Source organism: Corynebacterium sp. FDAARGOS 1242 (genome assembly GCF_016889985.1).
Lineage (GTDB): Bacteria > Actinomycetota > Actinomycetes > Mycobacteriales > Mycobacteriaceae > Corynebacterium > Corynebacterium minutissimum_B.
Genome location: NZ_CP069568.1, coordinates 2,012,316 through 2,067,365, shown reverse-complemented (window position 1 = coordinate 2,067,365; position 55,050 = coordinate 2,012,316). Strand labels below are relative to the sequence as shown.

At 61.5% G+C, this 55,050-nt stretch carries 61 protein-coding genes (2 of these 61 running past the window's edge); 38 read left to right on the top strand and 23 right to left on the bottom strand.

Annotation, left to right across the window (positions count from 1 at the left end; translation table 11 throughout):
• The 4 genes from mshA to I6J72_RS09915 form a co-directional block, all read left to right on the top strand.
• Positions 1 to 776, top strand: partial view of a D-inositol-3-phosphate glycosyltransferase gene (gene mshA / locus I6J72_RS09930; protein ID WP_204099063.1) — the 3' portion only. The gene continues 490 nt to the left of window position 1, outside the view; the window shows 776 of its 1,266 coding nt (coding positions 491–1,266); its start codon lies beyond the left edge, outside the window; its stop codon occupies positions 774 to 776.
• A gap of 43 nt (positions 777 to 819) precedes the next feature.
• Positions 820 to 1,569: a phosphoglyceromutase gene (locus I6J72_RS09925; protein WP_204099062.1), complete on the top strand. Its 750-nt coding sequence runs from the start codon at positions 820 to 822 to the stop codon at positions 1,567 to 1,569.
• 76 nt (positions 1,570 to 1,645) lie between these two features.
• The gene (locus tag I6J72_RS09920) at positions 1,646 to 2,905 is read left to right on the top strand and encodes a cell wall metabolism sensor histidine kinase WalK (RefSeq protein ID WP_204099061.1); all 1,260 of its coding nucleotides are present in this window, start codon (positions 1,646 to 1,648) and stop codon (positions 2,903 to 2,905) included.
• Complete coding sequence (locus I6J72_RS09915) at positions 2,902 to 3,600, top strand: response regulator transcription factor (protein WP_039673479.1); 699 nt, start codon at positions 2,902 to 2,904, stop codon at positions 3,598 to 3,600. The genes I6J72_RS09920 and I6J72_RS09915 overlap by 4 nt, the downstream gene beginning before the upstream one ends.
• On the opposite strand, the gene I6J72_RS09910 is transcribed toward I6J72_RS09915, so the two are convergent.
• Positions 3,597 to 4,478: a hypothetical protein gene (locus I6J72_RS09910; protein WP_204099060.1), complete on the bottom strand. Its 882-nt coding sequence runs from the start codon at positions 4,476 to 4,478 to the stop codon at positions 3,597 to 3,599. The two genes, I6J72_RS09915 and I6J72_RS09910, sit on opposite strands and share 4 nt — an antisense overlap.
• 33 nt (positions 4,479 to 4,511) lie before the next feature.
• Between I6J72_RS09910 and I6J72_RS09905 the strand changes: the two genes are divergently transcribed.
• From I6J72_RS09905 to I6J72_RS09885, 5 genes are all read left to right on the top strand, one after another.
• Positions 4,512 to 5,441 carry a Ppx/GppA phosphatase family protein gene (locus I6J72_RS09905; RefSeq protein WP_115021094.1) on the top strand — a complete coding sequence of 310 codons (930 nt, stop codon included), beginning with the start codon at positions 4,512 to 4,514 and terminating at the stop codon, positions 5,439 to 5,441.
• Between the two features lie 9 nt (positions 5,442 to 5,450).
• On the top strand, positions 5,451 to 6,197 hold the full coding sequence (locus I6J72_RS09900; RefSeq protein ID WP_204099059.1) for a hypothetical protein: 747 nt from the start codon (positions 5,451 to 5,453) through the stop codon (positions 6,195 to 6,197).
• Positions 6,198 to 6,229: 32 nt separating this feature from the next.
• Positions 6,230 to 7,021, top strand: a complete 792-nt coding sequence (gene proC, locus I6J72_RS09895; RefSeq protein WP_204099058.1) for a pyrroline-5-carboxylate reductase — start codon at positions 6,230 to 6,232, stop codon at positions 7,019 to 7,021.
• Positions 7,022 to 7,221: 200 nt separating this feature from the next.
• Positions 7,222 to 7,410: a helix-turn-helix domain-containing protein gene (locus tag I6J72_RS09890; protein WP_010189818.1), complete on the top strand. Its 189-nt coding sequence runs from the start codon at positions 7,222 to 7,224 to the stop codon at positions 7,408 to 7,410.
• Between the two features lie 240 nt (positions 7,411 to 7,650).
• Positions 7,651 to 7,752: a 30S ribosomal protein bS22 gene (locus I6J72_RS09885; RefSeq protein WP_003855542.1), complete on the top strand. Its 102-nt coding sequence runs from the start codon at positions 7,651 to 7,653 to the stop codon at positions 7,750 to 7,752.
• Positions 7,753 to 7,911: 159 nt separating this feature from the next.
• Here I6J72_RS09885 and I6J72_RS09880 read toward each other — a convergent pair whose 3' ends face one another.
• Positions 7,912 to 9,123 carry an HNH endonuclease signature motif containing protein gene (locus I6J72_RS09880; RefSeq protein ID WP_204099057.1) on the bottom strand — a complete coding sequence of 404 codons (1,212 nt, stop codon included), beginning with the start codon at positions 9,121 to 9,123 and terminating at the stop codon, positions 7,912 to 7,914.
• A gap of 243 nt (positions 9,124 to 9,366) precedes the next feature.
• Between I6J72_RS09880 and I6J72_RS09875 the strand changes: the two genes are divergently transcribed.
• Positions 9,367 to 9,945, top strand: coding sequence for an LURP-one-related/scramblase family protein (locus I6J72_RS09875; protein ID WP_204099056.1), 579 nt, complete (start codon positions 9,367 to 9,369; stop codon positions 9,943 to 9,945).
• On the opposite strand, the gene I6J72_RS09870 is transcribed toward I6J72_RS09875, so the two are convergent.
• Positions 9,942 to 10,961 carry an HAD-IB family hydrolase gene (locus I6J72_RS09870; RefSeq protein WP_204100498.1) on the bottom strand — a complete coding sequence of 340 codons (1,020 nt, stop codon included), beginning with the start codon at positions 10,959 to 10,961 and terminating at the stop codon, positions 9,942 to 9,944. The two genes, I6J72_RS09875 and I6J72_RS09870, sit on opposite strands and share 4 nt — an antisense overlap.
• Before the next feature lie 109 nt (positions 10,962 to 11,070).
• Between I6J72_RS09870 and I6J72_RS09865 the strand changes: the two genes are divergently transcribed.
• The 9 genes from I6J72_RS09865 to I6J72_RS09825 all read left to right on the top strand — a co-directional run bounded on the left by I6J72_RS09865 (position 11,071) and on the right by I6J72_RS09825 (position 20,227).
• A complete protein-coding gene (locus I6J72_RS09865) occupies positions 11,071 to 11,310 on the top strand; it encodes a glutaredoxin family protein (RefSeq protein WP_204099055.1) in 240 nt (79 codons plus the stop codon).
• A 101-nt stretch (positions 11,311 to 11,411) separates the two neighbouring features.
• The gene (locus I6J72_RS09860; RefSeq protein ID WP_204099054.1) at positions 11,412 to 12,785 is read left to right on the top strand and encodes a glutamyl-tRNA reductase; all 1,374 of its coding nucleotides are present in this window, start codon (positions 11,412 to 11,414) and stop codon (positions 12,783 to 12,785) included.
• Positions 12,786 to 13,673 (top strand): hydroxymethylbilane synthase, encoded by an 888-nt coding sequence (gene hemC, locus I6J72_RS09855; RefSeq protein WP_204099053.1) that lies wholly within the window; start codon positions 12,786 to 12,788, stop codon positions 13,671 to 13,673. It abuts the gene before it with no gap.
• Between the two features lie 162 nt (positions 13,674 to 13,835).
• Entirely contained in the window at positions 13,836 to 15,524 is a 1,689-nt protein-coding gene (locus I6J72_RS09850) for a uroporphyrinogen-III synthase (protein ID WP_204099052.1), read from the top strand.
• Positions 15,525 to 15,587: 63 nt separating this feature from the next.
• A complete protein-coding gene (gene hemB / locus I6J72_RS09845) occupies positions 15,588 to 16,565 on the top strand; it encodes a porphobilinogen synthase (RefSeq protein WP_204099051.1) in 978 nt (325 codons plus the stop codon).
• Between the two features lie 22 nt (positions 16,566 to 16,587).
• Positions 16,588 to 17,286 (top strand): hypothetical protein, encoded by a 699-nt coding sequence (locus tag I6J72_RS09840; RefSeq protein WP_204099050.1) that lies wholly within the window; start codon positions 16,588 to 16,590, stop codon positions 17,284 to 17,286.
• Positions 17,283 to 17,780 (top strand): tellurium resistance protein TerC, encoded by a 498-nt coding sequence (locus tag I6J72_RS09835; RefSeq protein ID WP_070669582.1) that lies wholly within the window; start codon positions 17,283 to 17,285, stop codon positions 17,778 to 17,780. Before I6J72_RS09840 ends, I6J72_RS09835 begins: the two co-directional genes overlap by 4 nt.
• Before the next feature lie 38 nt (positions 17,781 to 17,818).
• Positions 17,819 to 18,859 carry a uroporphyrinogen decarboxylase gene (gene hemE, locus I6J72_RS09830; RefSeq protein ID WP_204099049.1) on the top strand — a complete coding sequence of 347 codons (1,041 nt, stop codon included), beginning with the start codon at positions 17,819 to 17,821 and terminating at the stop codon, positions 18,857 to 18,859.
• A complete protein-coding gene (locus tag I6J72_RS09825; RefSeq protein WP_204099048.1) occupies positions 18,860 to 20,227 on the top strand; it encodes a protoporphyrinogen oxidase in 1,368 nt (455 codons plus the stop codon).
• A gap of 14 nt (positions 20,228 to 20,241) precedes the next feature.
• Here I6J72_RS09825 and I6J72_RS09820 read toward each other — a convergent pair whose 3' ends face one another.
• The 3 genes from I6J72_RS09820 to I6J72_RS09810 all read right to left on the bottom strand — a co-directional run bounded on the left by I6J72_RS09820 (position 20,242) and on the right by I6J72_RS09810 (position 23,541).
• Positions 20,242 to 21,861: an ATP-binding cassette domain-containing protein gene (locus tag I6J72_RS09820; protein WP_239107313.1), complete on the bottom strand. Its 1,620-nt coding sequence runs from the start codon at positions 21,859 to 21,861 to the stop codon at positions 20,242 to 20,244.
• A gap of 85 nt (positions 21,862 to 21,946) precedes the next feature.
• Entirely contained in the window at positions 21,947 to 22,963 is a 1,017-nt protein-coding gene (locus tag I6J72_RS09815) for an ABC transporter permease (protein ID WP_204099047.1), read from the bottom strand.
• Entirely contained in the window at positions 22,963 to 23,541 is a 579-nt protein-coding gene (locus tag I6J72_RS09810; RefSeq protein WP_204099046.1) for an ATP-binding cassette domain-containing protein, read from the bottom strand. The genes I6J72_RS09815 and I6J72_RS09810 overlap by 1 nt, the downstream gene beginning before the upstream one ends.
• 217 nt (positions 23,542 to 23,758) lie before the next feature.
• On the opposite strand from I6J72_RS09810, the gene I6J72_RS09805 reads away from it, so the two are divergent.
• On the top strand, positions 23,759 to 23,896 hold the full coding sequence (locus tag I6J72_RS09805; protein ID WP_169744698.1) for a hypothetical protein: 138 nt from the start codon (positions 23,759 to 23,761) through the stop codon (positions 23,894 to 23,896).
• Between the two features lie 59 nt (positions 23,897 to 23,955).
• The gene (locus I6J72_RS09800) at positions 23,956 to 24,144 is read left to right on the top strand and encodes a hypothetical protein (protein ID WP_204099045.1); all 189 of its coding nucleotides are present in this window, start codon (positions 23,956 to 23,958) and stop codon (positions 24,142 to 24,144) included.
• Between the two features lie 40 nt (positions 24,145 to 24,184).
• Here the strand turns inward: I6J72_RS09800 and I6J72_RS09795 are convergent, their stop codons facing one another.
• Entirely contained in the window at positions 24,185 to 25,024 is an 840-nt protein-coding gene (locus I6J72_RS09795) for an NAD(P)-dependent oxidoreductase (protein WP_204099044.1), read from the bottom strand.
• 73 nt (positions 25,025 to 25,097) lie between these two features.
• Here I6J72_RS09795 and I6J72_RS09790 point away from each other — a divergent pair, with 73 nt between their 5' ends.
• Entirely contained in the window at positions 25,098 to 25,412 is a 315-nt protein-coding gene (locus I6J72_RS09790) for a multidrug efflux SMR transporter (RefSeq protein ID WP_204099043.1), read from the top strand.
• A gap of 33 nt (positions 25,413 to 25,445) precedes the next feature.
• Here the strand turns inward: I6J72_RS09790 and I6J72_RS09785 are convergent, their stop codons facing one another.
• The 4 genes from I6J72_RS09785 to I6J72_RS09770 form a co-directional block, all read right to left on the bottom strand.
• The gene (locus I6J72_RS09785; RefSeq protein WP_204099042.1) at positions 25,446 to 26,741 is read right to left on the bottom strand and encodes an ABC transporter permease; all 1,296 of its coding nucleotides are present in this window, start codon (positions 26,739 to 26,741) and stop codon (positions 25,446 to 25,448) included.
• Positions 26,738 to 27,412: an ABC transporter ATP-binding protein gene (locus tag I6J72_RS09780; protein ID WP_204099041.1), complete on the bottom strand. Its 675-nt coding sequence runs from the start codon at positions 27,410 to 27,412 to the stop codon at positions 26,738 to 26,740. Before I6J72_RS09780 ends, I6J72_RS09785 begins: the two co-directional genes overlap by 4 nt.
• On the bottom strand, positions 27,409 to 29,016 hold the full coding sequence (locus I6J72_RS09775) for an HlyD family efflux transporter periplasmic adaptor subunit (protein WP_204099040.1): 1,608 nt from the start codon (positions 29,014 to 29,016) through the stop codon (positions 27,409 to 27,411). Before I6J72_RS09775 ends, I6J72_RS09780 begins: the two co-directional genes overlap by 4 nt.
• Before the next feature lie 215 nt (positions 29,017 to 29,231).
• A complete protein-coding gene (locus tag I6J72_RS09770) occupies positions 29,232 to 29,705 on the bottom strand; it encodes a hypothetical protein (protein ID WP_204099039.1) in 474 nt (157 codons plus the stop codon).
• 201 nt (positions 29,706 to 29,906) lie between these two features.
• Here I6J72_RS09770 and hemL point away from each other — a divergent pair, with 201 nt between their 5' ends.
• From hemL to I6J72_RS09735, 7 genes are all read left to right on the top strand, one after another.
• A complete protein-coding gene (gene hemL, locus I6J72_RS09765) occupies positions 29,907 to 31,229 on the top strand; it encodes a glutamate-1-semialdehyde 2,1-aminomutase (protein ID WP_204099038.1) in 1,323 nt (440 codons plus the stop codon).
• Between the two features lie 32 nt (positions 31,230 to 31,261).
• The gene (locus tag I6J72_RS09760) at positions 31,262 to 31,870 is read left to right on the top strand and encodes a histidine phosphatase family protein (RefSeq protein WP_204099037.1); all 609 of its coding nucleotides are present in this window, start codon (positions 31,262 to 31,264) and stop codon (positions 31,868 to 31,870) included.
• The gene (locus I6J72_RS09755) at positions 31,870 to 32,469 is read left to right on the top strand and encodes a TlpA disulfide reductase family protein (RefSeq protein WP_204099036.1); all 600 of its coding nucleotides are present in this window, start codon (positions 31,870 to 31,872) and stop codon (positions 32,467 to 32,469) included. Before I6J72_RS09760 ends, I6J72_RS09755 begins: the two co-directional genes overlap by 1 nt.
• Positions 32,466 to 33,284, top strand: a complete 819-nt coding sequence (locus I6J72_RS09750; protein ID WP_204099035.1) for a cytochrome c biogenesis CcdA family protein — start codon at positions 32,466 to 32,468, stop codon at positions 33,282 to 33,284. The genes I6J72_RS09755 and I6J72_RS09750 overlap by 4 nt, the downstream gene beginning before the upstream one ends.
• Positions 33,285 to 33,298: 14 nt before the next feature.
• Positions 33,299 to 34,930, top strand: coding sequence for a cytochrome c biogenesis protein ResB (locus I6J72_RS09745; protein WP_204099034.1), 1,632 nt, complete (start codon positions 33,299 to 33,301; stop codon positions 34,928 to 34,930).
• Positions 34,931 to 35,055: 125 nt separating this feature from the next.
• Positions 35,056 to 36,072 (top strand): c-type cytochrome biogenesis protein CcsB, encoded by a 1,017-nt coding sequence (gene ccsB, locus I6J72_RS09740; protein ID WP_204099033.1) that lies wholly within the window; start codon positions 35,056 to 35,058, stop codon positions 36,070 to 36,072.
• Positions 36,073 to 36,339: a helix-turn-helix domain-containing protein gene (locus I6J72_RS09735; protein ID WP_204099032.1), complete on the top strand. Its 267-nt coding sequence runs from the start codon at positions 36,073 to 36,075 to the stop codon at positions 36,337 to 36,339.
• Here the strand turns inward: I6J72_RS09735 and I6J72_RS09730 are convergent.
• On the bottom strand, positions 36,336 to 36,626 hold the full coding sequence (locus I6J72_RS09730) for a hypothetical protein (RefSeq protein ID WP_070821647.1): 291 nt from the start codon (positions 36,624 to 36,626) through the stop codon (positions 36,336 to 36,338). The genes I6J72_RS09735 and I6J72_RS09730 overlap by 4 nt on opposite strands.
• Before the next feature lie 43 nt (positions 36,627 to 36,669).
• On the opposite strand from I6J72_RS09730, the gene I6J72_RS09725 reads away from it, so the two are divergent.
• On the top strand, positions 36,670 to 37,011 hold the full coding sequence (locus tag I6J72_RS09725) for a DUF4229 domain-containing protein (RefSeq protein ID WP_070669685.1): 342 nt from the start codon (positions 36,670 to 36,672) through the stop codon (positions 37,009 to 37,011).
• A 6-nt stretch (positions 37,012 to 37,017) separates the two neighbouring features.
• Here I6J72_RS09725 and I6J72_RS09720 read toward each other — a convergent pair whose 3' ends face one another.
• The 5 genes from I6J72_RS09720 to I6J72_RS09700 are packed head-to-tail and all read right to left on the bottom strand — an operon-like array spanning position 37,018 to position 41,246.
• Positions 37,018 to 37,902, bottom strand: a complete 885-nt coding sequence (locus I6J72_RS09720) for a 1,4-dihydroxy-2-naphthoate polyprenyltransferase (RefSeq protein WP_204099031.1) — start codon at positions 37,900 to 37,902, stop codon at positions 37,018 to 37,020.
• A 5-nt stretch (positions 37,903 to 37,907) separates the two neighbouring features.
• Complete coding sequence (locus tag I6J72_RS09715; protein ID WP_010189755.1) at positions 37,908 to 38,762, bottom strand: metal ABC transporter permease; 855 nt, start codon at positions 38,760 to 38,762, stop codon at positions 37,908 to 37,910.
• Entirely contained in the window at positions 38,759 to 39,613 is an 855-nt protein-coding gene (locus I6J72_RS09710; RefSeq protein WP_010189752.1) for a metal ABC transporter permease, read from the bottom strand. The genes I6J72_RS09715 and I6J72_RS09710 overlap by 4 nt, the downstream gene beginning before the upstream one ends.
• Positions 39,610 to 40,320 (bottom strand): metal ABC transporter ATP-binding protein, encoded by a 711-nt coding sequence (locus I6J72_RS09705; RefSeq protein ID WP_010189751.1) that lies wholly within the window; start codon positions 40,318 to 40,320, stop codon positions 39,610 to 39,612. The genes I6J72_RS09710 and I6J72_RS09705 overlap by 4 nt, the downstream gene beginning before the upstream one ends.
• Positions 40,320 to 41,246, bottom strand: a complete 927-nt coding sequence (locus tag I6J72_RS09700) for a metal ABC transporter solute-binding protein, Zn/Mn family (RefSeq protein WP_204099030.1) — start codon at positions 41,244 to 41,246, stop codon at positions 40,320 to 40,322. The genes I6J72_RS09705 and I6J72_RS09700 overlap by 1 nt, the downstream gene beginning before the upstream one ends.
• A 107-nt stretch (positions 41,247 to 41,353) precedes the next feature.
• On the opposite strand from I6J72_RS09700, the gene I6J72_RS09695 reads away from it, so the two are divergent.
• On the top strand, positions 41,354 to 42,043 hold the full coding sequence (locus tag I6J72_RS09695; protein ID WP_204099029.1) for a metal-dependent transcriptional regulator: 690 nt from the start codon (positions 41,354 to 41,356) through the stop codon (positions 42,041 to 42,043).
• Here I6J72_RS09695 and menE read toward each other — a convergent pair.
• The 6 genes from menE to dcuC form a co-directional block, all read right to left on the bottom strand.
• A complete protein-coding gene (gene menE, locus I6J72_RS09690) occupies positions 42,040 to 43,188 on the bottom strand; it encodes an o-succinylbenzoate--CoA ligase (protein ID WP_204099028.1) in 1,149 nt (382 codons plus the stop codon). The two genes, I6J72_RS09695 and menE, sit on opposite strands and share 4 nt — an antisense overlap.
• Positions 43,189 to 43,199: 11 nt before the next feature.
• A complete protein-coding gene (locus I6J72_RS09685; protein ID WP_010189743.1) occupies positions 43,200 to 43,361 on the bottom strand; it encodes a hypothetical protein in 162 nt (53 codons plus the stop codon).
• Between the two features lie 84 nt (positions 43,362 to 43,445).
• Entirely contained in the window at positions 43,446 to 43,664 is a 219-nt protein-coding gene (locus I6J72_RS09680) for a hypothetical protein (protein WP_039673551.1), read from the bottom strand.
• 103 nt (positions 43,665 to 43,767) lie between these two features.
• The gene (locus I6J72_RS09675; protein ID WP_204099027.1) at positions 43,768 to 44,748 is read right to left on the bottom strand and encodes a 1,4-dihydroxy-2-naphthoyl-CoA synthase; all 981 of its coding nucleotides are present in this window, start codon (positions 44,746 to 44,748) and stop codon (positions 43,768 to 43,770) included.
• Between the two features lie 343 nt (positions 44,749 to 45,091).
• Complete coding sequence (locus I6J72_RS09670) at positions 45,092 to 45,553, bottom strand: DIP1984 family protein (protein ID WP_039673555.1); 462 nt, start codon at positions 45,551 to 45,553, stop codon at positions 45,092 to 45,094.
• Positions 45,554 to 45,811: 258 nt separating this feature from the next.
• Complete coding sequence (dcuC, locus tag I6J72_RS09665; protein WP_204099026.1) at positions 45,812 to 47,221, bottom strand: C4-dicarboxylate transporter DcuC; 1,410 nt, start codon at positions 47,219 to 47,221, stop codon at positions 45,812 to 45,814.
• Between the two features lie 85 nt (positions 47,222 to 47,306).
• On the opposite strand from dcuC, the gene I6J72_RS09660 reads away from it, so the two are divergent.
• The 7 genes from I6J72_RS09660 to I6J72_RS09630 form a co-directional block, all read left to right on the top strand.
• The gene (locus I6J72_RS09660) at positions 47,307 to 48,326 is read left to right on the top strand and encodes an o-succinylbenzoate synthase (protein ID WP_204099025.1); all 1,020 of its coding nucleotides are present in this window, start codon (positions 47,307 to 47,309) and stop codon (positions 48,324 to 48,326) included.
• A gap of 48 nt (positions 48,327 to 48,374) precedes the next feature.
• Positions 48,375 to 50,711, top strand: a complete 2,337-nt coding sequence (locus I6J72_RS09655) for an excinuclease ABC subunit UvrA (RefSeq protein WP_204099024.1) — start codon at positions 48,375 to 48,377, stop codon at positions 50,709 to 50,711.
• A gap of 23 nt (positions 50,712 to 50,734) precedes the next feature.
• A complete protein-coding gene (locus I6J72_RS09650) occupies positions 50,735 to 51,328 on the top strand; it encodes a hypothetical protein (protein WP_204099023.1) in 594 nt (197 codons plus the stop codon).
• On the top strand, positions 51,321 to 53,003 hold the full coding sequence (gene menD / locus I6J72_RS09645; protein WP_204099022.1) for a 2-succinyl-5-enolpyruvyl-6-hydroxy-3-cyclohexene-1-carboxylic-acid synthase: 1,683 nt from the start codon (positions 51,321 to 51,323) through the stop codon (positions 53,001 to 53,003). Before I6J72_RS09650 ends, menD begins: the two co-directional genes overlap by 8 nt.
• Positions 53,004 to 53,064: 61 nt before the next feature.
• On the top strand, positions 53,065 to 53,448 hold the full coding sequence (locus I6J72_RS09640; protein WP_239107606.1) for a DUF3592 domain-containing protein: 384 nt from the start codon (positions 53,065 to 53,067) through the stop codon (positions 53,446 to 53,448).
• Between the two features lie 8 nt (positions 53,449 to 53,456).
• A complete protein-coding gene (locus I6J72_RS09635; RefSeq protein ID WP_204099020.1) occupies positions 53,457 to 54,656 on the top strand; it encodes a glycosyltransferase family 1 protein in 1,200 nt (399 codons plus the stop codon).
• 11 nt (positions 54,657 to 54,667) lie between these two features.
• Positions 54,668 to 55,050, top strand: the 5' portion of a protein-coding gene (locus I6J72_RS09630; protein WP_204099019.1) for a demethylmenaquinone methyltransferase. 307 nt of this gene lie beyond the right edge of the window; 383 of the gene's 690 nt are visible here — the first part of the coding sequence; its start codon is at positions 54,668 to 54,670; its stop codon lies beyond the right edge, outside the window.

The following is a 55,050-nucleotide window of genomic DNA, read 5'->3' as shown; positions in this document are numbered from 1 at the left end:
ACGCCGACATCCTCGTGGTTAACACGGCGCAGGAGACTCGCGACTTGGTGGAGCACTACGATGCGTCACCAGAAAACATCGTCGTCGTATCACCCGGTGCAGACACGGAGCTCTTCACCCCGGGCACTGACCGCATGACGGAGCGCGCTCGCCGCCAGCTGGGTATTCCGCTGCACACGAAGGTCGTGGCTTTCGTCGGCCGCCTGCAGAAGTTTAAGGGGCCAGAGGTTCTCATTCGTGCCACAGCGGAGCTGATGGAGCGCGATCCGGATCGCCGCCTGCGCGTGGTCATCTGTGGCGGTGCCTCCGGTGCGAATTCCTCCCCAGACACCTATCACAACCTGGCCCGTGAACTGGGCGTGGAACGCGTTGTGCGCTTCCTCAACCCGCGCCCGTCGCAGGAGCTAGTGGCTATTTATCAGGCGGCGGATATAGTGGCGGTGCCGAGCTATAACGAGTCGTTCGGCCTCGTGGCCATGGAGGCGCAAGCATCGGGCACGCCCGTTGTCGCCGCGGCCGTCGGCGGTCTGCCCATTGCCGTGGCGGACGGGGATACGGGCTTGCTCGTGCATTCCCATGATGCGGAGGACTGGGCGGACGCCTTGGAGCAGTTGCTTGACGACGATCCCCGCCGCATCGCCATGGGTGAAGCCGCCGTCGATCACGCCCAACAGTTCAGTTGGGCGGCCGCCGCCACGCAGCTTGAAAACATTTATGCCGACGCCATGAGTATCGAGATTCCGGACTGTCATGCGCGCCGGGCAATCGGATATTAAAACCACCTGACACGCTGCCGAAAAACGTGGCATGCTGGTGTTTATGACTAACGGAAAGCTGATTCTTCTTCGACACGGACAGTCCGAATGGAACGAGTCCAACCAATTTACCGGTTGGGTAGACGTCAACCTCACCGCCAAAGGTGAAGGTGAGGCCAAGCGCGGCGGCGAGCTGCTCAAGGAGCAGGGCATACTGCCGAACGTCGTGTACACCTCCCTCCTGCGTCGTGCTATCCGCACCGCCAACATTGCCCTCAACGCGGCCGACCGCCACTGGATCCCCGTCGTGCGTGACTGGCGCCTCAACGAGCGTCACTACGGCGCTCTGCAGGGCCTCAACAAGGCTGAGACCAAGGACAAGTACGGCGAGGAGCAGTTCATGGCATGGCGCCGCTCCTACGGCACCCCGCCGCCGGAGCTCGAAGATGGCGCTGAGTACTCCCAGGCTGGAGACCCACGCTACGCCAACCTGGATCAGGTTCCGCGTACCGAGTGCCTGAAGGACGTCGTTGAGCGCTTCGTTCCTTACTTCGAGGAGGAGATCCTCCCGCGCGCCAAGAAGGGCGAGACCGTTCTCATTGCTGCACACGGTAACTCCCTGCGTGCGCTGGTCAAGCACCTGGATCAGATCTCCGATGAGGAGATTGCTGGTCTCAACATTCCGACGGGCATCCCGCTGGTCTACGAAATCACCGAGGACGGCTCCGTGGTGAACCCGGGCGGTACCTACCTCGACCCAGAGGCAGCCGCTGCTGGCGCCGCCGCCGTTGCTGCACAGGGTGCCAAGAAGTAACTCCGCCTTCGCGTACTGCGCACAATCCCCAGGGAGTCTATACTCCGTGGGGATTTCTTTTGAGGTGTGAATCATCGTGGAACTTGTCTTCGCTTTCCTAGCCGGAGTGGCGGCCTGTGGCCTTGCCATACCGGTTCTTAGGCGTATCCGCGAAAGACTGGAGCGCCGCCGCGCCCGCGACGCTGACTCCAACCAAGTCACCAGCGTGAGCCAAGTCCTCCACCTGGCGGTGGGCGGATCGCCGTCCGGTATGACGGTGCTCTCGCGCTCCAAAGAGGTCATCTTTTCCAACCCGGCGGCGCACGAGATGTCGATGGTCCACGATCGCGCCGTGAACCCGGATATTTGGTCCGTGGCGCAGGAGGTCTTCGAGGACAAGGAGACCCGCACTCTGGATTTGTCCATCCCCAAGCGCCGCACCGGCAACCGCGTCACCCAGGTGCGTGCGGTGGTCAAACCGCTGACGCTTAACGACGACCGCTTCATCATCGTCTACGGCACCGACGAGTCCGAATCTGTCCGCATGGAATCCGCTCGCCGCGACTTTGTGGCAAACGTGTCCCATGAGCTCAAGACGCCCGTCGGCGGCATTGCGCTGCTGGCCGAGGCCCTCCTGCAAGACACCGGGGACCCCGAACACGTCGAGTACTTCGGCAGCAAGGTCCAGAAGGAAGCCGCTCGAATGGCGGATATGGTCAACGAGCTTATCTCTTTGTCCAAGCTGCAGGGTGCAGAAGCCCTTCCGGAGATGGAACCGGTTGACCTCGATGAGATCGTCGACGAGGCCATGATGCGCAACCAGCTGGCTGCCGACGCCCACAATAATCAGCTCACCCGCGGCGAATCCGTCGGCGTGCGGGTGATGGGCGATAAATCCCTGCTGGTTACCGCTATTTCGAACCTTATTTCCAACGCTATCCATTACTCGCCAGATGAGATGCCGGTGTCGGTTACCCAAAAGGTGGTCAGTGGAAACGTAGTTCTCGTCCGTGTCACCGACCGTGGCATCGGTATTGCCCCGGAAGACCAAGAGCGCGTATTTGAGCGCTTCTTCCGCGTGGATAAGGCCCGCTCCCGCCAGACCGGTGGAACCGGACTGGGCCTGGCCATTGTCAAGCACGTCGTGGCCAACCATGGCGGCAATATCAAGCTGTGGTCTCGGCCGGGAACTGGGTCGACGTTCACAATCGAGCTCCCTATCTACACCGAAGAAAAGCCAGCGGATACTCTAGATAATAAGGATAATAGAGAAGACGGGGCCGTCAGCTCCGCCGCTCCTGGCCTGCAGCGTGCAGTCGCGCGCGTAGCCGCTCGTCGAAAGGATAAATCGCAATGACCACCATCCTCATCGTCGAAGATGAAGAGTCGCTTGCAGATCCCCTTGCATTCCTCCTTCGCAAAGAAGGTTTCGATGTTCTCTTAGCCCCCGACGGGCCCAGCGCCTTGGAACAGTTTGCGGCCAACACCGTAGACATCGTCTTGCTGGATCTGATGCTGCCGGGCATGTCTGGCACGGACGTCTGCAAGCAACTGCGCGCTACCTCCTCTGTGCCGGTCATTATGGTCACCGCGCGTGACTCGGAAATCGACAAGGTGGTTGGCCTCGAGCTCGGCGCCGACGATTACGTGACCAAGCCGTATTCCTCCCGCGAACTCATTGCCCGCATCCGCGCGGTGCTGCGCCGTGGCCACGAGGTGTCCTCGGAAGGTGGCGAGGAGGAGCCGCACAACCAGATTCTGGAAGGCGGCCGCGTGCGCATGGATGTGGAACGCCACACCGTGCTCGTTGCCGGCCAACCGGTCTCAATGCCGCTCAAAGAGTTCGATCTCCTCGAGTACCTCCTGCGCAACGCCGGCCGCGTGCTTACCCGCGGCCAGCTCATTGACCGCATTTGGGGCGCAGATTACGTCGGTGACACCAAGACGCTCGACGTTCACGTTAAGCGCCTCCGCTCCAAGATTGAGTCGGAACCGTCTCACCCGAAGCACCTCGTCACCGTGCGCGGCTTGGGCTACAAGTTCGAGGCCTAAGCGCGGGGATCCGCCGGGTGGCGCGGAAACTCCACTCCGGAGCGTGCCCGCGCTTCGCAGTGCCGGGCTAGAATCTCATAGCAGTCTTCGCCTAACAGTGCGATGAGCTCGGTCTTTTGAGACTTCCACAGCGGCTCCTTTGCCGTGTGGCAGGCTGGAGCAGCTGAGCACCACCAATCAAAATCTTCGCCACCATTGCCCCAACCACGGCGGTCATACTCGCCAATGGTGGTGCGCAGAATCTCTTCGCCATCAGGACGCTCCTCGTAATCCTCGTGGCGGCGAATGGGCACCTGCCAGCAGACCTCTGGCTTGACCACGGTGAGCTCCTCACCAGCGTCGAGTGCCCACTGATGGATGGCGCAGCCAGGGCCCGTGGCCCACCCGTCGCGGTTGGCGAAGATGCAGGCGCCGTCGACAAGCGGCGTCTTCAACGCCGGCTCCGGCTCACCGTCATCACCGTCGAGCTCATCCCATTCCAACCACGGCTCTAGTTCCTCGGGCTGACCATTCTGGAGATACTCGTCGACGCCCTCGGGGCGGTGCTGCCAGTAGCGTGCGGGCATGCGCGCCACGGCGTCGGCAAGCTGGTCGCGGTCGATGTCATCGGCCATGTAGGCGCCATGTACACAGCAACCAACGTCGCGCTGTTGCTTATCGATGCCGTGGCATCGTTCGGTTCCAAACTGGCATTCATAATGCGACTCGAGCCACGTGAGGTCTATCGAGTAGACGTGTAAAGGGTCCTCGGGATCGGTGAACTCAAACCACTCTCGTGGGAAGTCAGGGGCCTTTTCGCGGCCCGAAAGGATGGACTTGGCAGCGGGGGAAGAGGTGGGAAATCCCAGGTAAACCTCATTTGATTTCGGGCGATTCACACCTACCCACGGTAGACCTACTACTGTGGGGGTGTGCGATTAGGTGTATTAGACGTCGGAAGTAATACCGTCCACCTCGTTGCGGTCGATGCCGCAACCGGTGGCCGGCCCACCCCGATGAGCGACTGGAAGACGCCCCTGCGTCTCGTGGAGCAGCTCGACAAAAAGGGCAACATCCACGAGAAGGGCTTGAAAAAGCTTATCTCTGCGGTGGGTGAAGCCAAGGAGCTGGGTGACAAGCTGGGATGCGATGAGCTCATGGCTTTTGCCACCTCTGCGGTGCGTTCAGCTACGAACTCGGCCGAGGTTCTCGATGAAGTGGAAAAGAACACCGGCGTCCGCCTAGAAATCCTGTCTGGTGAAGAAGAAGCCCGCCTGACCTTCTTGGCCGTGCGCCGCTGGTATGGCTGGTCCGCGGGTCGCATCACCAACCTCGACATCGGCGGCGGCTCCCTCGAGCTGTCCACTGGTACCGACGAGCACCCAGAGCTCGCTTTCTCTCTCGACCTCGGCGCTGGCCGTCTGACTCACAATTGGTTCGACACCGATCCGCCGGAAAAATCCAAGGTGAATCTCCTCCGTGACTATATTGATGCGGAATTGGTTGGCGTTGCCGATCAGATGCGCGCCCTGGGCCCCTCCGGCTTGGGTGTCGGAACCTCAAAAACCTTCCGTACGCTGGCCCGACTCACCGGTGCCGCACCGTCTTCGGCGGGTCCGTATGTGAAGCGCACCCTCACCGCACCGGGTCTGCGTCAGCTCATTTCTTTCATTTCTCGCATGACTGCAGCTGACAGGGCAGACCTTGAGGGTGTAAGTTCTACCCGATCGCACCAAATCGTCGCGGGTGCTCTTGTGGCCGAGGCGAGTATGCGTGCCCTGGGAATCGAGAAGCTAGAGATCTGCCCCTGGGCTCTCCGTGAAGGTGTCATTTTGCGCCGTACCGATAAGGGACTGGAATAGGAAAGAAACGTGGCTGACGAGAAACAGTTGACAGTTGCGGAGCTGCTGGCCCGTAACCAGAAGGATCGCTCCGGTGGAGAGAAGAGCTCGCGCCGCCGTCGCCGCAGCCTTGAGGAAGGCGGCATCTCCGTCGCGGAGCTGACCGGCAACCTCGAGAAGGTGAAGGCAACCCCGGCCGAAGCGAAGCACTCCAACGTCTCTATCGATGAGACTGCGCCTGTTATCCCCGCTCCGCAGAAGGACGCCGAGAAGACTGACTCCACGCCGCAGGCAGACGCCGTACGCGTGGAGCGGCCGGACCAGGTCGATTCTGAGCCCCAGCGCTCCCAGCCCTCCAACGAGGACACCCACGTCATTCAGCGCGTCAAGGACACGCCTGAGAAGAAGTCTGAGGACAAGGTCGAAGAAAAGGTTGAAGACGAAACCACGACCACGGGCGAACTCGAAGCCGTCGACCACGACGTCGAAGAATACGACGAGTATGACGAAGACTACGAGGAAGAGAAGCTCAACCCCTTCGCCGTCGTCCTGCTCGCCCTCGTGGGCATCGTGCTGGGCGCCATCGTATTCAAGGGCTTCGAAATCCTCTGGGACCGCTTTGACCGACTCGTCGTCGTAGTGCTCGGCGTTGTTGTCACCGGCGTCATCGTCGGTATCGTTCACGCTCTGCGTACCAGCCGCGATGGCTTGTCCATGTTCCTCGCGGCCTTGGCGGGCCTCGTGCTTACCTTCGGCCCGCTTCTCGTTGTGATGTAGCCGTGACCCAGGGTTTCTGGCACCCTGGGATCATGACTAAAATTGCAGTACTTGGTGGAGGACAAATCGGCGAAGCCCTAGTTTCCGGGCTGGTGAGCGCAGGCTACGACGCTGCGGACATCGTGGTGACCAACCGCCGTTCAGAGCGCGGCGAGGAACTGCACGGCACCTATGGAGTGACCGTCACCAGTGATAACGCGCAAGCCATCGAAGGTGCCGAGTACATCTTCGCGTGCGTGAAACCCTATGCCATCGTCGAGTTGCTCGACGGTCTCGATATTTCCCAGGACGCCGTCGTGGTGTCCATGGCTGCGGGTTTGACCCTCGACACTCTCGAGAAGGCCGCTGGCGACGGCGTGCCGGTCGTCCGCGTGATGCCCAACACCCCCATGCTCGTCGGCAAGGGCATGTGCACGTGTGCGGGCGGTCAGCATGTGACTGAGGAGCAGCTCGGTGGCGTCGTCAAGCTGCTCGAGGCCGTCGGTGAGGTTGCTGTCATCGAAGAGAAGCACATCGATGCGGCGACCGCCTTGGCTGGCTCCGCGCCTGCCTACTATTTCCTTGTCACAGAGGCGCTTATCGACGCCGGCGTACAGCTCGGCCTCACCCGTGACGTTGCCGAAAAGCTGGCTACCCGTACCGCCCAGGGCGCAGGCACCATGATGACGGAATCGGGCAAAGATCCCGTCGCTCTTCGCGCGGGGGTGACCTCTCCGGGGGGAACTACCGCGGCGGCCCTACGCGAGCTTGAGGAGTCCGGTATTCGGGGTGCTTTCTTCCGTGCGGCGGAGGCATGTGCCCAGCGTGCGCAGGAGCTAGCCTAGTTTTCTCCTTCCTCAATGGGAATGGTGTGACGATTGTTGTGCGGCGAGTTTCTGGGGAACAACGGTGCGAATGTGGAAAAAATTGGCACTTGGGTCGCATTAGTCACAGGTTTCACGCTAAGCTTGCAGGAGCGCGTGCGTGATAGTCCTGTGGGAGGGGAAGCCTACAGCGCGTCACGTGCTGAAGGGTTAAACAAACTATGACGAATGAAGATAAGGGAACTTTCCTGACCATCGCCGAAGTTGCGGAGATCATGCGTGTCTCCAAGATGACGGTGTACAGGTTGGTTCACGCAGGTGACATGCCGGCAGTGCGCGTGGGACGTTCGTTCCGCGTTCATGAATCCGCCGTCAAGGAATACCTTGAGGCATCCGTGTACGGAGCCTAGCGTTCATCTCTCTCTGACAGCGCCCACCTCTGTGGATTCCTACGGTCCACGGCGGTGGGCGCTGCCCTTAGTTTTGGTGCTGGGAACGGCGCTAGGTAAGATGGTGGGCATTCGTGTCGGCAACGGTACGCCTGTGTCTCCCCGTTGTGTGGGGCCGCATCGAGTGCACCGTGCGGTTTCATTCCAGGCGTTGTCGGCCGGTTTACGTACGTACTGATACCGAAAGTGAGGAAACCTGTTATGGGTTCTGTCATCAAGAAGCGCCGCAAGCGCATGTCCAAGAAGAAGCACCGCAAGATGCTGCGCCGCACCCGCGTTCAGCGTCGCAAGCTGGGCAAGTAAAACGTGGCTCGCAGCTCCCCGCATAATCCTTCGTGATTGTGGCGGGGAGTTTCTGCTGTCTGGGCTTCTCGTCGTCTCAGACGACGGAGGGGTCATAGTGTGGGGTCCTTTCTGTAGTGGCTGCCGGGTGGACGCCGTCGAGTCAGACGACGGCGAGGTTTAGAACGGGATGTCCTCTGGGGGAGTGCTGGGAGCCTGGGCTTGCGCCGCAGCCTTGGCGGCTGCCTCGGCGTCTAGTTCCTTCTTCAGTGCCTGGGCCTGCTCGTGGGCGCGCTGACGGATAGCAGTGATTTTCTGGGCTACGGTTTGGGCCCAGCGCTTAGTCTTGTTGGCCAGGGGACCGGTGGGCTCCGTCATGGCCCAGGTTCCATCCTCGAAGAGCCATACGATATCCCCGGTTATGGGGTCCATGATGTAATGTGCACGGCCATCGGTCTTCATGTTGTGATGGTGCTGGCACAGCGAGGCGAGATTACTCGGATGGGTCGGGCCGCCGTCGGCGTAGTTGACGCGGTGGTCCATCTGGCACAGGTGGGCCGGCCGATTGCAGCCAAGAGCGCGGCACGTGCCGTCGCGCCCCTCGACGTATTTTCGGATGAGCTCCGAGGCAACATAGCTATCCGAGGCTTCCGGTTCTGCAGACAGGTCACGAGTGCGGGTCGTAGGCATCTCTTGAGACGTCCAGCCATAGCCCTGCACGAGTGTCGGTGCGTTCTCAATGTCGGTGGCCTGATACGTGTGCAGGATGACCGTCGACGGTGGTGTGATGCTGCCGGCGATGAGCTTCTTTACAGCATCGGCTGTGGAAACCCCGTTCTCTTTCGCGGCTTCTTTGATGTATTTATCCAAGATGATGCCCGTGGCGCTATCCGTATTGAGCTCTAGGGTGGCGCGCTTACCATTGTCCGTCATGGTGTAGGAATCCTTCTTCCGTGTATCGCGGAAGGAAATCGTTTTATCGATGCTCTTGCAAATATCGCGCACTTTGCGGCCGATCTGCGGAGGTGTAGGAAAAGTCTGGTTGGGGGCGGTGGGGATGAAGTAGTTGGCCAAGGAGGCGTCGATAAGCGCGAGCGTCTCCTGGGGTACTTCCCCCAGCTTGGTCATGGTGAAATCGATGGCGATGAGGGCTCGCATATCGAGCAGGAAGAGCTCTTCCTGCATCGCTTTCACCTGGGGAAGGTCCTCTAGCCGGTGTACGGCAAGGCAACATTCGGTGATGGTGTGTGGGGCGAGCCCAAGCTTGGCGACGAGCCTCTGACACGCCACATCGAAATCTTCATCGAGCGGAGGCATGGCAGCCGCCCAAGAACGGTAGTCGGCGCGGCGCGCGGCGCTGCGCTCCATGGCGAGGGCGCATTCAGGGTTCATGTGGGAAAAGTAGGCGGTAGGAGTAGTGGTTGTCACGGTGAATCCCCCGGATTCTTGAGGCTATAGACTAAAAAGTGTAAGAACTAATGTTCTAACAGTAGGCTATATGACGCCTCGGACATCTATCTCTACCTGCACTAATACGCGTTTTAGAAGGTAATGTTGAGTATCTATTTCCGAACAGATGGGGAGTGTCATCCGTGAGCGCCCATGACCTTCCGCGTGTACGTATGATGGCGAACTATGTTGCCTCGAATTTTGACGCTCGACACCCTCGTTATCTCGCAGACGAAGTCTTTCCTGCAGGATCAATTTCTTATTGCGGATGAGCAAGGTGTGCCTGTTGGCACGATTGTGCAGTCCGGAAGCCTGAAGGACATGTTCTTCAATTCCTCCCGCAGCCTGGAGGTGGCCTTCACGGATGATCAGGGCAACCCGCAGCAGCCGCTCATGCTGATCAAGGATCCGCCGAACTTCGTGCGGGATACGTATGAGGTGTACCTGCCGGGCATCGAGAAGCCTATGGCGGTGGTGACCAAGCGTTTCGCCATGTTTAAAACGCGCCTGACCATGGAGATGGAAGGTTTCCCAGAGATTGAGATTACGGGTGATGTGTGGGATTGGAACATCACCATTAGTAGTCAGGGGCAGCCGCTGGCGCAGGTGACCAACGAGTGGGCTGGCGTAGGCAAGTTCCTTTCGGGGAAGAATACCTACCGTCTCAGCATCGCGGGAGGGCTAGACCCACAGCAGCATGCAGGTCTTATCGGTGCGGTGATGTGCATGGATATGCTGCGCACGAAGGCACAGCAGAGCAGCTAGCGGCGATGGGCAATGCGCCAGCCGCCATAGGAGAACAGCGCAGTGGCGAGTGCTGGGATTCCGTAGGTGCGCACGGCTTTGCGGACGGAACGGTAATCGCGGATGAGCCATCCTTTTTCTTCCGCAATATCGCGCAGCTTTGAATCGGGGTTGATAGCCACCGGCGTGCCCACCATGGAGAGCATGGGGACGTCGTTGGCGCTGTCGGAGTAAGCCGTACAGCGTTCCAAGTCGAGATTCTCCAGCGTGGCCAAGGCGGCTACCGCATGCATCTTGCCGGGACCGTGGAGGATATCGCCCACGAGGCGTCCGGTGAAGCGGCCGTCCTCGACTTCCGCCACCGTGCCCAGTGCACCCGTAAATCCAAAACGCTGCGCCAAGATTTGGGCGAGCTGCACTGGGGTCGCGGTGACGAGCCATACCTGTTGGCCGGCGTCGAGATGCATCTGTGCCAGTTGCTTTGTGCCGGGATAGGCCTTTTCAGCCATCGACTGGTCGACGATTTCCTCGCACAGCGCAACCATCTCCGCGACCGAGCGGCCCTTGACAAATTCGAGGGCCTGCACGCGCCCAGCTGCTACGTCCTCGGTGTTTTCAGAGCCGGATACCCGAAACTTCAGCTGCTTCCATGCGATAGGGAGGATTTCGGAGAGCGAAAAGTAGCGTCGCCGTGCCAGGCCCAAGGCAAAGGAGACCAATGAGGAGCCTTGTACCAGCGTATTGTCCACGTCGAAGAAGGCTGCGGCGCCAAGGTCCTGGGGGATGTCGGGGTCTGGCTGCGTGAGGGAGCGCGAGCCCGCAGACTCGAAGGAGCCTTGGACAGAATCCACGCCCGAGGAGAAGGAGTCTAGGTCGATGCCGAAGAGCTGTTCTACCGCCGCGGCTGCCGACGCCTCACCTGCCGCACGCTGGTGCTCTTCACCCAGCGGGGCAAAGGCCTGCTGCTCCAAGAAATTGCGGAGGTTACCCCTACTCGCGGTCCAGTTGGCAAGGAACTCGCGGGGGGAGTCGGGCATACCGGGTGGAAGGGGGAGGGGCACGCGTTCAGCTTTCAACGGGTGGGCAGGCTAACGTGTCCATAGTAAACCGCGAAAAGTTTTGAGTCTCACTAAGGAGCCCCTTTTTATGTCCCACACAGTTGAGCTCATGGTGCGTACCACGTGCGGGTCGTGTGAACGCGTGCGCGAACAGATCAGGCCTGTAGTTCAGCAGGCCGGATGCGAGCTTATCGTGCGTGTGGTGGATGAGGACCCCGAGCTGGCCATGGAATATGGTGATCGAGTGCCCGTCGTCGTCATCGACGACGAGGAGTTTGCCTGCTGGGAAGTGGATAACGAGGAGCTCGCGCAGGCGCTGGCGGATTAAACTCCAGATTTCTGGTGAGTTTCAGAAAAGAGCTTTAGGCTAGTAGTCTTTTGGTTGATTTATGTCATCCAAAGGGATGATGAAGAACTGGAGGGTAGTGCATGAGTGTGCTCGTCGTGGGCATGTCGCATCAGTCAGCGCCGGTAGCGCTGCTGGAAAAGCTGAGCATGGACGACGCCGTGCAGAATAGTGCCTGCCAGACCCTGGTTCAGGCGGATTCGCTCTCCGAGGCGATGATCATCTCCACATGTAACCGCATGGAGGTCTATACGGTTACTAATTCCTTCCATACGGGCGTCCAGGACGTCGTTCGCACTGTGGCTGAGGTGTCCGGGGTGGACGAGGAAGAACTACGTACTTACCTGTACGTTCGCTATGCCGATGCCGCCGCTGAGCACCTCATGACGGTGACCTCCGGGCTAGATTCGATGGTGGTAGGCGAGCAGCAGATTATCGGACAGGTTCGCGCCGCCTACCAATCCGCCACGGATCAGGGCACTGCAGGTCCACGAATCCATGCCTTGGCGCAGTCGGCACTGCGCACCGGCAAGCGCGTTCATTCTGAGACGGATATCGATGAGGCGGGTGCGTCCATGGTGTCCTTCGCTTTTGATCAGGCGTTGAGCCGCATGGGGCGGGAGCGGCTGGATGGTGCCCGTGTGCTCATCTTGGGGGCGGGCGCGATGGCGTCGCTTGCGGCCACCCATGCGGGTCGGCTTGGTGCGCAGCTGGTCATTGCCAACCGGACGCTCGCGCGTGCGCAGCGAGTCGCTCAGCATGCGCATGAGGCAGGTGTGTATGCGGATGTCATCGAGTTTGCCGACCGTGCTCAAGAACTCCGCAGCGTGGACATGGCCATTTCCGCCACCGGTGCGCAAGATTTCACCATTACGGCTGCCGACGTTGAGCGCTTCCACGTTGCCAACCGTGAACTGATGCTCGTGGACTTGTCCCTGCCGCGCGATATCGATGATGCGACGGCCGAGGTCGAAGGGGTTGACCTGGTCAATATTGAGCGCCTGAGCAAATCCCTCGACGCCGCTGATACCGATATCGCTGCTGGAACCAGCCCGCACGTCCAGGCGCGGTGCATCGTCACCGAGGAGCTGGAGGCCTATGCCTCCGCCCAACGCGTGCGCGATGTCGTACCGGCGGTGTCGGCACTACGCCAGCGAGCTGCCAACCTCGTGCAGTGCGAAATCGCACGTTTAGAGCAGAAGCACCCAGAGCTGGATGAGCTCCAGATGGGGGACGTGAACCGGGCGCTTAAGCGCGTGGCCGACAAACTCCTCCATGAGCCCACGGTCCGCGCGAAGCAGCTGGCCGCGAATTCCGGTACGGTCAGCCACGAAACCGCACTTCAGCAACTCTTCGGGTTGCACCTCGAAGGCAGCGGCGTGGCCGTGGATATGACGGAGCTACCGGATGCCACACAGATGAAAGCCGCGGAAAAGAACAAAGAAGAGGACGCATAAATGTTGAAGATCGGTACCCGAGGTTCACTGCTCGCCACCACGCAGGCGGGTCACGTGCGGGACTGGCTCAAGGAAGCCGGCTACGAAGCCGAACTGCACATTGTGACCACGCCGGGTGATGTCAACATGGCGCCCGTCGAGCGCATCGGAGTAGGTGTGTTTACGCAGGCCTTGCGCGAGGCCGTGGTCCGCGGCGAGTGCGAGATTGCCGTGCATTCTTTCAAGGATCTGCCCACGGCTGCCGACGACCGCTTTGACCTCGTCGTCCCGCAGCGCCAGGACACGCGCGAGGCGCTCATCGCCCGCGATGGCCTTAAACTCAAGGAGCTGCCGGAAGGTGCGCGCGTGGGAACCTCTGCTCCGCGCCGTATCAGCCAGCTCAGGGCGCTGCGCCCGGACCTAGACATTCGTCCGTTGCGCGGCAACATTGATACCCGCATGAGCAAGGTGACTAGCGGTGAGCTTGATGCCGTGCTCTTGGCCTACGCCGGTCTTGTGCGCGCAGGCTACGCCGAGCGTGCCACTGAGGTTTTCGATCCGGAGTTCTTCATGCCCGCCCCGGCGCAGGGAGCGCTCGCTATTGAGGCAGTGAAAGGTACTGAGGCAGCCACGGCTATTGCGCTGCTTGCCGACGTCCCCGCTACCGCCGCCACCCGTGCCGAGCGCACCGTGCTGTCCGAGCTGGAGGCTGGCTGCACCGCCCCAGTTGCGGCGACCTCCCATTGGGAAGGCGAAGAACTCGTCGTACGCGGTGGCGTCTTTGCCCTCGATGGCTCCCGCCAGCTCATTGCCCAGGCGCACGGCAAGGCTGAGGAGGCGCAGGTATTGGGTCGCGCGGTGTCTGAGGACCTCTTCGCGCAGGGAGCTGCGGAGCTGCTGAGTAACTAATTTTTGGTTTCGGACCTTTTCCTTTAGTGTGTATCTAGCACACAATCATTGACGCCAATGATTCAGCCCCCCTTAAACCACACGTGAAGGGTGGGCTTTACTCTCCCGCCGTGGTGAGCGGCGCAGGAATCCCCCGGAATCCACAAACTAGAAAAGAACCTTATGAGCAATGCCGTGCCGGATACCCAGGCTGAAGTGGGCAAAGTTGTTTTCGTCGGCGCCGGCCCTGGCAACCCTGATCTGCTAACCGTCCGTGCCCGCGAGGTTCTGGAAACGTCTGCCATCGCTGTGACGGACGCTGAAGTTTCCTCCGGCGTGCGTGAGATGGTCGCCCTGCAGGTACCGGTGCCGCAAGAGCTTCTCGACGCCGCCGAGGAAGAATACGAGCGCATCTGCGCTGCCGCCAAGGAGGCGGGAGCTCGTCGTAAGCCGCCACGTCCGGCACCGCCGACGGCGGCGGTGTTTGAGGAACCTGAGGGGGACGTCGTCAAGCAACTGCGTGACGCCCTTGAACGCGCTGCAGGCCGCGACGTGATTCGCCTCGTCACGGGTAATCCGCTCAACCGTGAGTCCATTAAGGCGGAGATTTCTGCCGTGGCGAATGCTGGCATGGAGTTTCAGGTGGTGCCGGGCATGTCGCTGCCGTCGACGGTGCCGTCCTTTGCGGGCATTGCTCTGGGGGCGACGTATACCGAGGCAGATATTACGGAAGGCGCTGACTGGGACGAGCTGGCATCCGCGACGCAGCCGCTCGTTCTGCAGGCCACTGCTGATGACTTGCCGGTGATTTCTCGCGAGCTGGTGGAGCGCGGTATGCCCGCCGAGACCGAGGCATATGTCACCGTGCATGGCACGACGCGTCTGCAGCGTACCCATGAGACGACTCTGGGTACTTTGGGCAAGCTCGATGCGGAGTTGCCGGGCGTGCTCGTGGTGACCTTGGGCCGCAGCTTTGATGACCGTTCAAAGTATTCGTGGTGGGAAAACCGTTCCCTGTACGGCTGGCGCGTGCTGGTGCCGCGCACGAAGGAGCAGGCGGCGGCGATGAGTGCTCGCCTGGCAGGGCACGGCGCTATTCCGCAGTCGGTGCCCACCATCTCTGTGGAGCCGCCGCGCAACCCGGCGCAGATGGATCGCGCCATCAAAGGCATTGTGGAGGGCCGCTACAAGTGGATTGTCTTCACCTCCGTTAATGCGGTAAGCGCGGTGTGGGACAAGATTGCGGAGCTCGGCCTCGACGCTCGCGACTTCGCCGGCGTGCACCTCGCAGCGGTGGGGCAGAAGACTGCCGATGCCATTCGTGCGAAAGGCATGATCCCGGAGGTCATGCCGAAGCCCACGAAGCAGAACGCGGAGGGCCTCGTGGAGGTTTTCCCGACTTACGTGGAAGACATCGATGCGGTGGGCCGCGTGCTGCTGCCACGTGCTGACATTGCAGGTGATGTGCTGGTTGATGGCCTGTTGGACTTGGGCTGGGAAGTTGATGACGTCGTGGCTTATCGCACCGTACGTGCGGCCCCGCCGGCGGCGGAAATCCGTGACATGATCAAGTCTGGTGGCTTCGACGCTGTGGCCTTTACTTCGCCGTCCACGGTGCGCAACCTCGTGGGCATCGCGGGCAAGCCGCATGCGCGTACCATCATCGCGTGCATTGGGCCCTCCACCAAGGCTGCGGCCGAGGAGATGGGACTGCGCGTGGACGTCGTCCCGGAGATCGCCGATGTGCCGATGCTTGTCGACGCCCTCGCAGACCACGTCGCCGCCCTCCGCGCCGCCGGCAATTTGCCTGCTCCGCGCAAGAAGCGCCGCTCCCGGAAGAAGTCTGCATCGACCACATCTGGGCGGTCCTAGGAGGGGCGACTAGAGTCGGGGAAGGTATAGATTGTCTCGAAGCTCGAAGGAGAGTTCCTACTCATGAGCATTGTTCGTCGCCCCCGTCGTCTGCGTCAGACCCCGGCACTCCGGAACCTGGTTGCGGAAACGTCGCTGCGTCCTTCTGACCTCATCCTTCCGATGTTCGTCGTCGACGGGCTGGATGCGCCCCGCGATATCCCGTCCATGCCGGGCGTGCAGCAGCACACCGTCGAGTCCCTCAAACGTGCCGCACACGAGGCGCTTGATGCGGGTGTGACCTGCGTTGACCTTTTCGGTGTTCCGCGCGAGGAAGACAAGGATGCGACCGGCTCCGTGGCCTGGGATCCGCAGGGCATCCTCAACGTTGCGATTGCGGAACTGCGCAAGGAGTTCGGCGATGACCTCATCGTCATGGCGGATACCTGCCTGGATGAATTCACCTCTCACGGGCACTGTGGTGTGCTCGATGACCAGGGCCGCGTGCTTAACGACGAAACCGTGGAACTCTATCAGGACATGGCTCGCTCCCAAGCCCGCGCCGGCGCACACATGGTCAGCCCATCCGGCATGATGGATGGCCAGATCGTCGCCATCCGTGAGGCCCTCGATGAGTCCGGCCACGAGGACGTCGCCATCATGGCTTATTCGGCCAAGTACGCCTCGGCCTTCTTTGGACCTTTCCGCGATGCTGTGGGTTCGTCCCTGGACGGCGATCGCCGCACGTACCAGCAGGATCCGCGCAATTATCGCGAGTCCATGTTGGAAGTGGACCTCGACATCGAAGAGGGCGCGGACATTGTCATGGTGAAGCCGGGCCTGCCGTACCTCGATGTGCTGGCCGGTGCTGTCGAGCGTTCCTCCGTTCCGGTGGCTGTTTACCAGGTGTCCGGTGAGTACGCGATGATTCAGGCGGCCTCCCAGAACGGGTGGATTGACGGCGAGGCCGTTATGCTGGAGTCCTTGACCGCGTTCAAGCGCGCTGGTGCGGATCAGATTCTGACGTACTTCGCCACGGACGCTGCCCGCCTGCTCGCATAATCTGACCGCTTCAAGGAGAGTCGTGACGCTCAGCCCTAATACCGCGCCGTCTGATAAGCCGCAGGACAAGGCCGCCAAGAACCCCAAGCGCACCGAAGCCGTCTTCCTTATGCTCAAGGTGTGGATCGTTGCGCTGATGCTCGAAGCAGTGCACCTCGTCCTGAGCATTACTCTGACGCTGCTCAACCGAGATGAGCTTTTCGCTCAGGCCCGCAGCACTGCGGAGTCAGCCGCGGAGCGCTCCGGACAGGAGATGACGGATTCTTTCGTCCAGATTGTGGGCTACGGCTCGCTGGTGCTGAGCTCGCTGATTTCCCTGGCCATCGTGGTGTTGCTGGGCATCATGCTGTGGATGATCAACAGCAACACTAAGGCCGCCGGTACTGGTCGGCGCCTTTGGTTTGCCTTCTCGCTCTATTTTGGTTTCCGGTTGCTCATCGTCTTCTTTAGTAGCCCAGCTGGGGCGAACGTGCCGGATTGGCTGTTTGTGGTCGATGGCGCCGTGCAGATTCTCGTTGGTGTAGCTGCCATCATGGGCCTCATGTTCTCCACTAAGGAAGAGGTTCTGGAGTACACCGGCGAGATGGAGCAGATGCGCCAGATGCGCAAGGAGATGGAAGAACAACGCCGCTTGGACAACCAGGCGCAGCGCGACAAAGACAAAAATAAAGACAGAGATAAGAACACCGACAAGAAGAATTCAAAGGACGACCGCCCATGACCGATCGCCCAGGCCCCGCGGACTATAACCGCAGCCCTCGCCGGAAAAAGAAGAAGGGCGATCAGGACTATTCCGCATGGCCCTCGCAGCTGCGCATTGCCTACTGGATCTTCGTTGTCGGCGCGATCTTTATGCTCACCGCTGGCATGGTGGGCCTGTTTGGTTCCTATTCCCGGATCAACAACCCAGACTTGAGCATGGAGCAGGTGGACTATATCCGCTTCAATACCCGCTTTGCCGCCATCTCTCATATCGTCAGCGCGGTGGTTATCGCGGCCTGCTCTGCGCAATTGGCTAGCGGCTGGGTATGGGCTCGCCGTATCATCACGGCGGTGTCGGTCTATGCCATGTTCGTCAGCGTGGCTGCGCTCATCGCCGGTGTGGGCGGTATGGCGTTGCTGATTGTTCCTCTGGTACTCATGGTAGGGATTTACTTCCTCTTCCATCCAGAATCCACGGCCTTCATCAAAGCTCGCCGTGCTGAGCGGTCGTGATTAGCGTCGGCTCCAACTTTTGATTCATAATGGACGGTATGTCTCGTCTGTCTGCCGCGCCGCTTATTGAGGCCGCTTCCGGCCGTACCCCGTCCCGCCCGCCCGTCTGGTTCATGCGCCAGGCGGGTCGTTCCTTGCCGGAATACCGCAAGGTCCGCGAGGGGATCAGCATGTTGGATTCCTGCTTCATGCCGGAGCTGCTGGCGGAGATTACCCTGCAGCCGGTGCGCCGCCACGACGTTGATGGCGCCATCCTCTTCAGCGATATCGTCGTCCCGCTCAAGGCAGCAGGCGTGGGCGTAGAGATCGTCCCCGGACGCGGCCCCGTCATGGACGCCCCAGTGCGCACCAAGGAGGACGTGGCCAACCTACCGGTTCTCGACGTCGACGTGCCCGAGGTCCGTCAGGGAATCGAGATCATCCTGAACGAGCTCACCGACAAGCAGGCTCTTATCGGTTTCGTCGGCGCACCGTTTACCCTGGCTAGCTACCTCATCGAAGGCGGGCCCTCGAAGAATCATGAGCGCACCAAGGCGCTGATGCACTCTGACCCGGACACCTGGCACCGTCTCATGGAGCGCCTCACGCCGACCATCATCGCGTTCTTGGAGCTACAGCTCGATGCCGGCATTGACGCCATGCAGCTCTTCGATTCGTGGGCGGGCTACCTCAATGAGCGCGACTACCGCGAGTTCGTCTTGCCGTATTCGACGCAGATCCTCAAGGCTGCCGAGGACCGCGTGCCGCGCATCCACTTCGGTGTGGGCACGGGCGAATTGCTTGGCGCGATGTCGGAAGCCGGCTCCGAAGTCATGGGCGTGGACTACCGCGTGAGTATGGATGCTGCCGCTGCCCGCGTCAGCGCAGATATCCTGCAGGGCAACCTCGACCCGGCCCTGCTTTTTGCTGGCGACGACGCCGTGCGCCAGGCCGTGCGTACCATCAAGTCTGAGGTCGATGCCGCGCGCTCTTGCGGCGACGTGAAGGGACACATCTGGAACCTCGGCCACGGGGTTCTGCCGACAACCGACGCCGACGCCATCACCCGCGCCGTCGCCATCATCCACGAGGAGGGCTAAATGAAGATCGCGATCATCGGTGCTGGACTAGCAGGACTCACCGCAGCCTGGGAGCTGCGCTCCCACGAAGTCTACGTTTTTGAGGCAGCCGACCGCATCGGTGGAAAGCTGCACACCGTGCCGTTTAACGGCGGCCCGACCGATATGGGCGCGGAAGCCTTTATCCGCCGCCGCCAAGACGCCGTCGATTTCTTTACTGAGCTGGGACTGCACGAGTCCATCGTGGAGCCCAATGCCAAGCTGCGCCCGCGCGTCTATACCGGCGGCGAGCTACATTTCCTGCCGCAGGGCGGGGTCATGGGTATTCCCTCCGAACCACAGGAGTTCTTCTCCGCGGCCACCAATGAGTGCATCACCAACGAGAAGCCGTTTGAGTGGGAAATTGGTGGGGATGTGTCCGTCGGTAAACTCGTGCGCCAGCAGTACGGTGACGACGTCGTCGACCACGTGGTTTCCGCACTCCTCGGCGGCGTGTACTCCTGCGTTGCCGATGACCTAGGCCTGCGTGCTACCCTCCCGCACCTGGCGGCTGCGTTGGACACGCTGGCTGAGGACGGCCCGGTGACGCTGTCTGCAGCGATTAAACAGATCGAATCGGGCCGCAGCCCCGCCGAGGGCTCCGTCTTTGGCACGTTCAAGGGCGGCTATGCCGAGCTCTACGAAGCTCTGGCGGAGAAATCCGGCGCGCAGATTCACCTCGATACGTTCATTTCTGGTGTCACCCGCAAGGGCGATAGCTTTGAAGTTAAGGGTGCTCCGGGGGATATCGGACCCTTCGACCGCGTGCTCTTTGCCACCCCCGCTCCAACGACCGCACGCCTCATCAAGGCTGTGGCCCCTGAGGCTGCCGAGCACCTATCCACGATTCAGCTTGCCTCTTCTGTGGTCATCGGTTTCAACTTCGCTTCCGCCACGGACCCGGAGGGCAACGCGCTTCCCGACGCCACCGGAATCCTCATCGCCTCTGACGAACCGGATCTGCGCGCCAAAGCCTTTACGCTCTCTTCCAATAAGTGGCCGCACCTGAACGAGCGAGCGGGCTTCCTCGTGCGTGCGTCCTTCGGACGCTTTGGTGACGATGCCCTCGTCCGCGCGGACGAGGACGACTTGGTGGACTATGCCCTTGATGACTTGCAGAAGATCACGGGCTTCGACGGACGTGCTGCCGGCGTGGAAGAGATCTACACGCAGCGCTGGTTCGGCGGCATCCCTCGCTACGACGAGAAGTACCTGGCTACGCTCGCTGCTGTGCGCGCCTCGCTTGCCGACGTCCCCGGTATCGCCGCCACCGGCGCCTGGGCAGGCGGGGTTGGAGTGCCTGCCGTCATCGCTGATGCCCGAGCCGCTGCGCAAGCACTCGTCAGTTAGTTCGCCGTTCCTCCTTATGGCTGATGCCTTTTGTCAGATGCCTTCAGCTTGTCGATGGAGTCACGCAGACGTTGTGCGTTGCGAGGGGAACGCAGAAGGTACTCCGTTTCGCAGAGCGAGTTGTAGGCATCCATGGAAACGGTGGTTGTGAGGTTTAGCCGCTCGCATACGTGCTCGTCGTGGCTGACCAGGATGAATGCCCCGCGATAGCTCGTGAGCACCTCAATCAGCCAGTCAGTGGTGGGGATATCGAGGTTGTTGGTCGGTTCGTCGAGAAGCAGAAAGCGCGGTGCCGGATCGCTGAGCAGGACGCGGGCGATTTCGACGCGGAAGCGCTCGCCACCAGAAAGCTGGCCCACGGGCTGATGGATCTTGTCGTTGATAAAGAGCATCTGGGCTAGCTGGTCGCGCAGGAACTGCGGGTCCGCGTTGGGATTGGCCTCCCGCACGATGTCGAGCACCGACTTCTCTGCGGGCAAGACGATGCGTTGGCGGATGTACCCGCAGGGCAGCGCGTAGTCGACGTCGCCGCGGGCGATGCGGTTGAGGAAGGTGGTCTTGCCGCTGCCGTTGGGCCCGGCGAGGCGAACGCGCTCGGGGCCAGTAATACTCAGCAGATCGCTCACCAGCACGCGGGTGCCCGCGGGCAGCTCAGTGCCGGGGAGGTCGATGTGGACATGGGTGTCGACGCGAAGCGCGCGCTGTGCCTTGTCGTGCGCCGATTGGGCGGCGGCCACTGCATCGTTGGCCTGCTGAGAACGCCCAGCGGCCGAGCGCTCGGAACGGTTCTTGTCCAAGCCCATGGCCATGCCGGGTTTGCGCTTCGAGGCGGCGAAGTTCTTGCCGCGGCGGGCATCGCGCGCAATGCGGGTCTGCATAGCGGCGCGCTCGCGGATTTGTTTGCGGTGTTCGGCCTTGGTCTCTCGGACCTTGGCCTGCGCGGAATCCTGCTCGGCGTCAATCGCTGCGCGGTAGGAGGAGTAGTTTCCCTCGAACTCGCGAAGTGTTCCGTGGTAGAGCTCCGCGATGCTATCCGCGTGCTCGAGGAGCTCGCGGTCGTGTGAGACGACGAGAACCGGCATCGGCGCGGTGCGAATGAGTTCGAGTAAGCGCTGGCGTGATGAGGAATCCAGGTTGTTGGTGGGCTCGTCGAGGATCAGGAAATCCGGCTTGCGAAAGAAGGCGGCGGTCAGCGCCACGGTTACGGCCTCACCACCAGACAAAGTACCAATAGTGCGCTCTAAGGGGAAGGGGATACTCGCGGCGTCGAGAGCAGCTTCGATGCGTTCTGCCAAATCCCACTGCTCACCAACAGTGGCGGCGAGCTCTTCCGAGTATTCGCCAGCCTCAATGCGGGCAATGGCGTTGAGGACTTCGGTCGCGCCAAAGACATCGGCGATGGTGCTAGACGTATGGAGGCCTAAATCCTGGTCGACATAGAGGACTGAGCCCGCGGATACCGTTCCCGAACTCGGGGCAATAAGGCCTGCAAGGACCTTGGCTAGCGTTGATTTTCCGGAGCCATTCGCTCCGACCAAGCCCGTGAAGTGGGAGGAAAACGTACCGGTGACGTCCGTGAAACAAGGGGTGCCGTCGGGCCAGGTGACGGTGAGATGAGAAAAAGAAATAGGCATGAAGAAATCCACCTTCGAGTAAGTCGCGTAAAAAGTGTGACGTCGAATTAGGAAAAAATCTTCATGCCCGAAAGACTAGCACCGGCTAATACCCCAGTGCAAGGGCCGCCACGCCAAGACCGAGGGCGCCGCGGGCAATGTAGTGCAGCACCTCGGGGGAGAAGGAGACACCGAAGCCGCCGCTGTCCAGCATGGACATGCTGTCTACCTGTGCCGGGCGGGAACGCTTAAACGACGCCCAGCTAAGACCGGCGATGATGAGCGCCACTGCGATGGCGGAGAGCTTCCACACCAAGACCAGAACACCGGCACCAAGGAGTGCCGTGCCCACAGAAGCGATAAGGGGAAGGCCCCAGTCGGGCCATGCATCGTCGCTGACGCGGCCGAAGGAGGCGGCGCGCCCAACCGCCGCACCGACGATGCTCCACGCAGACATGAACCCGACGATAGCCAGCGCCCCGAGCTGTGGGGCGAACCCCAACGACAAGCCGAGGGCCGCGAGCGCACCGACGCCGATGTACCACCGTCGTCCCAGACGACGGAAGAAGAGACCCGTCAACGTGGAGGGCGCATGGGCGCGACGAGGAATCCATGCGGATTGGCTCGCAATGGCATCAGAGGTGACCTCCGAATCGAGAAGACCTAGGCCAGAACCGCCGACCAGGCGCGTGCGCCCAGCGCTGAGAAGCGAAGCCAGCGTGAACGAGCGCCACCCCACGACGAAACGCAGGGCCGTGGCTGCCAGCGCGAACCACGGGGATAGCCCGGTGGACACGCAGATGCCGAGACCCAAGACCCCGAAGCCGATCAGCTGCGTCCATGTGATCCAGTCCGTACCACGGAGCTTGCCGCGCGGGCGATCAACGTAGACCCAGCGTTCCCGTGACAGCGCGCGCAGGGGATAGAGAGCCTCGGTGAGCACCATGAGCGCGAGCAGTCCCACGACGGCGGCAATCGGGGCGACGCTAGTTAGCGCGATGCGGGCCGGGATGATAGGCAGGACTGCGCCGACTGCTTGCCAGACTGTGTAACCGAAGCCGAAGACGATGCCGGCGAGGATGAGATACCAAATGCCATCACCCAGCCGTGATAGCGCGCGCATCACAGCTGCACCACCTCGTCGCAGGCCTGGGTGATGGTGTCGGAATGCGTGGCCACGACGATGCAGCGCTCCTCCTCGTCGGCTAGGTAGCGCAATTCGCTTGCGAGGAACTCGGTCCAGGCGGCGTCGAGGTGGCGCTCGGGCTCGTCGATAAGCACTGCACGCGCCGGCTGGTACAGCTGTGCTGCCAAGAACACGCGCTGGCGCTGGCCCGAGGACAGGCGCGAGGCAGGGTGTGGAAGGAGAGGCTCAAGCGCCCAGAGCTCGCAGAGCTTGGCGACGTCCACCCCTGTCGCCTTTCCTATCAAGTCCAAGTGCTCACCCACGGTGAGGTCGGGGAGAAAAACCGGCTCGGCCACCGTAATCACAGCGCCTGGCTGTTCCTTCGTGCCGATGGGGTGACCGTCCCACTCCACTGTTCCATCGAGAGGCGCAAGCTCCCCGCCGAGCGTTGCGAGCAACGTGGACTTACCCGAACCATTGGGGCCAGCGAGGCCATAGATGTGGCCTAGGGCAAAGTTTTTCTCAAGGTGTCCAAGGGGCGTGGAATGCCCATAATCGGCGTCGATGGAAAGCATTGCTGGGCAGCGATCTCCTTACATTGTGTGACAAGACAATAGTGAAAACTTATTGATTGAGTGTAGCAAAATGCACGCCCTGAATGTTCTTCTCGAGATGGGAAACACCCTTGGGATTGGTGTTATGAGCTGCTAAAATGAGGTCAATTAAAGCTGGTAACTCGGGAGGGCCTAGTTGGCAAGGGTAGCAAGTCAACAGAAGAGCGTTGAGGAAAGCGTGACTTTTGCAAAGGGGGTTTCACTGCTAGCTGGACACAATATGGATGCGGAACAGGAATCGCTTGTCCGTGCCGTCGCTTCAGGAGACATGACGGTCGAGGAAGCAATTGCTATCGCTAAGGCGCAAGTTAAATAGGGATTGCTTCAATTATCGTGCCGTCAGGAACGCTTTTTCGTCGCGTTAGGAGTCGTGTATTGAATCCGAATCTAGTAAAAGATGAAGACCCCGAGCGTGATCCGCTAGCGCTGAGTGACGCTGCGATGCGTTTGGCAGGCCACGATGTGACTGATGAGTACGTGCGCCGGCTGGGCCGCGAGGTAGCCGCAGGGACACTATCTGCCGACGAAGCAATCGCTCGTGTACGGCGTGCTTCGTTGAAGTAGAGCAAGAGTTCGTCGGAAAGCAGGTCGCCTAGCTGCTGGGCTATCCCTTGTTGCGGAAGACGAAGATGGAGGAGAAATCTTGGTCGCCGTGGCCCATGGCCTGCTGCTCCTCAAAGCGCTGAATGACGGCGGCGAGGGCCGGGAGTGGCTTGTTGGCGGTCATCTCCATGAGCTTGGCGTCCTTGCACAGGGCGTCCACGGTGAAGTCGCCTGGAGTGGTGTTGCGCTCGCCGGTGATGAATGGGCCCTTCATGTTCTTCATGAAGGCGAGGCCGGTGATGTCGAGCATCTCGAGGATGACCTCAGAATCAAGGCCTTCGGACTCGCCGAGCTGAAGTGCCTCGAGCAGACCTTCCGCAGTAACGGCGAGGGCCAGGTTAGCCAGGAGTTTGCCAATTGCCGCGGTGGCGGCGGATTCGACGCCGATGAGCTTGTTCTCGTCGGCCCAGAGTTCGGCAATGGTCATGGCGAGCTCGCGGCGGTCGTCGTCAGGCGTGCCCACATAGACGCCGAGCTTTCCCTCCCGCGCCGGGCCCAGCGAGCCGACGACGGGGGCATGGACGTACGTTTCCACCGCAGCGGCGAATTCGCGGGCGGCATCGGGGGAGATGGTAGTGGTGTCGATCCACGTCACGTCCTCCGGGATGAGTTCGGTCTCGATGATTTGCTCGCGGATATCATCCGGGCCGAAGAGAGAGGTGATGATGACCTCTGCGCCCTCTACGGCGGCGGAAGGGGAATCAGCAAGAGCGGCACCGGCGTCCACTAGCGGTTGTGCGCGCTCAGCGGTGCGGTTCCAAACGGTGAGCTCATGGTGGTCGAGGAGGTGTCGGGCGAGCTCGGTACCCATGCGGCCAGTACCCAGGAATGCAATCTTCATGCCGCCCAGTGTGCCATCATTGTGGGCAGGCTCGCCGCGATTCATGCGAGCCCCGGACGAAGGAGGCTGAGAAATGGCGTGGTTTGTGTTGATTTTCTCCGGGGCCTTCGAAGCTGTGTGGGCGGCGGCGCTAGATAAATCGGAAGGCTTCAGCCGCCTGTGGCCGTCGGTCATTTTCTTCGTTGCCTGCGCCATCTCCATGGGTGGTTTGGGTTGGGCCATGAAGTTCATTCCCGTGGGCACGGCTTATGCGGTGTGGGCAGGTGTGGGCGCGGTCGTTACCGTGGTTTACTCTCTCGCCACGGGGCAGGAGGCAGCCACGGCGTGGACGCTGTTGTTCCTGGCCATGATCATCGGCGGAATTATGGGGCTGAAGGTGGTGCACTAGGAGGCGTCGTCGTTTCACACGACGACGCGGGATTTACTCGTAACGCAGCGCCTCAATCGGGTCCAGCTTCGCGGCCTTGCCCGCGGGGTAGTAGCCAAAGAAGAGGCCAATAGCTAGCGAGAAGAGGAGCGAGAGGATGACTGCCCAGAGTGGCGGCGCCACGAGCGCGCCGATGGCGGCCGCGCCCGCCATGCCGGCGGCGGTGCCGATGGCGATGCCGATGAGACCACCGATGAGGCAGACGACGATGGCCTCCGTGATGAATTGAATGCGGATATCGCGGCGGCGTGCGCCAAGCGCCTTGCGAATGCCGATTTCACGGGTGCGCTCGGTGACGGTGATGAGCATAATGTTCATCACGCCGATACCGCCGACGAGCAGCGAGATACCGCCGATAGCGGCGAGCACCAGGCTCATGGTGGTGAAGATTTGGTTCAGGGACGCGAGGTCATCGCTGAAGTCGGTCACCTTCACCATGTAGTCGGGGTTGTCCTTGTAGTAGCTATCGAAGACGCGCTGCAGGTTGCTAGCCACCGCGGCCTTGTCCAAATCCGGGTTGCCGCGAACGGTGACTTGGCTGAAGGCGGTGCCAGCACCCGGGGAATCGGAGAACTCGGCCTCAAGTGGGTAAGGAACGAAGGCGGTTTGGCTGGGGCCGCCGCCCACCAGAGGTCCGGTCTGAGGCTCTTCAAAGACGCCGATGACGGCCAGCTCAATCGGGGAGGCCTCGTGGGTTTCGAAGCTTACGTATTGGCCAATGGCGTCTTCAGGAGCGCCGAAAAGCTTGGTGGCTGTTTCCTTATCCAGCATGGCTACTGCCCGGCTGGAATCGATATCGTCCTCGCTGAGGAAGCGCCCGGCCACGATGGAATAGGATGAGCCGGAGACATAGTCCGGGTTGGTCGGGCGGACGAGGAGGTTGGCGGTCTCCTCTTGTTCGTCGCCTTCGGCGACGAACGCGCCAGAATAAGAGTTGTACTCGCCGATATTGATACCGGCGATCTGATCCCCCATGACCTCTTTGGCGCGGTCTAGCATGTCGGGGGTGAGCATCGAGGACTCGTCTTCGACAAAGCCGCCGCCCATGAAGGGATCGTCGGCCTCTTCCTCTTCGCCTTCCTCCGGGCGCTCCTTGACCTGGACGGTGAAGTTATTGGCGCCCACCTTGTCCAAGTCTTTTTGAACCGAGGCTTGTAGGGAGTGGCCGAGCGTGACGATGGCGATGACCGCGGCAATACCAATGATGACGCCCAAGAGCGTCAGTGCCGAGCGCATCTTGTTGGTGCGCAGGCTGGTCAGCGCCATCTTGGTGGATTCAGCGAAATTCATGACAGAACACCGTCTTTCATCGTGACGATGCGGCTACATTCCTCGGCCAGCTCTGGGTTGTGAGTAATGAACAAGATGGTCTTTCCGTGTGTGCGGTGCAGTTCGTGGAAGAGATCCATGACCATGCGGCCGGTCTGCGAATCCAGTGCGCCGGTGGGCTCGTCCGCCAACAGAATCTCCGGCTGATTGGCCAAGGCGCGGGCGACAGCCACGCGCTGCTTCTGACCACCGGAGAGCTCATTGGGCAGGTGGTTCATGCGGTCGCTCATGCCGACCATCTCCAGGAGGTTCTGTGCCCGCTGGGTGCGCTCGTGGGCGGAAACACCTGCATAAACCATGGGCATCTCCACGTTCTTCAGCGCGGACATGCGGCCGATCAGGTTGAAGTTTTGGAAGATAAACCCGATTTTTTGGCCGCGGAAGGTGGCCAGTTTGTCGTCGCCAAGCGCCAGCGCATCCACGCCAGCCAGGTGGTACTCGCCGGCGGTGGGGCGGTCCAGCAGGCCAATGATGTTCATAAGCGTGGACTTGCCGGAGCCGGACTGGCCCACCACGGCCACGAACTCGCCTTCCTCCACGCTGAAGTCGAGGCCGGGGATGACGGTCAGCTCGCTATCGAGGCCCTCGTTGAAGCGCTTGACAATGCCCCGCATCTCAATGAGGCGGCTCATGCGTTCTCATCCGCGCCGGAGACGGAGGCTGCCTGGCCGACCATGTCCTTGTAGTTATCGGCCTGGGTGATGACGGTGTCGCCTTCCTTCACACCAGAGGCGATAGCGGCGGCGAAGGCCGACTCAGAGGCTACGGTGACCGTCCGGGCGTGGATTTCGCCATTCTCCACGACGAGGACGGACTTCTTTCCGTGGTCCTCAAAGATGGCGGACAACGGCACGGTGATGGCGTTTTTGTTCTGTTCCGTGATGATCTTGGCCTTCGTGGTGGAGCCTAGGCGCAGTCCCTCGCGGTTACCTTCGACGCGGATGTCCACAGGGAATTCAGGCTTGGAGGAGCCACCACCGCCACCGCTGCTGGAGGACCCTGCGCCGGATTCAGCGGACATGGGCTGCTCAGCGGTAGGGGAGATGAAGCTGACCTTGCCCTTGTATTCCTTGCCGGGGCTCGACGGCGTGGTGAACGTGACTTCGTCGCCGACCTTGATCTGGGCGATGTCGCCTTCCTTGACCGTGGACTTCACCAGGAGTGTGGAATCATCCGCCACGGTGAGGATGGGGCCCTCAGCAGGCATGCCGGCCTGACCATTGACGGCGGTGATGACACCGGCCAATGGGGAGCGCAGATCAGCTTGGGAGAGCCTGTATTCAAGAGGCCCGTTTTCCTTGGCGTTGCTGGCGCTTGCCGACGTCGCCGTTTCCACCGCATGATTCACCGCTTGGGATTGGGCGGCGATCTGCTGCTCGATGGCCAGGTTGCTGGCCTGGAGTGCACGTTCGGCATCCGACACCGCTTGGTAGGACGCCGAGGTTGCGCGCTGCTGCTCGCCGAGCTCGCGGTCGATGCCGCGGAGGACGCGGTGGTAGGAGTCTTCGGTGTCCTTCAGTTGGCGCTCGGCTTCTGACACGGCCTCGTCAGAGTCGAGGTAGCTCAAGATAGCACTGGCGGTCTGAACGCCAGAGGGGTCTTCAGCGGCGGTGCCAATGGAGGCGAGCGCTGCCTGGAAGGACTTGGACTCGGCGTCCCGCACGCCGGTGCGTGCTTGGTCGACGGCGGCGCGGGCCTCCGCAACTTCGGGGCGGTCGCCCTTGGTGGCGAGGGCTTCATCGAGCTTTTTCTGCGCTTCGGCGTACTCGGTCTGAGCCGAATTGACGGCGGACTGGGCACTGTTAACCTCAGGGTTGAGGCCTTGGTCGAGGGAGTCTTGCAGTTGGCGCAGCTGCAGCTGGGCGTCCTCGATCTGGTGGACGGATTCCAGTTTGCTTGCCTCTTGTGCTGTGCGCTGGGCTTCGAGCTCGCGCTCGGTGTCGGTGGTGTCCATCCGTCCAAGCAGTTGCTGGGCGTCGACGCGGTCGCCGACCTTGGCGTCGAGGGACTGGATAGGTCCGGTGAGCGAGGTGGTCAGGGAAAGCTCGCGCTCAGCAGCCACCGTGCCGGTTGCGGACACGGAGCTGATGAGGTCCTCTTTGGCTGCCGTGGTGACGTCGGCGGCAGTCAACTGGATATCAGAGGAACCACTGGTGAGCGCGTAATAGCCACCACCGCCGGCGAGGAGAACCGCCGCGAGGGCTCCTGCTGTGATGCCGAGAGCTTTCTTCTTCATGAATTCCTAACCTTTACGCCGTGAATAAAACTGGATTCAGGTTAACTCCCGAATGCACTTCTTGTCATGCCTGGAGGGGGAATATCGGAGGTAGATCAGGGTATACCCCTAGAGGACGTTGGGCTGGGTGGTCTGGTGACGTTTCGATCAAATAAGGGTCCGAAGATGGGTGATTTCCTGCCACTATTTGATCGAAACGTATGTGGCATCTGTTTTTAGAGGGGTACATCGATACGGATATCCTCTGCGCGCGGCAGTGGAGGAAGGGTGGGCATCTGGTCGATGCCGCGCTGAATTTCTGGTGGAAGCGGGAAGGAGGTGGGAATCTGCGGCGGTGCGGGCAGTTCTAGCTGAGGTTTGGGGCGCTGCGGCGGCACTGGGCGCGGCGCTGGTGCGGGAGTAGGAGCTGGGGCGTGGAGAGTGACGGTTTCTACTTCGATCTGAGGCGCAGGGGGCTCGGCGGTAAGCGGTGGTTCGTCTACCTGTTCCGGCTCAGCTGGGGCGGGAGCAATGGAGGTGGTGTTGCCCAAGCGGTTGACTGGTTGGGGTAGGGCATTCGGCTGCCAGGACGGTGCCTGAGTTGAGGTGGCGCGGTTGGGTTCGCTTCGTGGAGTGGTTTCTGCCTGTGTGGCGGCGCAGGCAGACAGCGGAAGGCAAGCAAGAATGATAAGAAAACGGCGCGATGCCATGGGAATCCCCCTCAAGTAGTGCCTCTTTACAGCGCACCCCAGCGCTGAAAAGGGAAGGCGAAATCAACAGTATGCTGCCAGCATAGCGCTACGGTAGCGTGCGCGCAGCGCGAGCGAGTCGAGTGCATATGCGAGGCTCTGGATGAGCGACCGTGGGGCATGAGGGGACTCAAACTTTTGTATAGGGCTAAAACCGATACAATGTGGGCTATGCCTAACTCTTCCCAGAATACGACTCAGTCCGCCCAGTGGTTCGACCGCGCCACCAAGGTCACCCCAGGTGGTGTGAATTCCCCGGTCCGTGCCTTCGGCTCCGTGGGCGGCCAAGCCCGCGTTATCGCCCGCGGCGAGGGGTCTCGTTTGTGGGATATCGATGGCAACGGATACGTCGACTTGGTGAGCTCCTATGGCCCGATGATTCACGGCAACGCTCACCCCGCCATCGTGGAAGCAGTGCAGAAGGCGGCTGCCGATGGCCTTTCCTTTGGCGCGCCTACCGAAGGTGAGACGCTGTTGGCGGAGCGCATCGTGGAGCGCACTGCCGCTGAGCAGGTTCGCCTGGTCAACTCCGGTACTGAGGCAACGATGTCCGCTGTGCGCCTTGCCCGCGGGTTTACTGGCCGCGCGAAGGTTCTCAAGTTTGAAGGGTGCTACCACGGTCATGTGGACGCGTTGCTGGCGTCGGCAGGCTCCGGTGTGGCTACTTTTGCGTTGCCGGATTCTCCGGGCGTGACGGGTGCCTCGGCTGCTGACACCATCGTCGTCCCGTACAACGACCTCGATGCCGTCCGCGAGGCTTTCGCCGCGCATCCAGGAGAGATTGCCTGCATCATCGCCGAGGCAGCTGCCGGCAACATGGGCACCGTTGCCCCGGAGGAGGGGTTTAATGCCGCACTCAAGGAGATCGCGCATGCCGACGGCGCCCTGCTTATTCTCGACGAAGTCATGACCGGCTTCCGCACCTCCCACAAGGGCTGGTTCGGTGTCGATGGCGTGGCTGGTGACCTGGTGACCTTCGGCAAGGTGGTCTCCGGTGGTCTGCCAGCTGCTGCCTTCGGTGGCCGTGCTGATGTCATGGCATCGCTGGCGCCGGCGGGCCCCGTCTACCAGGCAGGAACCCTTTCCGGAAACCCGGTCGCTATGGCCTCTGGCCTGGCATCTTTGGAGTTGGCCAACGAAGAGCTCTACCCACGCCTGCAGGCCAATGCTGACCGCCTTACCGGCCTGATAACGGCGGCACTCGATGCCGCCGGCGTGGCGCACCACATTCAGCGAGCGGAGTCGATGTTCTCCATTCGCTTTGCGGAGGGCCAAGGCCATAACTTTGCTGACATGCAGGCGGCCGATACCTGGCGTTTTGCACCTTTCTTCCACGCTCTCCTGGAGGGCGGCGTCTACGTTCCGCCGTCAGCGTTTGAGACGTGGTTTGTGTCCGATGCGCTGACGGACAATGATTTTGAGGTAATCGAGGCCGCGCTGACGCCGGCCGCCCAGGCCGCCGCGAGTGCGCAGCGCCCGCAGTAAATCAACCACTACGAGGGGATACCACCAGGCTTATGTCCACCACTATCGTCCACTTCGTCCGCCACGGCGAGGTCTATAACCCGGACAAGATCCTCTACGGACGCATCCCGGGATACCATCTATCCTCCCGCGGACATTCCATGGCGGCGCGCACCGCGCAGGCCTTCGAAGGCCACGACGTCACCTACCTGGCGGCATCGCCGCTGCAGCGCGCGCAGGAAACTGCGCAACCGATTGCGAAGGTGACGGGGCTGGAGGTAGACGTCGATAAGGGCGTCATCGAATCCGGTAACCGCTTCGAGGGCCTGCGCACCAAGGGCTGGAACTCGCAGCTGTGGAACCCGCAGCGCTGGCCGCTCATGGTCAACCCGCTCAAGCCCTCCTGGGGCGAGCCTTTCGAGCAGATTGCCGCGCGCATGATGGATGCCGCCGAGCGCGCCCGCGCCAAGGCTGAGGGCCATGAGGCCATCGTGGTGTCTCACCAGCTGCCCATCGTGATGGTCCAGCGCACCGTGTTGGGCAAGCGCTTGGCACATGCGCCGTGGGACCGCGAATGCGACTTGGCCTCGGTGACCTCGCTGGTCTATCGCGACCGTGAAATCGTGGACATCTTCTATTCCGCGCCCGCGCAGGATATCTAATGAAACATCTGAAAAGCGGCATTGCCGTTGTTCTCGCTGCACTGTTGCTTGCGGGCTGCTCGCAGAGCGAAGAGAATTCGCAAAACGCAGTGGCCTCCGGCGGCACCTTCCAATTCATCTCTCCCGGTGGTCAGACCACCATTCGCTATGACGAAGCTGACCGCAAACCGCTGAAGGACTTCTCAGGCGAAGATTTACGGGATGAGTCCACGACGATTCGCCTATCTGATTTCAAGGACCAGATCGTCGTGCTCAACTCCTGGGGCCAGTGGTGCGCGCCGTGCCGTTCCGAATCGGATGACCTGCAGGCAGTTCATGCAGAACTACAGAAGCGCGAAATCGGCACCGTGTTGGGCATTAACGTGAAGGACTTTAATCCGGAGATCTCCCGGGACTTTATGAGCGATAACGGCTTGGAGTACCCGTCCATCTACGATCCGCCCTTCAAGACGGCCGCCGCGCTCGGTGGTGTGCCGACGTCCGTGGTGCCCACCACCATCGTGCTGGACAAGCAGCACCGCCCGGCGGCAGTTTTTCTGACTGAGATTACGGAGGATAAAGTTCTCGAGGTCGTCGACGAGCTGGAGAAGGAACAGTGATCCTTGCCGCCGATGGGGTAGGGCAGAGCTTTGCCGACGCCGCCGCAGCCGGCCCCCTTCTCTTGGGGATTCTGGCCGCTGCCGCGGCGGGGTTGGTGTCTTTTGCCTCGCCCTGCGTGATCCCCCTCGTGCCCGGCTACATGTCTTACCTTGCCTCCGTGGTCGGCGGTGAGGTGAGTTATGACGAGGAGTTGGGGGTGGGCGTCGGCAAGCGCAGGCAATGGGCCGTCGTCGTTGCCGCAGCACTGTTTGTGCTGGGCTTTACCGTCGTCTTCGTGCTCGCCACGGTGTCCGTCTTCGGTGCCATCTCGGCGCTGACGCTCAACGCGGACATCCTCATGCGCGCTGGCGGCATCATCACCATCCTCATGGGCGTGGTGTTCATGGGCGTGGTGCCGGTGCTTCAGAAAGATACGCGCATGGCGCCGAAGCGCTGGACCACCTGGCTCGGCGCCCCGCTGCTCGGAGGAGTGTTTGCGCTGGGCTGGACTCCCTGCCTTGGGCCCACGCTGGCTGCCATCCTCTCCGTGTCTGTAGGCACTGAGGGCACGACGGCGCTGCGCGGCACCATCCTCATAATTGGATACTGCCTGGGCCTGGGCCTGCCCTTCCTGCTCGTGGCACTTGGTTCGGCCAAAGCCATGCGCACCATTTCCTGGATGCGCAAACACTCCCGTGCCATCCAGATTATTGGTGGCATCGCCATGATCCTCGTGGGCCTAGCCTTGCTGACCGGCCTGTGGGAGAGCTTTATCAACGCCATCCGCCAGTGGACTGTGGCATGGTCTGAGTCCAACGGCACGACGCTGATTTAAGGAGAGATTTTTTCGTGAGGTACATCCGCAAGGCCTGGCACTGGCTGACCAGCATGCGCACTGCACTAGCGCTGCTCTTCCTGCTGGCCATCGCCGCGATCCCTGGATCCCTCCTGCCGCAGCGTGCCCTCAATGAGAGCAACGTCGATGACTTCATCGCAACAAACGGCAAGGTGGCGGAAATCTACGACAAGCTACAGCTTTTCGATGTTTTCTCCTCCGTCTGGTTCCAGGCCATTTACGTTCTGCTCATGATTTCTTTGGTGGGCTGCATCATCCCGCGCTCCTGGGATCACTACAAGGCGTGGAAGACCCCGCCTACGCGCGCGCCGAAGTACCTGGAAAAGATGCCGCTCAACGCCACCGGGCACTCAGAGAAGTCCCCGGAGGAGATCGCCGCGGCGACGACGACCATGCTGAAGAAGTGGCGCGTCTCGGAGGTATCTCCGGAGGAGGACCGCGCGGGTGCGCAGTCTTTCTCTGCGGAGCGCGGTTATGCCCGTGAACTGTGCAACCTCATCTTCCACATCGCGCTCGTGGCCATCCTGCTCACCATGGCGGCCGGCCGTCTGGTCACCTACGAAGGCCAGGTCATCGTGGTCACGGAGAAGAACTCTCGCGGCGAGACCCAGGAACAGACGCAGTCCACGGAGTTCTGTAATACCTCTACCTCTGTGTATGACTCCTTCCGTGCGGGCCCGCTTTTCGACGGCACTGGGCTGCACCCCTTCTGCTTCCTGGCACACGACTTCACCGCGGACTACCTGCCGAATGGCCAGGCAGAGATGTTTACCTCCAACGTGTCCTATGCTGCCGGTGACGATATCTTTACCGACCCGGAGACCTGGGAGGACTACGAACTCCAAGTCAACCATCCGCTGCGCATTGAGAAAAACCGCGTCTATCTTCAGGGCCACGGATTTGCGCCGACAATGACGGTGGAGTGGCCCAATGGCGAAAAGCGCACGCAGACCATCCAATTCCAGCCCAACGACATGACCTACTTCCTGTCCTCGGGCGCGATGCGCTTCGACCCGCCCGCGGGCATGTACCCGGACTTGTATGAGCGCCGCCAGAACCAGATTGCCATTCAGGGGCTCTTTGCCCCTACTGCTGAGTGGTCGGGCGAAAACGGAAAGCTCCTGCAGTCTTCCTTCCCGGCAATGAATGATCCGGCCGTGGCTATCGATATCTACCGCGGCGATGCCGGTTTGGACACGGGACGTCCCCAGAGCTTCTTCTCCCTTGACCCCAGCCTCCTCCAGTCGGGCCAGCTGCAGAAGATTGACCGCGTCAACCTCACCCAGGGCGAGTCAGTCACGCTCGATGATGGCACAAAGATCAGCTTCGACGGCGCCTCCGAGTTTGCGAACTACCAGATTTCCTATGACCCCTTCCAGGGATGGGTCCTGGTGTCCGCGCTCGTTATGTTGGTCTCCCTCGTTGGTTCTTTGGTGATTAAGCGCCGCCGCGTGTGGGTACGTATCCGCCCGGCAGCTGATGGTGGCACCGACATTGAGATGGGTGGCCTTGCCCGCACCGACCGCGCCGGCTGGTCCGAAGAGTTCTACGCGTTGCACCGCGAGCTTCTCGAGCTGCCGGACCCGGATGAGGTGGAGGAAGATGTGCTGTACTCCGCCGACTAAAGGTGAGCAACCTATCAGTCAAAAGTTGGATGCTGTCAGGTAAGAGGGGTAGCCTTATGAGCACTATTCATCTCTCCGTTGAGTGAGCACTTTCGTTAGCACTGTGAAGGCAAGGTTTCTCATCCATGCAGATTGATCAGAATCTGTCCAACTTCTCCGACATCGCCGTCCAGACCGCGTTCGTCATCTACGCCCTCGCGCTGGTGCTGTCCTTGGTCTACTACGGCCGCATGCAGGGCATCATTGAGGGCCTGCGCGCGCGTTCTGCCGCCGTGGCCCAGCAGCGCGAACTGGCTACCGTCGGCGGCTCGGCAGGGGACGCCGTGCTTGACGACGCCCCCTCGGCCGGCCTTAGCGAGGACGCTGACCTTGCCAAGAAGCAGGAGAAGGCCGACAAGCTTGGTGGAATGACGCAGATGCTGTTGTGGCTGGGTATTGCCCTGCACCTGGCCGCCATCGTGCTGCGCGGGCTGGCCACCAGCCGATTCCCGTTTGGCAATCTTTATGAGTACGTGCTCATGGTTACTGCTGGCGTCATGGTGGTGGCGACCATCGCGATGCAGCGCAAGGAGTGGCGCACCCTGTGGCCATGGCTGCTCACCCCGATCCTGGCGCTCATGTTCTACGGCTCCACAAAGCTGTATGCGGAGTCCGCCCCCGTGGTGCCGGCCTTGCAGTCTCACTGGCTGCCCATCCACGTAACGGTGGTTTCGCTCGGTGCCTCCATAGGCATCGTCTCCGGTATTGCCTCCTTGCTCAGTGTGCTGCGCGTGCACCAGGGCAAGGGAAGCGAGCATGGCTTCTTAGGTGCGATTGCCCGCCCGCTGCCCTCCGCAAAGAAGCTGGATCAGCTGGCCTACCGCCTAGGTGTGGTGACCTTGCCGACTTTGGGCTTGGGCATTGTGCTGGGAGCTATTTGGGCTGAGTCTACCTGGGGCCGCTACTGGGGTTGGGACCCGAAGGAAACTGTCTCCTTCGCCACCTGGATTCTCTACGCCGCTTACCTGCATGCCCGCGCCACCCCGGCGTTCCGCAAGGCCGCTCCCTACCTCAACATCGCGGCGATGCTGTTGATGGTCTTTAACCTGTTCTTCATCAACATGGTTGTCTCCGGTCTGCACTCCTACGCGGGGCTGAATTAAATGACGGATACGCATAAACCCCGGCACAAACAGGGCAAACCGGCCGGCGACAACCCGCAGCTCATCGCTTTAGGTGATGTCTTTGCTGAGCGACGCCGCGAGTTAGGCATCCTGCAACAGGAGTTGGCTGAGAAGGCTGGCCTTTCGCGCTCTACCTTGCACACCATCGAGCATGGCGGCTCCGGTGTGCGCTGGGAAAAGATTGCGGCGGTGGCGGAGGCCCTCGACCTGGAAATGACGTTTACGCCTAAGAAGCCAAAGAACTAGTTGTCTTCCCCCGTGGCGTCAGGGTCTTCCGGCTTCTGGGGCTTGGGTGCGCGCCGGCGGCGCTCTTCTTCTTTGCGCTGTGCCTCGCGCTCTTTCGCGCGGCGCTCCTTGAAGCGCTGCTTTTCCAAGTTCCAGAGGAATTCTTCGTCATCATCGGGGCCCTTGATTGCGGGGCGCTGCGGCTGCTGTTGCTGCTGTGCCTTATTCTTCCAGCTGGATGGCCCAAATGCCTTCCACACGAGAAGTGCCGCGAGGATAAACAGGACTAGTAGTATCAAACGACCCATGCGTTGTATTCTACGGAATGCCCGCGAAGCAGAAGTGAGAATGATGAGCCAGACAGACAACATGACCAACGAGTCCCAGATCCCTGAGCCACCCCAGCCGGACCCGGCGCTCAAGCGCCGCTCACGTGTGGCTCTGTGGAAGTATGGTGCTGCCCGCCTGGTGCTCTTCATCCTGTTGACCGTGGTGATTCAGCTGCTGGCTATGGCTATTGGTGTGGCCATCCCCGTGCTGGTGTCGGCTCTGTTGGCGTTGTTCGTGGCGCTGCCGCTGTCGATGCTGATCTTCTCCTCGTGGCGCGTGGAAGCTACCCAGACTCTGGCGGAGTATTCCGCGCAGCGCAAGGCCCACAAGGAGTGGGTACAGGCGGAACTAGCCGGCCGCTAACAGCAGTTAGACAAAGGCAAGTGCTAGGGCGTTAATGACTGCCCATACCAGCATTGCACGGCCAGTCATGCCGAGCACCGGGATGAGTTTGGGCCCGCGCGCACCGCGGTTGACGGTGCGGATAGCGCCTAGTGCGAGGGGGAAGTAGAGCAGGGAGGCCAGCGCCGCCCAGGAATCGAAGGCCAAGCCCACGGTGAGCAACACCGGGAGCAGCAACAGGGTCATGAATAGCGTGCGGGACTTCTTATCACCCAGGCGCACAGCCAGGGTGATCTTGCCGGTGGCCTCATCGGAGGGGATGTCGCGGATGTTGTTGGCCAGGTTTACCGCGGCACTCATACCGCCGATGCCCACGGCCAAGGCAAGGCCCGTCCATGTGATGCGGCCGGCCTGCGTGTACTCGGTGCCGAGGACTGCGACGAGGCCGAAGAAGATGAAGATGGCAACCTCGCCCAGCCCACGGTAGCCGTAGGGGTTCTTGCCGCCGGTATAGAACCAGGCGCCAGCGATACACACGGCGCCGACGAGGATGAACCAGGCCGCGTTGGCAGCTAGGGAGAGCGAAATGCCGGCGATGGCCGCCACGCCGAAGGAGACGAAGGCGGCGAACTTGACGTGCTGTGGTTTGGCCAGCCCGCCCCCGGTAAGCCGCTGGGGGCCGGTGCGGTCATCATCGGTGCCGCGGATGCCATCGGAGTAATCGTTGGCGTAATTCACGCCGATGATAAGCGCCCAGGCCACGATGAGCGCCAGCAACGCCCGGCCCCAGTGCAGGCCGTGGGCCGCGGCAGCGGCACCGGTACCAGCGATAACGGGAGCAAAGGCATTGGCCCAGGTGTGCGGGCGAGCACCCTGGAGCCAATCGGCAGGAGTGGCGGAAAAGGCAGACATGCTCACTATTGTGCCACTGGTGTGGTGTGCTGCGGCAATGAGCTGGTGCGTTGGCGAAAGCGGTAGATGATGAGCACTGCAACGAAAATAACGGCATTGGTGACTGTCATTGCGGCAGAGGTAGCCGCGTCAAGGACATAGGCAACCCAAAATCCCACGACCGCGCTGATAGCGGCAACGCCACAGGCGGTCAACACCAGCGTGGGCACGCGCTGAGTAAGCAGCCGCGCGGTCATCGTCGGGAATACCATGAGAGCGATGACCAGCATGGCACCGGCAGCGTGAAAGGCGGCGGTGGCGGTGCAGGCAACCACGGTCATAAATATGATGTGAAGAACGCGCGTGGGCACCCCGCGTGCGGCACAAAAATCGGCGTCAAAAGTCGTGGCGGATAAACGCGGCAGTGTAAGGGCGAGGAAGAGAGCATTGATACCCAGCACTGCGGCCATGATGTAGCAATAGTTGGGATTGGAGAAGGCCGCGAGGTTGAGATCACCGACGAGAACGGCGTGGACATCAAGGTGCACGTGGCTCATGTGCGTAGAAATCAGGATGACTCCGGCGGCAAACAGGGCGGGAAAGACCAATCCGAGGGCGGAATCAGCAGTCACCAGCGGGCTGCGCTGTAGTGCGTCAGTTCCCAACGCCACCACCAAGGCGCCAGCGGCCGCGGTAACGAGCAAGATGGGTGAATCTAGATCTGCGGTAAAGAGGTAGCCGACGGCAATTCCGGGAAGGACGGCATGGCCGATGCCGTCGATAAGCATGGCCTGGCCTTTGAGGACAACAAAGGTGCCGGGGATAGCACAGGCCAAGGCCGTCAGAACGGCAAGGAGACAAGCGGTCGCGGCGAGGGTCATGAGGCTAGCTTTCTACTGGTGAGGCTGATAGTGACGAGCGCCGCCTGAGCCAGGACGATGACCGGACCGGTGGGCAGCGGGCCGTGCGCAATGGAGACATAGCAGCCGAGAGCAGCGGTGGCCGCGCCGAAGAACCCGGAGAGCGCGATGAAAGGTAGCAAGCGCGTGGTCCAGGGGCGGGCAGCGGCGGCAGGGCTGATGACCACGGCGACCATGAGCACTACGCCGACGACTTTGACGCCGAGCACCGTGATGGCGGTGAGGGCGAAGAAACTAGCCGCGTTGAGGAACGAGGTGCGGATGCCGGCTACCTGGGCAAAACTTGAATCAAAAGTGACTGCGGCCTGCCGGGTGTGAATGAGGAAAAGAAAAAGCAGCACGCAGCCACCGATGATGAGTGTGGACCGTACATCCGCGCGAGTGAGCGTGGAGGCATTTCCCAGCAAATAATCCTGGATTCCGGCCTTGCCAGGCAATGGTCGGCGGGAAATATACTGCATGAGCAGCATTCCCACCGAGAAAAATGTGGTTAGCGTGGCCGCCATCGCAGTGGTTTGCCCCAGGGGAGTTAACCGCGGGATGAGGTGAATGCACCCCACCGCGAGGGTTCCGGTGAGCAGGGCGCCGCAAGAAAGAAGCCAGACATTTCGCCCGTCCCAGCCAATGGCGGTGGCCACGAGGAAGGCGGTGAGCAGTCCAGGCAGGGAAGAATGCGAGATGGCATCGGCCAGCAGGCTGGTGCGACGAACATATACCAGTGGGCCTAGCGCGCCAGCGCAGCCACCGATGAGCACGGTGCCCAGGAGTGCCTGGGTATAGGTGTAGTTCTGAAGAAGCTCGAGTGGGTTCATGATGGCAGGGAAAACATGTCGGCAATGGCGGACTCGGTAAGTACCTGCTCGGTGGGGCCAGCAGCAATGAGCCGGCCGTGGCCGACCATGAGGACCTCATCGCAAAAGTCGGCGACCTCCGCCAGGTTGTGATGCACCAGCAGGATGGTCACGCCGTTCTCGCGCAGTTCCTTGAGTACATCCATGATGGCGCGCTGACTCGCGGCATCGACACCAGCGAAGGGCTCGTCGAGGATGATGAATTCCGGCTCGCTAACGAGCGTGCGCGCCAACAACACGCGCTGGCGCTGACCACCAGACAGGGCGGAAATCGGCAGCTGCGCGTGTGCCTGCATTCCGGTGCGGGAAAGCGCGGCGTGAGCGGCGTCTTTGTCAGCGCGGCTGGGCCACTGCCACCAGCGCAGCCCGGCGGTGCGGCCCATCAGGGCGATGTCGAAGGCGGTGGCAGGGTAATTCCAGTCGATATCCGCATGTTGTGGCATATATCCGAGACGCTGCCGAAAATGTGCCAGATCGACGCCATCGAAGGTCATCGACCCGCAGGCTAGAGGCGGAAGGAGCCCTACCAGCGTGCGGACCAGAGTAGACTTTCCCGACCCGTTCGCACCCACCAGCCCGGTGATAGTCGCGGGGGTGAGGGTGAAGGAGGCGTCGTGAAGCACCGGCGTGCGGGGATAGCCGGCGGTGAGGTTTCCTACGCTGAGCATTAGCTTAGTGCTTTCGCCACGGCGCTAGCGTTATGTTCGAAGGCTCCGAGGTAGGTATCGGTTGGGGCTTCCGGGCCGAGGGTATCGGCAAAGAGCTCTTCATCCGAGATGGTGACTGTCCAGTTGCGGGTTTCTACGGCTTCCTTGAGAGAAGTGATGGCCTGTGGGTTCGCCTGGTTATCTTGGAAGATAACGGGGACCTTCTTCTCCGCGATCGTATCCGCGAGCTCGGAGATCTCAGTGGCGGACTTGGTGGCTTCGGTGGTCACGAAGTCGGTGGCTTGGACTTCAAAGTCGAAGGTCTTGCCGAAGTAGTTGAAGGCGTCATGGCCGGTGATGAGGACGCGCGGGGAGGCGTTTTCGAGTTCCTTAGCCGCTTTGTCATGCGCGGCTGCAATCTTGTCTTCATATTCATCGGCGGCCGCGGCATAGTCTTCGGCATTGTCAGAGTCGATTTCGCCGAGTTTGGTGCCGATGTGATCGACGACCTGGCTCCACAGCTCGGGGCTATTCCAGATGTGCGGGTCGTAGAGTTTTTCGCCCTTGTCACCTTGCTCGGGCCAGGGCAGGAGGTCGGCAGTATCGAGTTGTTCGCCAACTGCTAGCTGCTTCTCACCGAGGGAGGAGAGCTGGTCCACCATTTGCGCCTCGAGGTGAAGGCCATTCCAGAGGACGAGGTCGGCGTCCTGCATCTTTTCAATATCGCGCGTGGTGGGCTGGTAGGTGTGCGGATCGCCGCCGGGGCCGACCATGGTGGTGATGTCGGCGTCCGGGGCTATATTGGCGGCCGCATCAGCCAAGTAACCGGTCGTGGCGAAGATCGTCAGATTGTCGTTCTGGGCTTCGGCGGAGTCGCTGCTGGTGCAGGCAGTCAACGCGGTGGCAGCCACGAGGGAAGCGAGGGGAAGCGCAATAAGTTTCTTCACGGGAAACCTCTCTTATTAAAAGTGAATGTCGATGTTCAATAGATTGAACTTGAAAGAGCATAAGTCCTGAAACCTTTGGAAGCAATAGGCTGAACTACGATGGGGGTATGCACATCAGCGAGCTGCCCGAACGCACCCAGGACTACCTCAAGATCCTCTGGACCCATGAGGAGAAAGAGGGCGCTAATACCGCGATGCCGCTCGGGGATCTAGCCAAAGCGGCGGGACAGAAACTGCCCACGACCTCGGAGGCGGTCAAGCGCCTGGCCGCGAAGGGACTGGTGGAACATGAACGCTACTTTGGAGTCCGGCTGGTAGAGGAAGGCCGGCGGCTGGCTGTGGCAATGGTGCGCCGGCATCGACTCCTGGAAACCTTCCTCGTGCGCACTCTGGGCTATACCTGGGATGAGGTGCACGATGAGGCGGAAATGCTAGAGCACGCGACGTCCGACAGGCTCGTTGAACGCCTCGATTCTTTCCTGGGCAACCCCGCCCGCGATCCGCATGGTGATCCCATACCTGCCCCGGATGGCACTGCCGAGCCGGTCTCGCGCATTACGCTTATCGACGTCCCCGCGCAGACCCCCGTCACCGTGGAGCAGGTCACAGACGCTGACGGCGAATTTTTGCGCTACCTGGATAAATATGGAGTGCGGCCGGGAGTGGAATTGACCGTCGTTGCCCCCTCGGTTGCGGGTGTGCTCGAGGTTGCCGTCGACGGCGGTGCGCACTTCCCCCTCGGGGAATCCGCTGCGCGCGGCATTGCCGTACGCAGCTTTGGCGAAGCGGAGGCTTAGCTGTCCCACATGCGGGCGACGGCGAGGCGGTCTACCTTGCCTGGGCCGGTGGTGGGGAGCTTGGCGAGGCGCTTGAAGTCCTTGGGGATGTGCCACCGGGGAAGGCCAACGTCGTCGAGAGCCACAAGGATATCGCCGACATCCGCCCATCCGGTATAGGCGGCGACGATCATCTGCCCCAAGCGTGGGTGGGGGATGCCGACCACGCATACTCCTTCCACGCCCGGCACGCGAAGGATGTGCTGCTCGAGCTGCTCCGGGTGGAGCTTGAGCCCGCCGGTGTTCAGGATGTTGTCGAGGCGCCCGGTGACGGTGAGGTGGCCGTCGTGAAGCGCGCCGGCGTCGGAGGTAGCAAACCACGAGGTGCCGGACTCATCGACCACGAAGGCATCTGAGTCCACGTTCCGGTAGCCTCGCGCAATCATGGGGCCGCCGAGGTAAATGCGCCCCTCGTCGCCGATGCGAACAAGAGCGCTATCGAGAGGACGGCCGTTGTAGACGCAGCCGCCGGCGGTCTCCGAGGAGCCGTAGGTGGTGACGATATTGATGCGCAGCTTTTTCGCAGAGTCCAACAACTGTGGGTGGGTGGCAGCACCCCCGACGAGGATGGCATCAAAGGTGCGCAAGGCCTCGATTCCTTCTAGCGAATCCATGGCCTTGGCTAGCTGCATCGGGGTCAGGCCCGTGTATGAGCGATCCCCAGTGGCGGCCAGCTCGTGCGCGGCGCGGGCGAAATTGGGGATGGAAAAACCTTCCGACAGGTCAAGGCAGAGCGGCTCCACACCCGCCACGAGCGAGCGCACCAATACCTGGATGCCCGCGATGTGGGAGGCAGGCATGGCTAGCAGCCACTGGCCGGTGCCGCCGAGAGCGCGGTGCGTGGCATCGGCGCTGGAGACCAAGTTGGCAGCCGTGAGTTGCGCGCCCTTCGGCGTGCCCGTGGACCCGGAGGTGGCCACGACCAGCGCGATGGGGGAATCAATGGGTTCTCCTGCGCGCATGTGGTTGCGTAGCAGCTGCGCGCGGGTGCGGTCTTCCGCCGGGACGGGCAGGAAGGTGGCTTGTCCTGCGATGGCCGCTTCCAGATCAGGGAGGATGGCGGCAGGGTCACGCGGATCGACGGGCAGAGGAGAGAGGAAAGTCACGGTTAGTTAGGTTACCGCCCGCGGTGCTCATAGGGGTTGATGAGTTCGTCCTCCTGATCGAAGGGGCGCTCACCGTCCCTCTGAGCCTGCTGGATGCGCCGCAACATCCACACTCGCGATGCAATGACGGCAATGAGCGCGATGGCCGCGAGGGCAATGGCGAAATACAGCACTTCAGGCTCTCCCTGGGTGAAGGTGATTGGTGGTAATTAGGATAGCTGGCAGGTCCCTACCTGCCCTCCCTACTGGCTTAAGCCTTAAGAAGTGGCCTCGTGTGTCTCGGGGGTGTCTTCTTCCGTGGAGAAGCAACCTAGGACAAAAATCAGCACCAGCATGGCGGCGATGGTTGCGCCAACGGCGACGCCCGCCCGTAGCAGCCATGACCATTCGGTAAAGTGCCGCAGGGAAACCAAAAGGATTAGGCAGAGGACAAGTCCGATTGGGCGGGTTATCTGATTGATTTTCTCCGTGGTCAAGGTTGCCTCCGTGGGAGCTATAGTTACTGGCGTTAACTGTCCTAGATATTACTCCGTTTTTATCTTTCGGGTGGAAGAGAAGGCACTAGCCCTCGATGGAGGCCTAGTAGTAGTACGGGAAGTCATCCCAGTTGGGCTCGCGCTTTTCCAGGAAGGATTCCTTGCCTTCGACGGCCTCATCGGTCATGTAGGCCAGGCGCGTGGCTTCACCAGCGAAGACCTGCTGGCCCATGAGACCATCATCGGTGAGGTTGAATGCAAACTTGAGCATGCGCTGGGCGGTGGGGGACTTCATGTTGATTTCACGTCCCATCTGGATGGCGGCGTCCTCCAGCTCAGCGTGGTCAACCACCTCGTTGACCGCGCCCATCTCGTACATGCGCTGGGCGTCGTAGGTGCGCCCCAAGAAGAAGATCTCGCGGGCGTATTTCTGGCCTACCATTTTGGCCAGGTAGGCCGAGCCATAGCCGGCGTCGAAGGAGCCGACGTCGGCGTCGGTCTGCTTGAAGCGTGCTTCTTGGCGGGAGGCAATAGTCATATCGCACACCACGTGCAGGGAGTGACCGCCGCCGGCGGCCCAGCCGTTGACCACGGCGATGACCACCTTGGGCATGGTGCGGATGAGGCGCTGGACTTCTAGGATGTGCAAGCGGCCGCCTTCGACCTTTTCGCGGGCGGTGTCTACCGTGGATTCGTCTGCAGTCGCGTCATCGTGCGCGTGCTCAGTGGCGTAGCGGTACCCGGAGCGGCCGCGGATGCGCTGGTCACCGCCGGAGCAAAATGCCCAGCCGCCGTCTTTCTGGGATGGCCCGTTGCCAGTCAGCAGCACTGTGCCAACATCCGGGGTACGACGCGCATGGTCCAGCGCGCGGTAAAGCTCATCCACCGTGTGCGGGCGAAATGCATTGCGCACCTCGGGGCGGTCAAAAGCGATGCGGACGATGCCATCTTTACGCTGTGGCTTCGGACTATCACTGATGAGCCGGTGATAGGTAATATCCGTCAGGTCCTCAAAGCCCTCGACGGTCTGCCAGAGCTCCGGCTTGAAAGGATTATCGGTGCTGTAGTTCTTCTGCTCGCTCATGGCACACCAGCTTAATTGGAAAGTAGTGCGCCGGAAGTATAGTCCCCATTCCCAACCCTCACCCACACTCCCCGCCCAGCGCGGCGGTGATAAACAATAAACAATACTGCGGGATTTTCCCCGTCAATGTACACGTGTAATCCGTACCAGCGCGGTACACCATACAGTGGGACGGAATCGAACCTCCCTGCCTTCCTTGCGCTACGAAGGCGCCTGAGAAGCACTGGACTTTTCCCTGCCCAGTAAGGGTTGCGCTCGCTGCGAAAAGTGTGGGCTACCGTCGCGCGCACAGCGCGCGACATGACTACGTGCCGCAAGAATGCGGCACAACTAGCGGCAGACCTTATTTAGTTATGAGTTCCGTATTCCAGTTCAGCTGCTGGATGCGGGTATCGAGCTCGCGGTACTGGCGGGCCAGGTCATCAGCGCGCTCGCGCAGCTTCGGCACGGGCACGGTGGCCACGAACTTGATCTCTGAACGAGAGAAACGATCCTGGCGTGCACCAGCCTGTTCCGCCAAACCCTGGTAGATGCGGCGCTTGCGCAAGAGGCCATCGCGAAGCGCCAAGGCCTCCATCAGCGTGATCTCTTCATCGAACTTCGTAGCCGTGTTCGTCGCGTTGATAGCGATAACGAGTTCATCAATGCGTGCAGTGACGCCCTCGAGCTCCCGGAGGAGATCTGTCGGATTCTCGTCCGGTTCATCGCCTTCCTGCACGCGGACCGTCGCCACAAGACGATCCTTCAGGGTGTTGAGGCGCTCCTGCGCCTGGGCGCGTTCGGCCAGGGCTTCAGCAAGTAGCATGGGTCCTCCTTAATGGGAATCTTTATCTGCACAATCGTACAGAAGGGATGGGGGGAACGCCGTATGGTCGTGACGGTTTTAACAAATAGCGCCCCAAAACTTCGATGATCTGGGGCCTTATTTGATCGATATGTACGTCGTGGGCGGTTGGTTGGTACGTTTTCGTAGATATGCCCGAAATTTTTCGGATTTGGGGGACCTTATTTACCAAAACGTACCGCGGACTCCGTGATTAACGTTGAGCCCGCGCGAAAACCGCTACCCAATAAACATGAACGCAAACAGCGTGTTGAGCACCGTCGCCACGATCATGGGCACGGAGGTGCGCTTGACCAGTTGGATGGGGTTGACCTTGATGGCGCCGGAAACGATGAGCACCGCGGCGTTAACTGGGGAAACCTGGCGCATGAGGTTCGACGTACCCCAAATGGCGGTGAGCATCTGCGGGGCGTGGATGGAGGTCTGCGAAGCCAGGTTGGGCACCACCTCAGAGAAGGCGAAGTAAGGCGCAGTACCGGAGCCGGTGAGTGCGGCCATCGCTGCGGTAGCGGCGACGAAGATGAGGACGATGATGACGGCGGCACCGGAGGAGCCTTCGGCGGCGTTAATAAGCATGTCGATAACGCCCATCTGCGTGATGCCCTCCACCAGGACGGCGGCGGCGACTAGCAGGGCGACCACGCCGGCAGCGCCCTCACCCATGCCCTTGAAGAAGGTGGCCATGGAATCCACGGCGCCGGAGACGGTGCGCTTGCGGATGGATTCAATAATCATCGCGATGAACAGGGACACCACGGTCACCGGCAGGATGCCGCCTTCGAAGGGGATGATGCCCATCTGCTTGAGGATGGCGGAGATGATGATCAGCAGCAGCGGCAGGAGCGGGAGCACAGCATAGTAGCCCGGTAGGGAGGCGGCGCGGGCAATGGCTTCCTCGGTGGCGTCATCGTGCATCGAATCGGCGCTGACCTCGCCGGAGCTTTCGGCCTTGCGGGCATCCACCTTGTCGCAATGGCGCTGCCACCACATGTGGACGAAGGCGGTGATGAGCAGGGTGGGAACCGTTGCGCGGGCAACTGCGCCGTAGACGAATTCTGTTGGCGTCATGTTGGTGAGGTCAGCGCCTTGGATGAGGCCTGCTTCCAGCGGGGTGGGCACGATGGTTGAGGAGGTCACCACGATGGCGCCCACGGTCAGCGGCGTGAGGCCCGCGGCGATGAGCGCGGGCAGGAGCGTGGCTACAAGCAGAAGGGACAGCGCTGCGGCCGAGGGGATCACCAGCGAGAGCAGCGTACCTAAGATGAAGCCCACCGGAACCAGCCAGTAGGAGCCTTTGAAGCGCTTGAGCGGTGAGGAGAGCACCACGACCGTCTTGGCGTCCGCGCCGATGTGGCGCATGTAGGACACGAAGCCGAAGAGCACCATAATCGCCATACCGATGCCGGAGAAGCGCGCCTTGAACAGGGCATCCACTACCAGCAGCTGGTCATAGAAAGCATTACCGGTCGCTTCAATTTCGGTGGTGCGGAAGTCAGCGCGCCCGGTGAGCGCGGCGAGCATGAGCAGGACGACGCCAACGGCGAAGATGGAAGCCGCGGCGTGCACTTTCTTATAGATGAGGTAGACAACTGCGGCGATGGCCAGCAGTGCAATGAGAAGATAGAGCATATCTGGTCCTTCTTCTGGTTATAACCAATTACCGTATTAATTTATCACTATCCATTACAGTTGTCGCATTCGGAGTCGACGTACGATGAACCCCATGCATATTGATGACGTCTTTGATCGCGCCCACGTGGTTTCCCTCCCACTCGCCGTTCAGTTCCGCGGTATCACCACGCGGGAAGCATTGCTTATCGATGGCCCCGCGGGCTGGGGTGAGTTCGCCCCCTTCCTGGAGTATGGCCCAGAAGAATCCGCGCGCTGGCTCGCCGCCGGTTTGGAAGCCGCCTATGAGGGTTTTCCGAAGCCAGTGCGTGAGTGGGTAGAAGTCAACGGCACTATCCCCGCGGTTCCTGCTGCGCAAGTGCCGGAAGTGATGGCGCGCTACCCGGGCTGCCGCACCTTCAAAATCAAGGTGGCGGAGAAAGGACAGACGCTGGAGGACGACATTGCCCGCGTGGCCGCGGTGCGCGCCCACATCGAGTCCCAGGGCCGCGTGCCGGTTCTTCGCGTTGATGCCAACTGCGGCTGGAGTGTCGAGGAAGCCATTACCGCGGCGAAGGAGCTTATGCCGCTGGATTACATGGAACAGCCGTGCAAGACCGTTGAGGAACTCAAGGAAGTTCGTGCCCAACTCATGCGCGCCGGGATTTTCGTCCGCGTGGCGGCTGATGAATCCATTCGCAAGGCCAGCGACCCGTACCGGGTGGCGGAATTGCAGGCTGCCGACGTCGCCGTGGTCAAACCAGCCCCATTGGGCGGTGTGCGCAAGGTCCTGGAGGTGGCGCAGCACCTGCGCGAGCGCCACATGGACATTACGGTCGCCTCCGCGCTGGATACCTCCGTGGGTATCTCGATGGGGCTGGCCGCGGTGGCTGCACTGCCGCAGATCTATGACGACGAAGATATCGACGTCACCCCAGCCGCAGCCGGCCTCGCCACAGGGTCACTCTTTAAAGAGGATGTCACCGCACCGCGTGAGCTTGTCGACGGCCACCTGCGCGCCGAGTTCCTCACCCCCGACCCGGATCGGCTCAGCGCGCTTGCCGCGCCGACTGATCGACGTGAGTGGTGGTTCGACCGCGTCCGCCAGTGCTGGCCGTACCTATAAAAGTACAGCTCACTGTATATGTCCAAAGGCCCGCGTAGGCTGGCTGGCATGACCATTTCAGTGAGAGACGCGCACCTACACAACCTTCGCAATGTCGACGTCGACATTCCCCGCGGCAAGCTCGTGGCGGTGACGGGCGTGTCGGGCTCCGGCAAGTCCTCTCTGGCGTTTGGCACCATTCACGGTGAGGGCCAGCGCCGCTACCTCGAGTCCGTGGCACCTTTCGCTCGCCGCCTCATTGCCTCTGCCGTGGATCCGCAGGTCGGCGGTATCGATGGCCTGCCGCCGACGGTGGCCTTGCAGCAGTCGGCTTCGGCAGGTGGCGCACGCTCTACAGTGGGCACCCTGTCCGCCATCTCCAACTCTGTGCGCCTTTTGTACTCACGGTGTGGCGACAACCCTGAAGGGTTGTACTCGGATTCCTTCTCACCTAATACCGCGGAGGGCATGTGTCCGGAGTGCCAAGGCACCGGAGTAGTCCACGAGCCGACGGAAGCCTCCATGGTTCCGGACCCCTCCTTGAGCATCGAAGAGGGTGCTATCAAGGCGTGGCCCGGTGCCTGGGCGGGCAAGAACTTCCACGACATTCTGGAGGAGCTGGGCTACGACCTAGATTCGCCGTGGGAAGACCTGCCACAGAAGGACCGCGACTGGATTCTCTTCACCGAAGAGCGCCCGGTTGTCACCGTCAAACCGCACCGCGGTGCAGACCAGATCCAACGCAACTACGAAGGTACGTGGCGCTCCGTGGCGTCCTATCTGCGCAAGACCTACGCGGAGACGAAGTCGGACACGCTGCGTGCGCGCACGTTGAGTTTCATGGAATCCCATGAATGCACCACGTGTGAAGGCCGCCGCCTCAATCCGCGGGCGCTCAAGGTGACCTACGCCGGGCTGCCTATCGATGCTTTTAATAACCTTCCGCTTGCTAAGACCCTCGAGCTTCTTCAATCGCGTTCCCCACAACCCAATGATGCGGAAGACCTGCTGCTCAAAACTATTCGCCCGGCCCTGGAGTCCGCGTTGGAGTTGGGGCTGGGGCACCTGAGCCTGGATCGTCCCACCGAAACTCTCTCCGCCGGCGAGGCACAGCGCCTGCGCCTAGCCGCGCAGCTGCGCTCGGGCCTTTTTGGCGTGACCTACGTCTTGGATGAGCCCTCTGCGGGACTCCACCCGGCGGAGCGTGATGCGGTACGGGATATCTGCCGCCGCTTCATCAGCGAGGGCAATTCCGTCCTCTTGGTGGAGCACGACATGACCTTGGTCAAGGACGCGGATTGGCTGGTTGACGTCGGGCCACTGGCCGGCGAGCGCGGCGGCCAGGTGGTGTACTCGGGGACCGTTGCGGACTATGACGCTGATACCCCCACCGCCCGTGCGTTGGCGCGCCCGCATCCGGAGCCCAAGTCGGAACCGCGCCAGGCTCATGGTGAGGTCGAACTGCGCAACGTGCACTCGAATAACATCGACGGCCTCGACGTGAGCTTTGGTCTGGGCCAGTTCACCGCCCTGACTGGGCTTTCGGGATCCGGTAAATCCACACTGCTCCACGTTCTTGAAGAAAAACTCACGGGCGAGGACAGCCCACAGGCCGTCAAGCGCGTGGTGTCCATTACCCAAAAACCTATCGGCCGCACGCCGCGCTCCACCGTCGCGACGTATACCAACCTCTTTGACAACGTGCGCAAGCTCTTCGCTGCCACTCCGGAGGCGAAGAAAAAGAAGTGGACGGTCTCTCGCTTTTCCTACAACGTGAAGCAAGGCCAGTGCCCCACCTGTGGTGGTGCGGGCCAGATTGAGGTCGAGCTCGTCTTCCTCCCCGGCTCTTACACGCAGTGCCCGGACTGCCAGGGCAAGCGCTATAACGAGGACACCTTGTCCATCCGTTGGAAGGGCTACACCATCGCGGATATCTTGGACCTCACTGTAGAGGAGGCCCTCGAGGTCTTCGCCGAGGAGGAACCGATCCTCCACGCCGTCCAGACCCTTGATGCTGTGGGTTTGGGCTACCTGCGCTTGGGCCAGGGTGCCCCGGAGCTTTCCGGTGGCGAAGCCCAGCGCATCAAGCTGGCCACCGAGTTGCAGCGCTCGCGCAACTCACGCCGCGGACACACTGTCTACTTGTTGGATGAGCCCACGACGGGCCTGCACCCGGCCGATATTGACCTGCTCATTAAGGAACTGCATTCGCTGGTGGATGCGTCCCACAGCGTCGTCACCGTAGACCATGATCTTCACCTCATCGCCGGCGCGGACCGCGTCATCGAGATGGGGCCTGGTTCGGGTGCTGAAGGCGGAAAAATCGTGGCAGACGGCGCGCCGGGTGACGTTGCCAAGGGCGAAACACCTACTGGCCGGGTCTTGAGCGGCGTAGGCACACGTTAAGGACGCACGATAAGGTGAATCCTATGACCAACCACAACGGCGAGAACGAGACGCGCCAATTCAACCGCGTCAACGGTGACAACGAAACCCGCCAATTCGGCGCACCCCAGCCGGGCCTGGGCAACCAGCAGCCCCGCCAGCAACCACCGCAGCGCCCCCAGCAGTACTTCCCAGAGCCGGGTTCCCAGAACTCGTCGGGATTCGAGCAGAACTACCAGCAGCCGCAGTATGACCCGGTGCCTTCGAGCTACCAGGTAGAAGAGCAGAAGAAGAGCGGAAGTGCACTGGCCTACGTCTTTGCCGCAATCGCCGCCATCGCGGTGGTGATTGCCGGCGTTCTCTTCTTCCTCTGGCGCGGCGCTGCGGCAGATGCCAACAAACCTGCTCCGGAGCCGGTCACCGAGACTCAGACCGTGACCACGGAGGTTCCCACCACGGTGACGACCACGAAGGACGCACCGCGCGAGGAAGATTCACCGGAGCCGCCGGCGGACCTGCCGACCGAGCTCCCGCCGGAGATACAGGACCAGCTGGATGAGAGCGGATCTGACTTCGAGAGCTTGCTCAACGAGCTCCTTGGTGACCTTGAAGCGAACGGTGAAGGGGAAAATGTCTAACACTGATACCGCTGCCTCAACGGAGCAGCCGGAGTCGATGGAGTTGGCCCAGGCATTGGCAGCCCAGCTCTCGCGGCATCTCACCGATGTCGTGCTGTGCCCCGGTTCGCGCAATGCGCCGTTGGCGCTGGCTCTGCTCGCCCGCCCCGATATTCGCGTACATACCCGCCTGGATGAACGTTCGGCGGCTTTTGCTGCCTTAGGTTTGGCGCGTGTGCAGCGTCGCCACGTCGGCGTTGTTATGACGTCCGGCACTGCGGTGGCTAATACTCTGCCCGCGATGGTGGAAGCGCACTACTCGCATACCCCGCTGGCGGTAATCAGTGCAGACCGTCCTGCCCGCATGGTGGGGACCGGCGCGTCCCAGACCATCGTGCAGCAGGGTATTTTTGGCGTCTATGCCTCCACCAAGCAAGTGGAGAAGACCAGCGATGTTCCACTCATCGCTGAGCGTTTCCTCGCTGACCGTCAGGTGCACATTAACGTGGCCTTTGATGTTCCGCTGGTGGGGGAAGAGCTGCCGGGCCCGCCGAGTGATGTCACCCAGCACCGCGCGCGGACCCCACGCTGGTCCAACCACGGTGAGGTCGCCGTTAACCTGAGCCGTAACACTCTCGTCGTCGCGGGCGACGAAGCCTGGGAAGTAGAAGGTCTCGAGGACGTGCCGACCATTGCCGAGCCCACCGCACCGGCGCCTTATCACCCAGTTCACCCAGCCGCAGCGCACCTTTTTCGCCGCGCGCAGGTCTCCGCCAATGACTACGTGGTCAACACGAAGGTGGAGCAGGTCATTGTTGTTGGCCACCCCACCCTGCACCGCGGGGTCTTGGCGCTGTTGAGTGATCCCGATATTGATCTCATCTGCCTATCGCGCACCGAGGACTTCACCAACCCTCGCGGCGAGTCCGCGCAACTGGGCACCACGGTGAAGACCAGCGACGAGCCCACCCGCGAGTGGATGAAGATCTGCGAAGGCGCAGCCCAGATGGCGGCCGACGGTGTTCGCGAAGTCTTGGCGGAGACCACCGGCGAAGAAGCTAAAGACTCCGACATCGGCTTTACCGGCCTGCACGTGGCCGCCGCGGTGGGAGACACCCTCGCCGTCGGCGACACCCTCGTCCTGGGCGCCTCCAATCCCGTGCGGGATGCCTCCCTCATTGGCCTTCCCTTCGATGGCGTGGAGACCTATTCGCCACGCGGCGCTGCCGGCATTGACGGCACAATTGCCCAAGCCATCGGAATCGCGCTAGCCACGCAGTCCCGCGAGGCAGACGCACCGCGCGCGCCGCGCACCGTGGCGCTCATGGGGGATGTCACGTTCCTGCACGACGCCACCTCCCTCATCCTCCCCGAGGGCAACCCCCATCCCGAGAACCTCACCATCGTCGTCTCAAACGACGACGGCGGCGGAATCTTTGAGCTGCTCGAGCAGGGCCGCGAGCCGCTGCGTGCCTCCTTCGAGAAGGCGTTTGGGACGCCGCATGGGGTGGGCGTCGCCAAGCTTGCGGAAGCCTGCGGTGCTGACTACCGCGAGGCGAGCTCGGCGCAGGAGCTTCTCGACGTCCTCGCGGAGCTCAAGGAATACTCCACCGGCATCACCGTGGTGGAAGCGCACACCACGCGGTCCTCGCGGCGCGCACTGCAGGAGGCGCTGGCGGCCAAGGTGGGCCAGTAAGGTGACCAGGCGGCGGGTGCGCCAGATCATCCTAGTGCTCTATGCGGCGGCGCTGGTGGGCATGGCGGGAATGGTCATTGGGCCTTTTCTCAACGACCGCGCTATTAATGCCAACCCCGGCCGTGCGCTGGCCACGGTGACCGATGTGGGCCGTCTGCGCACCTTCGTGGATTTCCAAGACGGCGAGGGCATCTATCACTCCCCGCCGACCGGTCTGCTCTATCCCACTGGCCTGGGAGAGGGCCAACAGGTGTGGGTACTCTACGCCAAGAACAACCCTGACCTGGTGAAAGTAGAGGGCCGTGAGTGGACGCTCTCTATCATCCCGGGGTTGTCGTCGGCACTTGTGGCCACGCTGATCGCCGGCGCGTTGTGGTGGGGGAGTGGAAGAATTAACCGGAATTTAGCGCATCCGTTACCAACGGAGAACTCGGACAAGGAATGATGGGGCGCATGCGTGTAGCTATCGTCGCGGAATCCTTCTTGCCTAACGTCAACGGTGTGACCAACTCCGTGCTGCGCGTGCTCGAGTACCTCCACGAGCACGGCCACGAGGCCATTGTTGTTGCCCCCGGTGCCCGGGACGGCCAGGAGGAAATTCCTGACTACTTGGGGTTCAGCATCGTCCGCGTCCCCACCGTGAGGGTCCCGCTGGTGGATTCCCTCCCGGTGGGAGTTCCCACGAGTGCCGTGGATGAAGCCCTCCGTGCCTTTAAGCCGGACATTATCCACCTTGCCAGCCCGTTCGTTCTCGGCGCGGCGGGAGCCTTCTCCGCGCGCCAATTGCGCATTCCGGCCGTGGCTTTGTATCAGACAGACGTGGCAGGATTTGCTACTAAATACCACGCTTCCGCCCTAGCTTATGGCGTGTGGGAGTGGCTGCGCACCATTCACAACGCCTGCCAGATGACCCTCGCGCCGTCGTCGCTCACCATTGCTGACTTGGAGAAGCACCACATCAAGAACGTGCGCCATTGGGGCCGCGGCGTGGACTCGGAGCGTTTCCATCCGTCGAAGCGCTCGGACGCGCTGCGCCGCGAGTGGGAGCCGACTGGCAGCAAGAAGATCGTTGGCTTCGTCGGCCGCTTGGCCGCGGAAAAAGGCGTGCACCGTTTGTCGGCGCTTAATGATCGTGAGGATATCCAGCTCGTCATCGTTGGCGATGGCCCTGAGCGCCCATTGCTGGAAGCGCAGCTGCCCAGTGCGGTCTTTACTGGAGCACTTGGCGGTGAGGAACTCGCTGCGGCTTATGCCTCCCTCGACGTCTTCGTCCACGCCGGCGAGTTTGAGACCTTCTGCCAGGCCATCCAGGAGGCGCAGGCTTCTGGTGTGCCGACCATCGGCCCGCGTGCGGGCGGGCCGGTGGACCTCATTGAGGAGGGCTATAACGGGCTGCTTCTCGACGTTTCAACGTTCGTCGAAGACCTCCCCAACGCCGTCGATGCGCTGCTTAACCCGGAGATCCACGAGGAGCTGCGCGCGAATGCCCGCGAGTCCATCTCCACGAAGACGTGGCCCGCGCTGTGCGAGCAGCTGCTGGGGTACTACGAAGAGGTCTTGGAGGATGTCCGCGAGGTGCCTCTCACCATCTTGGGCCAGCGCCCAGAGCTGCCGCGTTGGGCCGCTCGCGCTCTTGGTGCACGCGTAGCCTAGACTTGGCTTTTGTGTCTAAGGCAGATCTGGATAAAAAGCCCTTCGATGTCGCGCGCATGTTTGACGCGGTGGGCAAGAAGTATGACATCACCAACACGGTGCTGTCCTTTGGCCAAGACGCGCGCTGGCGCCGTCTGACCCGCGAGCGACTTAACCTTAAGCCAGGGGAGAAGGTTCTCGACCTCGCTGCCGGTACCGCAGTGTCCACCGTGGAGCTAGCTAAGTCTGGTGCGTGGTGCGTGGCCTGTGACTTCTCGCGCGGCATGCTCGCAGCCGGTAAGGACCGTGACGTGCCCAAGGTCGCCGGCGATGGCATGCGTCTGCCGTTTGCCGATAACACCTTTGATGCGGTGACCATCTCCTATGGCCTGCGCAATATCCACGATTTCGAGCT

Coding starts and splice junctions, on each gene's coding strand:
- I6J72_RS09925 (WP_204099062.1), top strand. CDS start 820: ATGACTAACGGAAAGCTGATTCTTCTTCGACACGGACAGTCCGAATGG.
- I6J72_RS09915 (WP_039673479.1), top strand. CDS start 2,902: ATGACCACCATCCTCATCGTCGAAGATGAAGAGTCGCTTGCAGATCCC.
- proC (WP_204099058.1), top strand. CDS start 6,230: ATGACTAAAATTGCAGTACTTGGTGGAGGACAAATCGGCGAAGCCCTA.
- I6J72_RS09890 (WP_010189818.1), top strand. CDS start 7,222: ATGACGAATGAAGATAAGGGAACTTTCCTGACCATCGCCGAAGTTGCG.
- I6J72_RS09885 (WP_003855542.1), top strand. CDS start 7,651: ATGGGTTCTGTCATCAAGAAGCGCCGCAAGCGCATGTCCAAGAAGAAG.
- I6J72_RS09880 (WP_204099057.1), bottom strand. CDS start 9,123: ATGAACCCTGAATGCGCCCTCGCCATGGAGCGCAGCGCCGCGCGCCGC.
- I6J72_RS09875 (WP_204099056.1), top strand. CDS start 9,367: ATGTTGCCTCGAATTTTGACGCTCGACACCCTCGTTATCTCGCAGACG.
- I6J72_RS09870 (WP_204100498.1), bottom strand. CDS start 10,961: ATGCCCGACTCCCCCCGCGAGTTCCTTGCCAACTGGACCGCGAGTAGG.
- I6J72_RS09865 (WP_204099055.1), top strand. CDS start 11,071: ATGTCCCACACAGTTGAGCTCATGGTGCGTACCACGTGCGGGTCGTGT.
- I6J72_RS09860 (WP_204099054.1), top strand. CDS start 11,412: ATGAGTGTGCTCGTCGTGGGCATGTCGCATCAGTCAGCGCCGGTAGCG.
- hemC (WP_204099053.1), top strand. CDS start 12,786: ATGTTGAAGATCGGTACCCGAGGTTCACTGCTCGCCACCACGCAGGCG.
- I6J72_RS09850 (WP_204099052.1), top strand. CDS start 13,836: ATGAGCAATGCCGTGCCGGATACCCAGGCTGAAGTGGGCAAAGTTGTT.
- hemB (WP_204099051.1), top strand. CDS start 15,588: ATGAGCATTGTTCGTCGCCCCCGTCGTCTGCGTCAGACCCCGGCACTC.
- I6J72_RS09835 (WP_070669582.1), top strand. CDS start 17,283: ATGACCGATCGCCCAGGCCCCGCGGACTATAACCGCAGCCCTCGCCGG.
- hemE (WP_204099049.1), top strand. CDS start 17,819: ATGTCTCGTCTGTCTGCCGCGCCGCTTATTGAGGCCGCTTCCGGCCGT.
- I6J72_RS09825 (WP_204099048.1), top strand. CDS start 18,860: ATGAAGATCGCGATCATCGGTGCTGGACTAGCAGGACTCACCGCAGCC.
- I6J72_RS09820 (WP_239107313.1), bottom strand. CDS start 21,861: ATGCCTATTTCTTTTTCTCATCTCACCGTCACCTGGCCCGACGGCACC.
- I6J72_RS09815 (WP_204099047.1), bottom strand. CDS start 22,963: ATGCGCGCGCTATCACGGCTGGGTGATGGCATTTGGTATCTCATCCTC.
- I6J72_RS09810 (WP_204099046.1), bottom strand. CDS start 23,541: ATGCTTTCCATCGACGCCGATTATGGGCATTCCACGCCCCTTGGACAC.
- I6J72_RS09795 (WP_204099044.1), bottom strand. CDS start 25,024: ATGAAGATTGCATTCCTGGGTACTGGCCGCATGGGTACCGAGCTCGCC.
- I6J72_RS09790 (WP_204099043.1), top strand. CDS start 25,098: ATGGCGTGGTTTGTGTTGATTTTCTCCGGGGCCTTCGAAGCTGTGTGG.
- I6J72_RS09785 (WP_204099042.1), bottom strand. CDS start 26,741: ATGAATTTCGCTGAATCCACCAAGATGGCGCTGACCAGCCTGCGCACC.
- I6J72_RS09780 (WP_204099041.1), bottom strand. CDS start 27,412: ATGAGCCGCCTCATTGAGATGCGGGGCATTGTCAAGCGCTTCAACGAG.
- I6J72_RS09775 (WP_204099040.1), bottom strand. CDS start 29,016: ATGAAGAAGAAAGCTCTCGGCATCACAGCAGGAGCCCTCGCGGCGGTT.
- I6J72_RS09770 (WP_204099039.1), bottom strand. CDS start 29,705: ATGGCATCGCGCCGTTTTCTTATCATTCTTGCTTGCCTTCCGCTGTCT.
- hemL (WP_204099038.1), top strand. CDS start 29,907: ATGTGGGCTATGCCTAACTCTTCCCAGAATACGACTCAGTCCGCCCAG.
- I6J72_RS09760 (WP_204099037.1), top strand. CDS start 31,262: ATGTCCACCACTATCGTCCACTTCGTCCGCCACGGCGAGGTCTATAAC.
- I6J72_RS09755 (WP_204099036.1), top strand. CDS start 31,870: ATGAAACATCTGAAAAGCGGCATTGCCGTTGTTCTCGCTGCACTGTTG.
- ccsB (WP_204099033.1), top strand. CDS start 35,056: ATGCAGATTGATCAGAATCTGTCCAACTTCTCCGACATCGCCGTCCAG.
- I6J72_RS09735 (WP_204099032.1), top strand. CDS start 36,073: ATGACGGATACGCATAAACCCCGGCACAAACAGGGCAAACCGGCCGGC.
- I6J72_RS09730 (WP_070821647.1), bottom strand. CDS start 36,626: ATGGGTCGTTTGATACTACTAGTCCTGTTTATCCTCGCGGCACTTCTC.
- I6J72_RS09725 (WP_070669685.1), top strand. CDS start 36,670: ATGAGCCAGACAGACAACATGACCAACGAGTCCCAGATCCCTGAGCCA.
- I6J72_RS09720 (WP_204099031.1), bottom strand. CDS start 37,902: ATGTCTGCCTTTTCCGCCACTCCTGCCGATTGGCTCCAGGGTGCTCGC.
- I6J72_RS09715 (WP_010189755.1), bottom strand. CDS start 38,762: ATGACCCTCGCCGCGACCGCTTGTCTCCTTGCCGTTCTGACGGCCTTG.
- I6J72_RS09710 (WP_010189752.1), bottom strand. CDS start 39,613: ATGAACCCACTCGAGCTTCTTCAGAACTACACCTATACCCAGGCACTC.
- I6J72_RS09705 (WP_010189751.1), bottom strand. CDS start 40,320: ATGCTCAGCGTAGGAAACCTCACCGCCGGCTATCCCCGCACGCCGGTG.
- I6J72_RS09695 (WP_204099029.1), top strand. CDS start 41,354: ATGCACATCAGCGAGCTGCCCGAACGCACCCAGGACTACCTCAAGATC.
- I6J72_RS09675 (WP_204099027.1), bottom strand. CDS start 44,748: ATGAGCGAGCAGAAGAACTACAGCACCGATAATCCTTTCAAGCCGGAG.
- I6J72_RS09670 (WP_039673555.1), bottom strand. CDS start 45,553: ATGCTACTTGCTGAAGCCCTGGCCGAACGCGCCCAGGCGCAGGAGCGC.
- dcuC (WP_204099026.1), bottom strand. CDS start 47,221: ATGCTCTATCTTCTCATTGCACTGCTGGCCATCGCCGCAGTTGTCTAC.
- I6J72_RS09660 (WP_204099025.1), top strand. CDS start 47,307: ATGAACCCCATGCATATTGATGACGTCTTTGATCGCGCCCACGTGGTT.
- I6J72_RS09655 (WP_204099024.1), top strand. CDS start 48,375: ATGACCATTTCAGTGAGAGACGCGCACCTACACAACCTTCGCAATGTC.
- I6J72_RS09650 (WP_204099023.1), top strand. CDS start 50,735: ATGACCAACCACAACGGCGAGAACGAGACGCGCCAATTCAACCGCGTC.
- menD (WP_204099022.1), top strand. CDS start 51,321: ATGTCTAACACTGATACCGCTGCCTCAACGGAGCAGCCGGAGTCGATG.
- I6J72_RS09640 (WP_239107606.1), top strand. CDS start 53,065: ATGGCGGGAATGGTCATTGGGCCTTTTCTCAACGACCGCGCTATTAAT.
- I6J72_RS09635 (WP_204099020.1), top strand. CDS start 53,457: ATGCGTGTAGCTATCGTCGCGGAATCCTTCTTGCCTAACGTCAACGGT.